47 protein-coding genes are annotated in these 49366 nt (G+C 71.1%); 27 read left to right on the plus strand and 20 right to left on the minus strand.

The window, feature by feature from the left end; genetic code table 11:
- Positions 1-47: 47 nt before the first annotated feature.
- From ACWGO0_RS31410 to ACWGO0_RS31430, 5 genes are all read right to left on the minus strand, one after another.
- The gene (locus ACWGO0_RS31410; RefSeq protein WP_453542696.1) at positions 48-989 is read right to left on the minus strand and encodes a dihydrodipicolinate synthase family protein; all 942 of its coding nucleotides are present in this window, start codon (positions 987-989) and stop codon (positions 48-50) included.
- Positions 986-1975 carry an oligopeptide/dipeptide ABC transporter ATP-binding protein gene (locus tag ACWGO0_RS31415; protein ID WP_453542699.1) on the minus strand — a complete coding sequence of 330 codons (990 nt, stop codon included), beginning with the start codon at positions 1973-1975 and terminating at the stop codon, positions 986-988. Before ACWGO0_RS31415 ends, ACWGO0_RS31410 begins: the two co-directional genes overlap by 4 nt.
- On the minus strand, positions 1972-3945 hold the full coding sequence (locus ACWGO0_RS31420) for a dipeptide/oligopeptide/nickel ABC transporter permease/ATP-binding protein (RefSeq protein WP_453542702.1): 1974 nt from the start codon (positions 3943-3945) through the stop codon (positions 1972-1974). The genes ACWGO0_RS31415 and ACWGO0_RS31420 overlap by 4 nt, the downstream gene beginning before the upstream one ends.
- Position 3946: 1 nt before the next feature.
- The gene (locus ACWGO0_RS31425; protein ID WP_453542705.1) at positions 3947-4897 is read right to left on the minus strand and encodes an ABC transporter permease; all 951 of its coding nucleotides are present in this window, start codon (positions 4895-4897) and stop codon (positions 3947-3949) included.
- A gap of 136 nt (positions 4898-5033) precedes the next feature.
- A complete protein-coding gene (locus ACWGO0_RS31430; RefSeq protein ID WP_453542708.1) occupies positions 5034-6629 on the minus strand; it encodes an ABC transporter substrate-binding protein in 1596 nt (531 codons plus the stop codon).
- 162 nt (positions 6630-6791) lie between these two features.
- Between ACWGO0_RS31430 and ACWGO0_RS31435 the strand changes: the two genes are divergently transcribed.
- The 3 genes from ACWGO0_RS31435 (at position 6792) to ACWGO0_RS31445 (ending at position 9981) form a co-directional block, all read left to right on the plus strand.
- Entirely contained in the window at positions 6792-7523 is a 732-nt protein-coding gene (locus ACWGO0_RS31435; RefSeq protein ID WP_453542711.1) for a FadR/GntR family transcriptional regulator, read from the plus strand.
- Positions 7524-7664: 141 nt separating this feature from the next.
- Positions 7665-8651, plus strand: a complete 987-nt coding sequence (locus ACWGO0_RS31440; RefSeq protein ID WP_453542714.1) for an acetylxylan esterase — start codon at positions 7665-7667, stop codon at positions 8649-8651.
- Between the two features lie 130 nt (positions 8652-8781).
- A complete protein-coding gene (locus ACWGO0_RS31445; RefSeq protein WP_453542717.1) occupies positions 8782-9981 on the plus strand; it encodes an FAD-dependent monooxygenase in 1200 nt (399 codons plus the stop codon).
- On the opposite strand, the gene ACWGO0_RS31450 is transcribed toward ACWGO0_RS31445, so the two are convergent.
- Positions 9974-10675 carry a FadR/GntR family transcriptional regulator gene (locus ACWGO0_RS31450; protein WP_453542719.1) on the minus strand — a complete coding sequence of 234 codons (702 nt, stop codon included), beginning with the start codon at positions 10673-10675 and terminating at the stop codon, positions 9974-9976. The two genes, ACWGO0_RS31445 and ACWGO0_RS31450, sit on opposite strands and share 8 nt — an antisense overlap.
- 179 nt (positions 10676-10854) lie before the next feature.
- Here ACWGO0_RS31450 and ACWGO0_RS31455 point away from each other — a divergent pair, with 179 nt between their 5' ends.
- The 4 genes from ACWGO0_RS31455 to ACWGO0_RS31470 all read left to right on the plus strand — a co-directional run bounded on the left by ACWGO0_RS31455 (position 10855) and on the right by ACWGO0_RS31470 (position 14979).
- Positions 10855-11814 (plus strand): dihydrodipicolinate synthase family protein, encoded by a 960-nt coding sequence (locus tag ACWGO0_RS31455; RefSeq protein ID WP_453542722.1) that lies wholly within the window; start codon positions 10855-10857, stop codon positions 11812-11814.
- Positions 11811-12776, plus strand: coding sequence for an ROK family protein (locus ACWGO0_RS31460; RefSeq protein WP_453542725.1), 966 nt, complete (start codon positions 11811-11813; stop codon positions 12774-12776). The genes ACWGO0_RS31455 and ACWGO0_RS31460 overlap by 4 nt, the downstream gene beginning before the upstream one ends.
- The gene (locus ACWGO0_RS31465; protein WP_453542727.1) at positions 12773-13450 is read left to right on the plus strand and encodes an N-acetylmannosamine-6-phosphate 2-epimerase; all 678 of its coding nucleotides are present in this window, start codon (positions 12773-12775) and stop codon (positions 13448-13450) included. The genes ACWGO0_RS31460 and ACWGO0_RS31465 overlap by 4 nt, the downstream gene beginning before the upstream one ends.
- Positions 13451-13515: 65 nt before the next feature.
- Positions 13516-14979, plus strand: coding sequence for a sialate:H+ symport family MFS transporter (locus tag ACWGO0_RS31470; protein WP_453542730.1), 1464 nt, complete (start codon positions 13516-13518; stop codon positions 14977-14979).
- 78 nt (positions 14980-15057) lie between these two features.
- On the opposite strand, the gene ACWGO0_RS31475 is transcribed toward ACWGO0_RS31470, so the two are convergent.
- The 5 genes from ACWGO0_RS31475 to ACWGO0_RS31495 form a co-directional block, all read right to left on the minus strand.
- The gene (locus ACWGO0_RS31475; protein WP_453542733.1) at positions 15058-15273 is read right to left on the minus strand and encodes a DUF6243 family protein; all 216 of its coding nucleotides are present in this window, start codon (positions 15271-15273) and stop codon (positions 15058-15060) included.
- A gap of 284 nt (positions 15274-15557) precedes the next feature.
- Positions 15558-16025, minus strand: a complete 468-nt coding sequence (locus ACWGO0_RS31480; RefSeq protein WP_453542736.1) for a MaoC family dehydratase — start codon at positions 16023-16025, stop codon at positions 15558-15560.
- A 17-nt stretch (positions 16026-16042) separates the two neighbouring features.
- Positions 16043-17380 (minus strand): MFS transporter, encoded by a 1338-nt coding sequence (locus tag ACWGO0_RS31485; protein WP_453542739.1) that lies wholly within the window; start codon positions 17378-17380, stop codon positions 16043-16045.
- A gap of 142 nt (positions 17381-17522) precedes the next feature.
- Entirely contained in the window at positions 17523-18749 is a 1227-nt protein-coding gene (locus tag ACWGO0_RS31490) for an acetyl-CoA C-acetyltransferase (RefSeq protein WP_453542742.1), read from the minus strand.
- A gap of 127 nt (positions 18750-18876) precedes the next feature.
- Entirely contained in the window at positions 18877-19800 is a 924-nt protein-coding gene (locus ACWGO0_RS31495) for a LysR family transcriptional regulator (protein WP_453542745.1), read from the minus strand.
- Between the two features lie 131 nt (positions 19801-19931).
- On the opposite strand from ACWGO0_RS31495, the gene ACWGO0_RS31500 reads away from it, so the two are divergent.
- The 4 genes from ACWGO0_RS31500 (at position 19932) to ACWGO0_RS31515 (ending at position 23741) form a co-directional block, all read left to right on the plus strand.
- A complete protein-coding gene (locus ACWGO0_RS31500) occupies positions 19932-20888 on the plus strand; it encodes a CoA transferase subunit A (RefSeq protein ID WP_453542749.1) in 957 nt (318 codons plus the stop codon).
- 35 nt (positions 20889-20923) lie between these two features.
- Complete coding sequence (locus tag ACWGO0_RS31505) at positions 20924-21703, plus strand: CoA-transferase subunit beta (RefSeq protein ID WP_453542752.1); 780 nt, start codon at positions 20924-20926, stop codon at positions 21701-21703.
- 37 nt (positions 21704-21740) lie between these two features.
- Complete coding sequence (locus ACWGO0_RS31510; protein ID WP_453542755.1) at positions 21741-23282, plus strand: 3-hydroxyacyl-CoA dehydrogenase; 1542 nt, start codon at positions 21741-21743, stop codon at positions 23280-23282.
- 69 nt (positions 23283-23351) lie between these two features.
- Complete coding sequence (locus ACWGO0_RS31515; protein ID WP_453542758.1) at positions 23352-23741, plus strand: VOC family protein; 390 nt, start codon at positions 23352-23354, stop codon at positions 23739-23741.
- On the opposite strand, the gene ACWGO0_RS31520 is transcribed toward ACWGO0_RS31515, so the two are convergent.
- Both ACWGO0_RS31520 and ACWGO0_RS31525 read right to left on the minus strand, forming a co-directional pair.
- On the minus strand, positions 23738-24424 hold the full coding sequence (locus ACWGO0_RS31520) for a helix-turn-helix domain-containing protein (protein ID WP_453542761.1): 687 nt from the start codon (positions 24422-24424) through the stop codon (positions 23738-23740). The two genes, ACWGO0_RS31515 and ACWGO0_RS31520, sit on opposite strands and share 4 nt — an antisense overlap.
- A 13-nt stretch (positions 24425-24437) precedes the next feature.
- Complete coding sequence (locus ACWGO0_RS31525) at positions 24438-25577, minus strand: YihY/virulence factor BrkB family protein (protein WP_453542764.1); 1140 nt, start codon at positions 25575-25577, stop codon at positions 24438-24440.
- A 17-nt stretch (positions 25578-25594) separates the two neighbouring features.
- Here ACWGO0_RS31525 and ACWGO0_RS31530 point away from each other — a divergent pair, with 17 nt between their 5' ends.
- From ACWGO0_RS31530 to ACWGO0_RS31605, 16 genes are all read left to right on the plus strand, one after another.
- Positions 25595-27232 carry an acyl-CoA dehydrogenase family protein gene (locus tag ACWGO0_RS31530; protein ID WP_453542767.1) on the plus strand — a complete coding sequence of 546 codons (1638 nt, stop codon included), beginning with the start codon at positions 25595-25597 and terminating at the stop codon, positions 27230-27232.
- A gap of 298 nt (positions 27233-27530) precedes the next feature.
- Positions 27531-28820 (plus strand): GAF domain-containing protein, encoded by a 1290-nt coding sequence (locus ACWGO0_RS31535; RefSeq protein WP_453542770.1) that lies wholly within the window; start codon positions 27531-27533, stop codon positions 28818-28820.
- A 59-nt stretch (positions 28821-28879) separates the two neighbouring features.
- On the plus strand, positions 28880-29476 hold the full coding sequence (locus ACWGO0_RS31540) for a GNAT family N-acetyltransferase (RefSeq protein WP_453542773.1): 597 nt from the start codon (positions 28880-28882) through the stop codon (positions 29474-29476).
- Positions 29477-29595: 119 nt separating this feature from the next.
- Complete coding sequence (locus ACWGO0_RS31545) at positions 29596-29679, plus strand: putative leader peptide (RefSeq protein WP_309486338.1); 84 nt, start codon at positions 29596-29598, stop codon at positions 29677-29679.
- 114 nt (positions 29680-29793) lie between these two features.
- The gene (locus ACWGO0_RS31550) at positions 29794-31491 is read left to right on the plus strand and encodes a nitrite/sulfite reductase (protein ID WP_453542776.1); all 1698 of its coding nucleotides are present in this window, start codon (positions 29794-29796) and stop codon (positions 31489-31491) included.
- Positions 31488-31667: a hypothetical protein gene (locus ACWGO0_RS31555; RefSeq protein ID WP_328906565.1), complete on the plus strand. Its 180-nt coding sequence runs from the start codon at positions 31488-31490 to the stop codon at positions 31665-31667. Before ACWGO0_RS31550 ends, ACWGO0_RS31555 begins: the two co-directional genes overlap by 4 nt.
- A complete protein-coding gene (locus ACWGO0_RS31560; RefSeq protein WP_453542781.1) occupies positions 31664-32380 on the plus strand; it encodes a phosphoadenylyl-sulfate reductase in 717 nt (238 codons plus the stop codon). The genes ACWGO0_RS31555 and ACWGO0_RS31560 overlap by 4 nt, the downstream gene beginning before the upstream one ends.
- Positions 32380-32949 carry an adenylyl-sulfate kinase gene (cysC, locus tag ACWGO0_RS31565; protein ID WP_453542784.1) on the plus strand — a complete coding sequence of 190 codons (570 nt, stop codon included), beginning with the start codon at positions 32380-32382 and terminating at the stop codon, positions 32947-32949. The genes ACWGO0_RS31560 and cysC overlap by 1 nt, the downstream gene beginning before the upstream one ends.
- A complete protein-coding gene (gene cysD / locus ACWGO0_RS31570; protein ID WP_453542786.1) occupies positions 32946-33881 on the plus strand; it encodes a sulfate adenylyltransferase subunit CysD in 936 nt (311 codons plus the stop codon). The genes cysC and cysD overlap by 4 nt, the downstream gene beginning before the upstream one ends.
- 1 nt (position 33882) lies before the next feature.
- Positions 33883-35235 (plus strand): sulfate adenylyltransferase subunit 1, encoded by a 1353-nt coding sequence (locus ACWGO0_RS31575; RefSeq protein WP_453542789.1) that lies wholly within the window; start codon positions 33883-33885, stop codon positions 35233-35235.
- A 243-nt stretch (positions 35236-35478) separates the two neighbouring features.
- Positions 35479-36594, plus strand: a complete 1116-nt coding sequence (locus ACWGO0_RS31580) for an aliphatic sulfonate ABC transporter substrate-binding protein (RefSeq protein WP_453542792.1) — start codon at positions 35479-35481, stop codon at positions 36592-36594.
- 53 nt (positions 36595-36647) lie between these two features.
- The gene (locus ACWGO0_RS31585) at positions 36648-37439 is read left to right on the plus strand and encodes an ABC transporter ATP-binding protein (RefSeq protein ID WP_453542795.1); all 792 of its coding nucleotides are present in this window, start codon (positions 36648-36650) and stop codon (positions 37437-37439) included.
- Complete coding sequence (locus ACWGO0_RS31590) at positions 37426-38304, plus strand: ABC transporter permease (RefSeq protein WP_453542798.1); 879 nt, start codon at positions 37426-37428, stop codon at positions 38302-38304. The genes ACWGO0_RS31585 and ACWGO0_RS31590 overlap by 14 nt, the downstream gene beginning before the upstream one ends.
- Positions 38305-38311: 7 nt before the next feature.
- Positions 38312-39064 (plus strand): sirohydrochlorin chelatase, encoded by a 753-nt coding sequence (locus tag ACWGO0_RS31595; protein WP_453542801.1) that lies wholly within the window; start codon positions 38312-38314, stop codon positions 39062-39064.
- 482 nt (positions 39065-39546) lie between these two features.
- Positions 39547-39966, plus strand: coding sequence for a peptidase inhibitor family I36 protein (locus tag ACWGO0_RS31600; protein ID WP_453542804.1), 420 nt, complete (start codon positions 39547-39549; stop codon positions 39964-39966).
- Positions 39967-40076: 110 nt separating this feature from the next.
- Positions 40077-41027: a hypothetical protein gene (locus ACWGO0_RS31605; protein ID WP_453542807.1), complete on the plus strand. Its 951-nt coding sequence runs from the start codon at positions 40077-40079 to the stop codon at positions 41025-41027.
- Positions 41028-41142: 115 nt separating this feature from the next.
- On the opposite strand, the gene ACWGO0_RS31610 is transcribed toward ACWGO0_RS31605, so the two are convergent.
- From ACWGO0_RS31610 to ACWGO0_RS31640, 7 genes are all read right to left on the minus strand, one after another.
- Positions 41143-41961, minus strand: coding sequence for an ABC transporter ATP-binding protein (locus ACWGO0_RS31610; RefSeq protein WP_453542810.1), 819 nt, complete (start codon positions 41959-41961; stop codon positions 41143-41145).
- Positions 41962-41965: 4 nt separating this feature from the next.
- Positions 41966-43042 (minus strand): FecCD family ABC transporter permease, encoded by a 1077-nt coding sequence (locus ACWGO0_RS31615; RefSeq protein ID WP_453542813.1) that lies wholly within the window; start codon positions 43040-43042, stop codon positions 41966-41968.
- A 2-nt stretch (positions 43043-43044) separates the two neighbouring features.
- Positions 43045-44070 carry a FecCD family ABC transporter permease gene (locus ACWGO0_RS31620; protein ID WP_453542816.1) on the minus strand — a complete coding sequence of 342 codons (1026 nt, stop codon included), beginning with the start codon at positions 44068-44070 and terminating at the stop codon, positions 43045-43047.
- Positions 44071-44138: 68 nt separating this feature from the next.
- The gene (locus tag ACWGO0_RS31625) at positions 44139-45197 is read right to left on the minus strand and encodes an iron-siderophore ABC transporter substrate-binding protein (RefSeq protein ID WP_453542819.1); all 1059 of its coding nucleotides are present in this window, start codon (positions 45195-45197) and stop codon (positions 44139-44141) included.
- Between the two features lie 56 nt (positions 45198-45253).
- Positions 45254-47038 (minus strand): ABC transporter ATP-binding protein, encoded by a 1785-nt coding sequence (locus ACWGO0_RS31630; protein WP_453542822.1) that lies wholly within the window; start codon positions 47036-47038, stop codon positions 45254-45256.
- Entirely contained in the window at positions 47035-48726 is a 1692-nt protein-coding gene (locus ACWGO0_RS31635) for an ABC transporter ATP-binding protein (RefSeq protein WP_453542825.1), read from the minus strand. Before ACWGO0_RS31635 ends, ACWGO0_RS31630 begins: the two co-directional genes overlap by 4 nt.
- A 112-nt stretch (positions 48727-48838) precedes the next feature.
- Entirely contained in the window at positions 48839-49222 is a 384-nt protein-coding gene (locus tag ACWGO0_RS31640; protein ID WP_453542828.1) for a nuclear transport factor 2 family protein, read from the minus strand.
- Positions 49223-49366: the final 144 nt, after the last annotated feature.

Below are 49366 nucleotides of genomic sequence, written 5' to 3' on the forward strand. Positions count from 1 at the left end.
GCTGTTGCTGTCCGGCCGGCCCCTTCCGTTCGCCGCGTGCGGTGGCGTCAGTCGCTCGGCGCGCCGAGGCCGGCGCGGTCGAGGTGGGCGGCGATCGTCGCTGTCTCCTCGGCGTCCAGGCAGCGCATCGGCGGGCTCATCACGTTCGTGGTGATGACGGACCGCAGCATCAGTGCCGTCTTGAACGCTCCGAGTCCCGCCGCGGTGGCGGACGCCGTGCCGGGGCGGGCCGCGGTGACGATGTCGAAGAGCCGGACGAGCCGGTCCTGCTCGGAACGAGCCGTGGCCCAGTCCCCGCGTACCGCCGCCTCGTGCAGCCGGACGTAGCCGTGCGGGTCGACATTGCCGAGGCCCGGGACAGAGCCGTCGGCGCCGGCGAGCATCATCGCGTCGACGACCAGTTCATGGCCGGTGAGCACGGAGAAGTCCGGGAGTTCGCGGGCGCCGATGGCCAGCCGGCGGAAGGAACCGTCGTCGCCGCTGGAGTCCTTCACCCCGGCCAGGACGCCGTCGGCGGCCAGCGGCAGCAGCAGTTCCGGGGTGAGCTTGCTGTGTACGCAGACCGGTACGTCGTACGCGAGGAGCGGCAGGTCGACGGCGGCGGCGACGTCCCGGAAGTGGCGGTCGATCTCGCTGTCGTGCGTCCGTGTGTAGAAGGGGGCGGTGACGACGACGGCGTCGGCGCCGAGACCGGCAGCGGCGCGGGCCCGCTCGATCGCGCGGTTGGTCGTGGTCTCGATCGCCCCAACGAGTACGGGGACCTGGCCGGCCGCCGCGGCCGTGATGACCTTGATGACCTCGTCCTGCTGTCCGGGCGTCAGGTAGGCGGTCTCGCCGGAGCTGCCGAGGGCGAACAGGCCACTGACGCCCCCGTCGAGCAGGTGGCCGACGACCCGTTCCAGGGACCGGCGGTCGAGCTCGCCGTCCGCGGTGAGGGGCGTGACGACGGGCGGGATCACTCCGGTGTACCGGGGGGTGCGGGCTGTCATGCGGTGCTCCTGGCGGACGGCAGGTGGGGTACGGGGGTTGCGGGGTGGACGCAGTGCCAGCGGTGTTCGCCGGGGCCGTGCGTCGGGGCGGGGAAGGCCGTGGCGCAGGTGTCGTCGGCCTTCCAGCAGCGCGTACGGAACGGGCAGCCGGTCGGCGGGTTGGTGGCCGAGGGGACCGGGCCGGTGAGGACGATCCGCTCGGTGGTCTCCAGCAGGCTGGGGGTCGCCGAGAGCAGGGCCTCGGTGTACGGGTGCACGGGGGCGCCCGCGACATCGGCCGCCCGGCCCTCCTCGACGATGCGGCCGAGGTAGAGGACGGCGATGCGGTCCGCGAGGTAACGCACGGTCTGGATGTCGTGCGAGATGAACACCATGCCGAGGCCGAGGCGTTCGCGCAGGTCCACGAGGAGGTTGAGGACCTGGGCGCGTACGGAGACGTCGAGTGCGGAGGTCGGTTCGTCGGCGACGATCAGTTCCGGTTCGAGGCACAGGGCGCGCGCGATGGCCACGCGCTGGCGCTGGCCGCCGGAGAGCTGTCCCGGCAGGGCCTCCAGGGTGTGGCCGGGCAGTCCGACCAGGTCGAGGAGTTCCTCGACGCGGGCCTCGCGCGCGGCCCGGGTGCCGCGTCCGTGCACGTCCAGGGGGTCCCGGAGGATGCGGCGGACGGTGAGACGGGGGTTGAGGGCGGTGGACGGGTCCTGGAAGACGACGCCGACGGCGGAGCCGAACTCCTGGCGGCGCTGGGCGCCCGACATCTCCCAGAGGTCGCGGCCGTGGAAGCGGACCTCGCCCTCGGTGGGCTTCTGGAGGCCCGTCAGGACCCGGGCGAGCGTGGACTTTCCGCAGCCCGACTCCCCCACGAGGCCGACGATCTCGCCGCGCTTGACCTCCAGGGTGGCGTCGGTGAGCGCGTGCACGGCGTCGCGCCGGAAGACGCCTCCGCTGCGTGCCTTGTGGCGTACGTGAACGCCGTCGAGCCTGATCACAGGGCGCTCCCTTCCAGCTGTGCGGGGGTCCCTGCCGGGTGGTGGCAGGCGAAGCCGTGGTCCTGGGTGGCGCCGCGGTCCGCGAGTCGCGGTGTCGTACCACGGCACAGGCCGGTCGCGGCGGCGCAGCGCGAGGCGAAGCGGCAGCCGGGTCCGAAGCCCTGGGGTGCGGGGACGACTCCGCGGATCTGGTGCAGCCGGTCGGCGCCGGCCTCCAGGGAAACGACGGAGCCCAGGAGGCCCCGGCTGTAGTGGTGGGCGGGGTCGGTGAGGACGGCGCGGGTGTCGCCGACCTCGGCGAGGCGGCCCGCGTACATCACGGCGACGCGGTGCGAGAGGTCGCCGACCAGGGCGAGGTCGTGGCTGACCAGCACCATGGCGAAGCCCAGTTCGTCGCGGAGCCGGATGAGGAGCTCGACGACCTGGGCCTGGACGGTGACGTCGAGGGCGGTGGTCGGTTCGTCCGCGATGAGCAGGCGGGGGCTGCGGGAGAGTGCCATCGCGATGAGGACGCGCTGGCGCTGGCCGCCGGAGAGTTCGTGCGGGTAGCTGCGCAGGGTGCGTTCGGGCGAGAGGCCGACCAGTTCGAGGAGTTCGGCGGGGGTCTTCGTACCGCCGCGCGAGGTCAGCTGCTTGAGCTGGGTCCCGACGAGTACGGAGGGGTTGAGTGAGGAGAGCGCGTCCTGGTAGACCATCGCGATCTTGGGGCCCATCAGGGCGCGGCGTTCCTTCGGGGGCAGCTTGAGGAGGTCACGGCCGCGGTAGAGGATCTCGCCGCTGACCTCGGCGTTGCGGGCGAGGAGGCCCATGACGGCGAGGCTGGTGATGGACTTGCCGCAGCCGGACTCGCCGACCAGGCCGAGTGTCTCGCCCTCGTGGACGGTGAAGTTCAGCGCGTCGACGACGGGGATGTCGCCGTAACGGTCGGGGAAGCGGATCGCCAGGTCGCGTACGACGAGGAGTTCCGCGGCGTCCTCGCTCACGGGGGTGAGGGCGGGCTCCGTGGCGTTGATGTGCCGGGCGAGCTTGGCGAGTGCGGCGTCGATGTCGACGGTGGAGGCCGCCTCGACCGGGTCCGGTGCCGTCGTGGTGGCGGCGGGTTCGGTGCTCGTACGGCCGCTCCTGGGTGCGGCGGAGGCGTCCGTGAGGCCCTCGGACAGGACGTTGAGCGCGAGGACGGTGATCAGCAGCGCGAGGCCGGGGAAGAACGTGGCCCACCAGCCGCCCGCGAGGAGGATCTGCCGGCCGTAGGCCAGGACGCTGCCCCAGCTGGGGTCGGGGTCCTGCACTCCGGCGCCGATGAAGGAGAGGCTGGCCTCGAAGATGATCGCCTCGGCGACCATGACGGTGGCGAACACCATGACCGGGGCCATGCAGTTGACGGCGACGTGCCGGAGCACGATGTAGCCGCGCCTGGCGCCTATGACCTTTTCGGCGGCGACGTAGTCCTCGCCGTACTGGGAGAGGACGTTGGCGCGTACGACCCGGGCGAGCGAGGGTGTGTAGACGAACGCGATGGTGAAGATGATCACCGGGATGCTGGTGCCGAAGACCGCGACGAGGACCGCGGCCAGGGCGATCGGCGGGAACGACATCACGATGTCGAGGGTGCGCATGACGGACTCGTCGCCGAGCTTGCGCGAGGTCGCCGCGAGTGAGCCGAGGAGGGCTCCGGCGACCAGGGCGACGGCGGTCGCGCCGAGGCCGATGATCAGCGAGTAGCGCGAGCCGTGGACGACGCGGGCGAACACGTCGCGGCCGGCGCGGTCGGTGCCGAACCAGTGATCGGCGCTCGGGGCCTGCACCGGGGTGCCTGTGGTCAGCGGGTTCTGCGTGAGCAGGGGCGCGAGCAGGGCGCCGAACAGGACGACGAGCAGGACGCCGAGGGCGATGCGGGAGGTGACCGGGAGGGCGCGGAAGGCGATACCGGGTCGGGAGAGTTTGGTGGCCAGACGGCCCGTGGTGAACATGTCACACCGTCCTGATGCGGGGGTTGACCAGCAGATAGAGCAGGTCTACGACGACGTTGACCACCAGGAAGGCGATGGCGATGGTCAGTACGGTGCCCTGGACCAGGGCGACGTCGCCGCCGGTGACACCTTCGAGGATGAGTTTGCCCATGCCGGGCAGGTCGAAGATCGCTTCGATGACGACGGCGCCGCTGAGCAGATAGCCGACCTTGACGCCGAGCACGGTGAGCGGGGTGACGAGCGCGTTGCGCAGCACCGAGCGGATCACCAGGAAGACCGGCAGTCCGTTGCCCTGGGCGGTGCGGACGTAGTCGCGGTCCAGTTCGGCGACCATCGAGGTCCGTACGAGACGGGCGAGCGAGGCCGCGACGGGCACGGCGAGTGAGAAGGCGGGCAGGGCCATGGTGGTGAGCCAGCCGCTGAACGAGTCGGCGGGGTTGGTGTAGCCGCCGGTCGGGAAGATGCGCGTGTTGAGCGCGAACTGCTGGATGAGCAGGACGCCGAGCCAGAAGGACGGGATGGCGACCCCGGCCATGGAGAGCACCCGGAACAGCTGGTCGGGCCAGCGGTCGCGGTACATGGCTCCCAGGACGCCACCGGCGACGGCGAGGACGACCGCGAGGACCAGGCCCAGGAAGGTCAGCTGGAGCGTCAGCGGGAACGCCGCGGTGATCCGGTCGACGACGGGCTGGCTCGGGGGAACGGTCATCCCCAGGTCGAAGTGGAGCAGTTGGCCGAGGAAGTCGAAGTAGCGCACGGGCAGGGGGTCGTTGAGCCCGTTGGCCTCGGCGAACGCCGCCCGGGCCTCGGGTGTGGCGCTCTCCCCGAGCGCGTTGAAGGCCGGGTCGACCGGCGAGAACTGCAGCACCACGAAGACCAGCAGCGCGATGCCGAGGATCATCACCGGCATCATCGCGACGCGGCGCATCGCGAGCCGGAGAAAAGCAACCATCGTCGGGTTCCTTGCGGTTGGGCGGGCTGGTCCGGGACACCTGGGGTGCGGTGTCCCGGACCGGGCGATCGGGCGCTCGGCGCCGGGCGGCCGGTTACGACTGCGCGGACGGGACTGCGCGGACGGGACTGCGCGGTCAGGCGCGGCTGACGTCCAGGAAGGACAGGCCGGTCGTGGGCAGCGGCTTGAAGCCGGGCAGGAACTTCTCGTTCCAGGCCGTGGGCAGCTTGCGGTGCAGGATCGGGTAGAGCGCGGCCTCGTCGGCGACGAGGTCGGTGACCTCTCCCCACAGCTCCTTGCGCTTCGTCGCGTCGGGGGCCTGGGCCGCCTTGTCGAGGGTCTGCTTGACCTTCTTGTACGCGGCGGACGTGCCCCAGCCGTAGCGCTTCTCCGGCCAGAAGCCGTAGTAGAACCAGCGCAGCAGGAGGTCGGCGTCGTTGCCGAAGACGGACGGGTCGCCGGGGGCGACGAGGACCTCGAAGTCGCCCTGGTCGATCTTGGCGTACTGGGCCGGGGACTGGGCGATATTGAGCGTGACCTTGACGCCCGCCGCCTCCCAGCTCTCCTTGAGCAGCGGGGCGATGTCCTTGACCCAGCCGGTGTCGGTGGTGAGGACGGTGAAGGAGAGGTCCTTCACGCCGGCCTCGGAGAGCAACTGCTTCGCCTTGGCCACATCGTGCGTGTAGACGGTGGCGGCCTTCTGGTAGTCGGGGTGGGTGGCCGGGACGTACCCGGTCGCCGCAGCCGCGTTGCCGACCATCGCGGTGGAGATGATCTTCTCGGTGTCCAGGGCGTAGTGCAGCGCCTGGCGCACGCGCTTGTCCGCGAACCGCTTGTCGGCGGTGTTGAACATCAGGAAGAGCAGACCGAAGGACTGTACGGACTCGGTCTTCGTCGAGCCCGCGAGCCGCTTGACGTCGATGTAGGGGACGTCCTCGATGGCCTGGACGCGGCCCGACTCCATCGCGCTGACCCGCGCCGACTGGTCGGACATCAGGCGCCAGACCATCTTCTTGGCCTTGGCGGGGTGCGGGCCGTTGTACTTGTCGTACGCCTCGAAGACGATCTTGTCCTCGCGGGTCGCCTCGACGAACCGGTAGGGACCGGAGCCGACCGGCTTGGCGTCGAAGGCCTTCGGGTCGGGCTCGACGATCTTCCTGGGGACGATGCGGGCGACGGCGATCCGGGACGGGAAGAGCGCGAAGGCGTACTTCAGCTTGAACTCGACCGTGCCCGGGTCGACGGCGACGACCTTGTCGATGAAGGGCACGAACTGCGCCATGAGCGAGGCGTTCTTGGGGTCCAGGATGCGTTCGAAGCTGAACACCACGTCGTCGGCGGTGACGGGCGATCCGTCGTGGAAGGTCGCGCCCTTGCGGAGCGTGGCCCGGTAGGTGGTGGCGTTGATCTTCTTCGGCATCTCCGTGGCGAGCGCGGGACGGGCCACGAGTGTTGCAGGATCGAGATCCACCAGGCCCTCGAAGATGTGCATATTGGCGGCGTACGGAGTCGCGCCCGAAGTGATCATCGGGTCGAAGCCGGTCGACAGGGGGTACGAGAGTCCGGCCTCGATGAGGCCGCTGCCGCTGCCCTTGCCCGCCGCGCCGTCGGCGGTCGAGGTCGGTCCGCCACAGGCGGCAAGGCTCGCCGTGATGGCGGCTGCCGCACCGATGGCACTGGTGTAACGCAGGAAGGTGCGGCGCTCGACACCGGCTGATATCAGCTCGGGCACGGGTCCTCCAGGGACTTCGGGTGAAAGGGCGGAATGCGGGCGGGAGGGCCGGATCGCGAGGATCACTGAGCCCAAAGCATCAGACGTCAGATGTCTGATGCCTTGATAGCGTGGGAACGTAGCTTGACAATCGAGAGGGGTCAAGAGGTGGGGAGTTCACATATGTCCGGTACGAGGCCCGGCCGGCCGTTGCTCCGGCAGGAAGTCGTCGACGGCATCAAGCGCTACATCCTCGAGGAGCGGCTGCGCCCCGGGGACCCGCTGCCCACCGAGCCGGCCCTGTGCGAGGCGCTCGGCGCCAGCCGGTCCAGCGTCCGCGAGGCGGTCAAGATCCTCAACGCCCTGGACATCGTCGAGGTGCGCCACGGGCACGGCACGTACGTCGGCCGGCTGAGCCTCTCCGCCCTGGTGGAGAGCCTGACCTTCCGCGGGCTGCTCTCCCCCGACGACGACTTCCAGGTGATGGCCGACCTCGTCGACGTACGCGAGCTCTTCGAGCGCGGCATGGCCGACCGGATCGTGTCCCTGCTCAGCCCGGAGCAGCTCGACGCGCTCGACGGGCTGGTGGCCACCATGCGCACCACCGGGGCCCAGGAGGGGCACGGCTTCGTGGAGGCCGACCGGGCGTTCCACGCGCTGCTCGTCGCCCCTCTCGGCAACGATCTGATCGGCCAGCTCTCGATGGCGTTCTGGGATGTGTACGCGATCGTCGCGCCGCACCTCGACGGGTTCACGCAGGCCGACGAGACCGCGACGGTCGCGGCCCACCAGAACATCGTGGACGCGGCGCGGGCCGGGGACATCCCCGGGTTCATCACCTCGCTGGGCGAGCACTACGCCCCGGTCAGGCGCCGGATCGCCGAGGCCCGCGCCCGCGACGCCGCCCGGGGCTGACCCCCGGCCGCCGCTGTGGCCGCCGCCTCTTGACGGCCGCCGCAGCGGTGCCTAGGGTCCGTGTGCCGACAGGACATCTGACGTCTTCTGTCTTGATGGGCGGCGTTCAGCACTCCCGTTCCCTTCCAGAAGGGCACCTCCATGCCTCTGACCGACCTCTCGCTCGCGGAGTGCCGCGCGTTCAGGCCGGAGCTGCCGGTCCCCGACGGTTTCGACGACTTCTGGGAGCGGACCCTGCGCGAGGCGCCGGCCGGGGGTCCGGGCCTGGCGGAGAAGCCGGTGTTCGCGACTGTCGACGCCGGGCTCACCCAGATCCGTACGTACGACGTGACCGTGCCCGGCTTCGCGGGACGGCCCGCGCACGGCTGGCTGCGACTGCCGACCGGATCCACCGAACCGCTCAGCTGTGTCGTCGAGTTCCTGGGTTACGGGCGTGGCCGCGGCCTGGCGCACGAGAATCTGCTCTGGGCAGCCGCCGGATACGCGCACCTGATCATGGATACGCGTGGTCAGGGCTGGTCGGCATCGGGTGGCAGCACCCCCGATACGGACGCCGGCGAGGCCGGAACCGTGCCCGGATTCCTCACCCGGGGCATCGAGAGCCCCGAAACGTACTACTACCGCCGGGTGTTCACCGACGCGGTGCGCAGCGTGGAGGCGATGCGCACGCACCCCGAGATCGATCCGGAGCGGATCGTCGTCACCGGGATCAGTCAGGGCGGCGGCATCGCACTGGCCGTTGCCGGGCTCGTGCCGGGTCTGGCCGGCGTGATGCCTGACGTGCCGTTCCTCTGCGATGTTCCACGGGGCGCGCGGATCGGCGGGCTGCCGCCGTACACCGAGATCGCCACGTACCTCAAGCTCCACCGCGACCGCACCGAGGCGGTGTTCGGCACCCTGTCGTTCTTCGACGCCGCCCTGCATGCCACCCGCGCCACCGCTCCCGCGCTGTTCTCGATCGCGATGATGGACGAGATCTGCCCGCCCTCCACCTGCTTCACCGCCTACAACCTTTACGCGGGGCCCAAGGACGTACGCGTCTACGAGTTCAACGGGCACGAGGGCGGTGCGGAGTACCAGCAGCGGGAGCAGCTGGCCTGGGTGCGTTCCCTGTTCGCAGGACGGTGACCGTCACCCCGTAACCCGTACGGCCGCCGCTCGCCGGGAGAAAGGTGATCCGGCTGCGATCATGAGGGCGTCCAGCACCTCGCGGCGAGCGGAACAGGCGGTAATCGGCGTGGCAGTGAAAGGGTTACGGATGGGTGTGGTCGGCGGCAGCATCGCGGGCTGCGCCATGGCGATCGCGGGCTCCCGGGCCGGGGCCGACGTCACCGTCTACGAGCGCAGCAACGGTGAGTTGCAGGACCGCGGGCTCGGCATCGTCATCCCGCCCGCTCTGCACGAGGAACTCCTCGCGGCCGGATATCTGGACGCCGCGATGGAGACCGCCCCGGTCTCCCAGCGCGTCTGGATCACCCGGCCGCCGGGCGGGCGCTCGGGCCGCGAGTTCGGGCGGCAGCCGAGCGCCGTGGTGCCGTGCAACTGGGGCATGCTGTGGCGTTCGCTGCGCTCGCGGACCGGCGACGTCCGTTACCACCGCGGGCTGCCGGTCACCTCCGTCGAGCGGGAGCCGTCGGGACGCGGCGTGATCCGTACGGCGGACGGGGCAAAGACGTACGACATCGTCGTCGGTGCGGACGGGCACCAGTCGCTCACCCGGGACCTGCTCGCACCGGGGCTGCGCCCCACGCCCGCCGGGTACGTGGTGTGGCGCGGCACGGTCCCCCTGGGCGCGCTCACCGCACATCACGAGCAGTTGGAGCTGCTGCGGAGGGCGTGGGTCACGCTGGCATTCCCTCGCGGGCACGGTGTCTTCTACCTGATCCCGGGGGCTCCCGCGGGGGCTCCGAAGAGAGCGGGGACGGGCGGTGCACGCGGGGAACGGCTCCTCGCGTACGCCATCTACGGATACCCTCCCGCGCCGGACTCCGGGGACCCGGAGGAGTCGGTGGACGCGTACGTGCGGACCCTCGCCGAGGAGCACTTCCCCGCCGAGTGGGCCGGCATCGTCGGTGACAGCGCACATGTACATATGACATGTCACCCCGTCACCGACTTCCAGGTGCCCCGGTCCGCGAACCCGCCCTTCCTGCTCGCCGGGGACGCGGCCTCCATCACCCGGCCGCATACCGCGAGCGGTGCGGTCAAGGCACTTCAGGACGCCCTCTGTCTGGAACAGGCTCTCCGCGCGTCCTCGTCGACGGACGAGGCGCTGCGGCGGTACGCGGACGAACGCACCGCCGCCGGTGCGCGACTTGTCGAGCTGGGGCGCCGGCTGGGGCGCGCGCAGGTGGAGGAGACCCCTGCGTGGCATGCGATGGGGGCGGCCGACGTGGATGTCTGGAGCCGCGCCGTGCTGGACGGTGCCACGAGTTACCTGTTCGGTGACATCAGGTAGCGGCGTACGAGCCCGATGCGAGCCGTCGGCGGATGCCGTCGAAGTGGGTGCGCATCGCCCGTACCGCCCGTGCGCCGTCCGCCGCCGCCAGTGCCTCGACGATCTCGCGGTGCTGGGCGCAGGTGACCTCCGGGTCCTGATGGCCGTCGTCGAGGTCTTCCCGTACCCGGTCCATGGCCGCCCAGAACGCGTCCAGCACCTCGCTGAGCAGGTGGTTGTCGAGCGAGGCGTAGAGGGCGAGATGGAAGGCGCGGTCGGTGGAGCGCGCGACGGTTCCCGTGCGGGCCTCCGACTCCATCCGCGCGACCAGCCCGCGCAGCACGGCGAGGTCGGCCGCGGGTATCCCGGCCGTGACCGAGCCGACGAGGCCCGCCTCCAACGCCTCCCGCACCTTCATCAGTTCGAGAAGGCCCGGCTCGCCCAGCCGGTGGCGGACCGCGGCCCGGAAGGCGAGGCCCTCGGCGAAGGGTGACAGGGAGAGCGAGCCGACGAACGTGCCGAAGCCGCGCCGGATCTCGACCACGTTGACCGCCTGGAGTGCCTTCAGTGCTTCGCGTACGGAGACCCGGCCGACGCCGAAGATCTCCATCAGCTCGGCCTCGGTGGGCAGGACGTCTCCGGGCGCGAGTCTGCGCTCCAGGATCAGTTCCTTGATCTGGCGCTCGATGTCCTGAGCCATGGTGGGGCGCGCCACAACCGTCCTCCTGAGTTGTTGTTCCGAGTAGTCGGTCCGAGTTGTCGTTGCCCCTTGACCGGCGGCCGGGGCATCTGTTTAAGGTGAGGCCAGACATAGGACATCTTACGTCTCATGTCTCGATCCGTGTAGCCGACAACCGGCCATGGATCGGTGATCCCCGAGCTGGAGCCTTCACCATGCCTCTGACCGCACCGCTGCACGGCGTAGTACCGCCGGTCTGCACCCCGCTCGACTCCCGCGGGGAGGTCGACACCGCCTCTCTCGCCCGCCTCGTGGAGCACCTGATCGGCGGGGGTGTGCACGGGCTCTTCGCGCTCGGCTCCACCAGCGAGGTCGCCTATCTCACCGACGAGCAGCGCGCCACGACCCTGGAGACCGTGGTCGATGTGGCCGACGGCCGGGTTCCGGTGCTCGCCGGTGTCATCGACACCACCACCCCTCGCGTGATCGAGCACGCCCGGTCGGCCGCCGACCTGGGCGCGGACGCCCTCGTCGCCACGGCGCCGTTCTACACGCGCACCCATGGCAAGGAGATCGCCGGGCACTTCCGCCGGCTCCGCACCACCGTCGACCTGCCGCTCTTCGCGTACGACCTGCCGGTCGCCGTGCACTCCAAGCTCTCCCCCGTCCTGGTGCGCGAGCTGGCCGAGGACGGCACGCTCGCCGGGCTGAAGGACAGCAGCGGTGACGAGGGCGGTCTGCGCCGGCTGCTCGTGGAGCTGGGTGGCCGTGACGGTCGCAAGGAGGGTCCGGCGCCGCTGTTCAGCGTGCTCACCGGCTCCGAGCTCACCGTGGACGCGGCCCTGCTGGCCGGGGCCGACGGTGTCGTGCCGGGCATCGGCAATGTGGACCCGGCCGCCTATGTGCGGCTGTACGAAGCCGCGCGGGCCGGTGACTGGACACTGGCGGCGCAGGAGCAGGAGCGGCTCGTGGAGCTGTTCGCCATGGTCGACGTGGGCCCCGAGGCGGACATGGGCCGCAGCTCGTCGGCGCTCGGCTCGTTCAAGGCCGCGCTCCAGCTGCTCGGCGTCATCGAGTGCGGCGACACCGCGTTCCCGCAGATCCAGCTGTCCGCCGAGTCGGTCGCCCTGGTCTCGCGGCGGCTGCGCGCGGCCGGTCTGCCGCCGGTCCGATGACCCCGACCGGCACCGGCACCGGCACCACCGGAACCGGGACCGCCGTCATCGGGCTCGACCTCGGGGGTACGAAGATCGCCGCCGCGCTCTTCGGCCCAGGCGGCGCGGTCCTGGCCCGGCACACCCGGCCCACCCCCGCCCGGGACGGTGCGGAGGCGGTCCTCGACGCGCTCGCCGCAGCCGCGGCCGAGGTCGACCAGGACCGGCTCGCCACGGTGCTCGGTATCGCCGCCGCCGGGGTCGTCGATCCCCGTACCGGCATGGTCACCAGCGCCACCGACTCCATCCGCGGCTGGGCGGGCACCGCGCTCGGCGCCGGGCTCGCGGACCGTACGGGACTGCCGGTGGCCTGCGACAACGACGTGCGCGCCACTGCCGGGCCGGAGCTCGCCGCCCTCACGGATGGCAGCGGTTCGCTGCTCTTCGCGGCGGTCGGCACGGGGGTGGGCGGCGCCCTCGCCGTCGACGGCCGGATGCTCCACGGGGCCTGGGGCATCGCCGGCCACCTCGGGCATCTGCCGAGCGCGGAGGCGGCCGGGCTGCCCTGCACCTGCGGCGCGACCGGGCATCTGGAGGTCATCGCATCCGGACCGGGTATCGCCGCCCACTACGGGCGTCTCACCGGTACGTCGGTGGACCGGCTCGAAACCGTCGCCGCCCGGGCCGCCCTGGGCGAGGACGCCGCCGTGCACGCCGTCACCACCGGCGCGAGCGCCATGGGGCGCGTCCTGGGCGGGCTCGCCAACGCGCTCGGCCCCGACCGGGTCGTCGTCGGCGGTGGTGTCCCCCGGATCGGCGCCCTGTACGGGGACGCGCTGGCCGGCGCCTTCGCCGCCGAACTGATGCCGCCGCTGCGCGGTCTCGTCCCCGAACCCCCGCGGTTCGGCCACGACGCGGCCGTGCTCGGCGCGGCAGGCCTGACCTCCACCCTTCCCCTCCACCACCCGGGAGCCCCTCGATGACCTCGAACAACCTGGCCGACAGCCTCCGTGGCCGGCTGATCGTCTCCTGTCAGGCGCCCCCCGGCGACCCGATGCGGGAGACCGCCACCCTCGTACGTCTCGCCCTGTCGGCCGTCGCCGGTGGCGGCGCGGCGATCCGCGCCAACGAGCCGGCGGTCGTCGCCGCGATCGTCGAGGCCGTCGACCTGCCGGTCATCGGCCTGTGGAAGGACGGCGACACCGGCGTCTACATCACGCCGACGGTCCGGCACGCCCTGGCGCTCGTCGAGGCCGGTGCCGACGTGGTCGCCGCCGATGCCACGGACCGGCCGCGTCCCGACGGTTCCTCCTTCGCGGAGCTCGTCACCGCCGTTCACGCGGCCGGCGCCCTCGTCATGGCCGATGTGTCCACGCTCGCCGAGGGCGTCGCGGCAGCCGGGCAGGGCGCGGACTTCGTCTCCACGACCCTGTCCGGCTATGTGCCGGGCACCCCGAAGCAGACCGGTCCGGATCTCGATCTGGTCACATCCCTCTCGGCCGCGATCGAGGTCCCCGTCGTCGCCGAAGGCCGTATCAACACCCCCGGGGAAGCCGCCGCTGCCTTGGCGCGCGGCGCCCACAGTGTCGTCGTCGGCACCGCGATCACCGCCCCCACCGCTCTCACCGCCCGCTTCGTGGCCGGCATAGGCCGCTGACCCGACCCCACCACGCGGGATGCGCGCTCAAGGACGAGCGGCGCGTCCCGCATCCTGGAGAGACCGTGCAGACCACTTCACCCCCCACGCTCCCCTGGTACCGCGAGGTGAGCCGCAGCCAGTGGAAATCGTTCTTCGCCGCGTGGATCGGATACGTCCTCGACGGCTTCGACTTCGTCCTGATCACGCTCGTACTCACCGAGATCAGTGACGACTTCGGCCTGAGCACGGTGCAGGCGGCCAGCCTGATCTCCGGTGCGTTCATCACGCGATGGCTCGGCGGCGCCGTACTCGGTGCCATCGGCGACCGGTACGGCCGCAAGCTCTCCATGGTGCTGAGCATCGTGCTCTACTCCCTGGGCACCTTCGCCTGCGGATTCGCCTGGGACTACCATAGCCTCTTCGTCGCCCGGCTCGCCATCGGGATGGGCATGGCCGGTGAGTACAGCGCCAGCGCCACGTACGTCATGGAGAGCTGGCCCGCCAAGGTCCGCAGCCGGGCCAGCGGTTTCCTGATCTCCGGGTTCTCCGTGGGCTCCGTGCTCGCCGCACAGGTCTACAGCTGGGTGGTGCCCTCGCTCGGCTGGCGGTGGATGTTCTATCTGGGCCTGATACCGATCGCCGTCGCGCTGTGGATGCGGCGTGCGCTGCCGGAGGCCGAGGAGTGGGCGGAGTCCGTCGCGGACAAGGGCGCAAAGCCCAACCCGTTCCGGCCGCTGTTCGTGACCCGTGGCCGGGCCACCGTCAACACGGTCCTCGCCGTGGCCGCCACGCTCTCGCTCTTCCTGATCTTCACACCGGGCGGCGAAGGCTTCGTACCGGTCCTGTCGGTCGTGGCGGGTCTGTCCCTCGCCGCGTTCGCGGTGCAGCTCGGCGGGAAGCGCAGCCGGCTGCTCTACGTCTCGATGATCGTGACGCTGTTCTTCGCGTTCCTGTACTCGTGGCCCATCCAGGCGCTGCTTCCCACCTATCTCAAGACGGAGCTGGGTTACAGCACCGACCAGGTCACCGATGTCCTGTACTTCGCGGGCTTCGGGACCATGGTGGGCTGCTGGGCGGCGGGCTTCCTGGGCGACTGGATCGGGGCGAAGAAGGCGTACGCGCTGACCCTGCTGGCCTCGCTCGCCTTCATCTATCCCGTCTTCGCCGTGCGGGACAATCTCCTGCTGCTGGGCTGTCTGCTGTTCCTGCTGCAGGCGACCGGCTTCGGTATCTCGGGGCTGCTGCCGCGGTACATCGGCGGGCACTTTCCCACCCACAGCCGCGGTGCGGCTCTCGGCTTCACGTACAACGTGGGGGCCCTGGGCGGAGCCGTCGCACCGGTTCTCGGCGCCCATCTCGCCTCCGGGATGGAGCTGGGGCAGGCACTGGCGGTGCTGACGTTCTCGGGCACGGTGATCGTGGCCCTGCTGGTCGGGTTCGATGTGCCGGCACGGCTGAACCGCCTGACGGATCCGGACGCGGAGCGGGATCACCTGGCGGTGCCGCTGGGGTCGGAGCGGCTCGAACCGGCGGCTGCGAGGCGGTGACGGGGCACCCCCGGTACGGCAGCAGGGCCCGGACCGCGCGTCGCGGTCCGGGCCCTGCTGCCGTGCGGCGGCGTTAGGTCAGCTCTGTGCGGTGTCGTCGCCCGCCTGCCCGCCGGCCTCGGCCGCGCGTGCCTTCTCGCGCATCTTGCGCACCAGCTCGGCCTTCTGGTCGGCTGCGCCCTGGCGGTCGAGGTTGCGGTGCGGACCGTTGTTCTGCCGTTCGGCGCGGGACAGCTTCTTTCGCTGGCCGCCGCCCATGCCCACGGGGTTGTTGATGTTCTTGCTGACGGTCACGGGTTCTCCCGGTAATGATGTGAAGTGATCTACGGATTCATCGGTGGGGGACGGGCGGCGACGTCGAAGGACGTCAGCAGGGGCCCATCACGCTCTCACTCGTAAATCGGCGTCTGGAAGAACATGACAAAGACGTTACCCGGTTCCGTCGGCCCCGCACACCAGCCTTTTCGCCGCCCCGGTGCCGGCCGGACCTCCGGCGAGCACACTGACGGCACGAGAGATTATCTCACTGCGCCCCGCCGTTACGGGACAGCCTTCAGGCCCTGATCCGCCGGACAGTCCTAGGGGTAGAAGTGCGTCAGGGACTCGGCCACGCATGCCGGTTTCTGTGAGCCCTCAAGTTCGAAGGTGAAGGACCGGGTCATCTGTACGCCGCCCCGCGCGACCTCCTGTACCGCCGCGACCGAGGCGTGCAGCCTGACCCGGCTGCCGACCGGGACGGGCGCGGGGTACCGGACCCGGTTGACGCCGTAGTTGAGGGCCCGGCCCACGCCGCGTACCCGGAGCAGTTCGCCGAACATCGGGATGCCCCAGCTGAGGACCATGAAGCCGTGCGCGATGGTGTGTCCGTAGGGGCCGGCAGCGGCGCGTTCGGCGTCGGTGTGAATCCACTGGTGGTCCCCGGAGACGTACGCGTACGTGTCGATGAGCTCCTGGGTGATCTCCTTCCAGTCGGAGTGCCCGAGGTCGCGCCCGCTCAGGGCGAGGATCTCCGGGATGCCGTTGACGCTCAGCGGGCTCGGTGACACGGTCCTTCTCCGTTCGGTCAGGCGGTGGCGGGGACGGTGGCCCGTGCGGCGACCGGCTCCGCCGCCTGCTCGTCGTGGTTGGGGCGCTTGAGCAGGAGCAGCATGCAGCCCAGGGTCAGTGCCACCTGGAAGACGGCGTACGCGATGACGGCGGCGATCGATCCGGTGCGGTTCAGCAGGAACTGGCCGATGATCGGGGTCGTGCCGCCCAGCAGCGTGCCGCACAGCTGGTAGCAGAGCGAGATGCCGGTGTAGCGCAGATGGGCCGGGAAGCGGCTGGCGAGCATGCCGGCGAGCGCCGCGTAGTAGAGGCAGTGCGGGATGGTGGCGACGGCGACGCCGAGCATCGCGAGTCCGTAGTTCCCGGTGCTGATCAGGATGAACATCAGCGGCATCAGGATCAGTTCGGGCACCAGCATCACGGTCACGGCCCGGGACCAGCTCTTCATGCGGGTGGCCATCACCGCGCCGAAGGGCTGCACGATGATCTGGGTGACGTTGGCGACGAGGATGATCGTCAGGAACGAGCTGCGGTCGAAGCCGAGCGAGGTCGTGGCCCAGGAGAGCGCGAACGTGGACTTGAAGTAGGTCGCGGACAGGCCGATGGTGCAGGCGCCGATCCCGAGCGCGATCAGCATCGGCTGGGTGCGCAGGACCTCGGTGAGCGGGAGCTTGACGACCTCCTTCTTCTTGATGAGGTCGGCCATGGCCGGGGACTCGGAGACCTTGAGCCGTACGAGGAGTCCGACGATGACGAGTGCGGCGGACGCGAGGAACGGCACCCGCCAGCCCCAGGAGACGAACGCCTCGTCGGGCAGCTGGCTGATGGCCAGGAAGCTCAGGGTGGAGAGGGTGTTGCCGACGGGCGAGCCCTGCTGGGCGAACGCCCCGTACAGCACGGACTTGCCCTTCGGCGCGTGCTCGGAGGCGATGAGGACCGAGCCGCCCCATTCGCCGCCGAGGCCGATTCCCTGGATCATGCGGATGGCTACCAGCAGGATCGGCGCGGCGATGCCGATGGAGGCGTAGCCGGGCAGCAGGCCGATCGCGGTGGTGGAGATGCCCATCATCAGGAGCGTGATGACGAGGGTCTTCTTGCGGCCGAGGCGGTCGCCGTAGTGGCCGAAGATGATGCCGCCGATGGGGCGGGCGAGGAAGCCGACCCAGAAGGTCGCGAAGGCCACCAACGTACCTATGGGGCCTTCGAGTTCGGGGAAGAAGACCTTGTCGAAGACGAGGGCGGCCGCGGTCCCGTAGATGTAGAAGTCGAACCATTCGATGGTCGAGCCGATGAAGGCTCCGAATCCTGCGCGCTTGGCGGCCCTTGTGCGCTCTTGCGCGGTGGACGCACTCATGGTGGCTCCCGATGAACGTCGTTGAGCGAGCGGATGGCGGCATGGCGAAGCGGCGTCGCCCGAGACGCGCGCCCCGCCGGGGAATGCCGGGGAGGGGTTGGAGAGGGGTTGGGAGTGTGGGGCCGGAGGGGGTGAAGTGGGGTCAGGGGGCGATGCGTTCAAAGACCGCGGCGAGGCCCTGTCCGCCGCCGATGCACATGGTCTCCAGCCCGTAGCGGGCCTCGCGGCGGTGCATCTCGCGGGTCAGCGTGGCGAGGATGCGGGCGCCGGTGGCGCCCACCGGGTGACCGAGGGAGACGCCTGAGCCGTTGACGTTGATCCGCTCCTCGTGGTCCTTCTCGCCGAGGCCCAACTCACGTGTGCAAGCGAGCACTTGTGCGGCGAATGCCTCGTTGAGCTCGATCAGGTCCAGGTCGGCGAGGGTGAGCCCGGCGCGGCCGAGCGCGGCGTGGGTGGCCGGGACGGGGCCGATGCCCATCGTCGCGGCGGGGACTCCCGCGCGGGCGAAGGAGACGAGGCGTACGAGCGGGGTGAGGCCGAGCCGCTCGGCGGTGGCTGCGCTGGTCACCAGGCAGGCGGCCGCGGCGTCGTTCTGGCCGCTGGCGTTGCCCGCGGTGACGGTGGCCTCCGGGTCGGACTTCCCCATGATGGGGCGCAGCGCGGCGAGTTGCTCGGCCGTGGTGTCCGGGCGCGGGTGCTCGTCGGCGGTGACGACCGTCTCGCCCTTGCGGTTGCGTACGGTGACGGGGACGGTCTCCGCGTCGTACCGGCCCTCGGCCACGGCGCGTGCGGCCCGCTGTTGCGAGCGCAGGGCCAGCGCGTCCTGGTCGGCGCGGCTGATCGCGTACGCGCGGCGGAGGTTCTCCGCGGTCTCGATCATGCCGCCGGGGACGGGGTGGTTGACGCCGCCCGCGGTGACCCGGCCGCGTGCGAGGGAGTCGTGGAGCTGGAGGCCGGGGCCCTTGATGCCCCAGCGTCCGTCGTGCGTGTAGTAGGGGGCCGCGCTCATCACGTCGACGCCGCCCGCGATCACGATGTCGCTGAAGCCGGCCCGGATCTGCATCGCCGCGTCGAGGACGGCCTGGAGTCCTGAGCCGCAGCGCCGGTCGATCTGTGCGCCGGTGACGGAGACGGGCAGTCCGGCGTCCATGGCCGCGACCCGGCCGATGGCGGGCGCGTCGGACGAGGGGTAGGCGTGCCCGAGGATCACTTCGTCGACCCGGGCGGGGTCGACGCCGGTGCGGGCGACGACCTCGGCGATGACGCGCGCGGCGAGCGAGGCCGGCGTCTGCTGTGCGAACGCTCCGCCGAAGCGGCCGATGGGGGTGCGCAGGGGTTCGCAGATGACGACATCGAGCTGGTCGGGCACGGCGGGACCTTCCGAAGGGGGCCGGTGGGGGCGGGGGCTGGAGGTGTGGAGGTGTGGGCCGACCCTCGCATCAGGTGACTGATTCGGTCCAATATTGAATTCCCCCTGATTCAAGACGTGGCGCGTCTCAATGGGGCGAGCCGGTGTCGAGCCGCGCCGGGGCGGGGGTCGGCAGTGCCTCCTCGGCGACGGCGAGCACCGCGCGGAGCGCGGCGGACGGGTTGTCGTGGCGCCATGCCAGGGCCGCCTGGCGTCGGATGGGCGGTCCGGCGAGGGGCCGGTAGACCAGCCCGTGCTGCTGGATGTGCTGGACGGACGTGACCGTGAGGGTGACACCGACCCCGGCGGCGACGAGTGCCAGGATCGTGTACGAGTCGGGGGCCTCCTGCACCACACGCGGGTTGAACCCGGCGGCCTCGCACGCCTCGACCATGGCGTCCCGCACGGTGGATCCGGTGTTGGCGGGGAACGAGACGAAGGGTTCTTCGGCGAGCACCGCCAGCGGTACGCGGTCCAGCTGGGCGAGCCGGTGGTCCGAGGGCAGGGCGCAGATCAGCTCCTCCTCGTCGATCACCCGGTGGGTCACTCCGGGCTGGGTCACCGGCAGCCGGACGAAGCCGAGGTCGAGCGAGCCGTCCGCGACCCGGGACAGGGCGACGTTGGCGTACGTCTGGCCCGTCATGACGAGCTCCAGGCCGGGGTGGGCGGCGCGCACGGCCCGGGTCAGCTGCGGCAGGGTCTCGTGGCTGGAGGCTCCGGCGAATCCGATGGTGACCCTGCCGTACTCACCGCGTCCGGCTGCCTTGGCCGCCCGTACCGCCGTATCGAGGTCGTCGAGCACGGTGCGTACCGGTTCGAGGAAGGACTCCCCCGCACTGGTCAGGCGGACCGAGCGGGTGTTGCGTTCGAAGAGCTGCACGCCGAGCTGCTTCTCCAGCTGGCGGATCTGCTGGCTCAGCGGGGGCTGGGCCATCTGCAGCCGCTTGGCGGCCCTGCCGAAGTGCAGCTCCTCCGCCACGGCGACGAACGCGGTCAGGTGTCGCAGTTCCATGTCACACCTCACTGCCGCTCGGCCGGCATTCATTAATCAGCGGTCTTGATGCGACCTTAATTTGGTATTGGACAGCAATCAATGGCCGCTGACACGGTGGTGCCACCCGCATGCGCACGCCGAGGAGCACCGTGGACAGGACAGCCAGGCCGGACAGGACCGACAAGGTCATGACGATGAAGGCGGCGATCGCCGCCTTCGTCCATGACGGGGACACCGTCTGCCTCGAAGGCTTCACCCATCTCATCCCGACCGCCGCGGGACACGAGATCATCCGCCAGGGCCGCAAGGACCTCACCGTCGTCCGGATGACCGCCGACATCGTGGTGGACCAGATGCTCGCGGCGGGCTGTGTCTCCCGGCTCGTCTCCTCCTTCGTCGGCAACTCGTCCGCCGGATCGCTCGGCAATCTGCGGCGCCGGATCGAGAGCGCCGATCCTGAGCCGCTCGCCTACGAGGAGTACAGCCACTACGGGATGATCTGCCGCTATCTCGCGGGCTCCCAGCGGCTGCCGTTCTATCCGCTGCGCTCGTACGGCGGCAGCGATCTGCCGACCGTCAACAGCGACCTGCGCAAGGTCACTTCGCCCTATCCGGGACCGGACGGCGAACCGGAGCAGATCTATGTCGTGCCGCCGGTCAACCCCGATGTGACGATCATCCACGCGCAGCGCGCCGACCGGATGGGCAACACCCAGATGTGGGGCCTGACCGGTATCCAGGCGGAGGCGGTGTACGCGGCGAGGAAGGCGGTCGTCGTGGTCGAGGAGCTGGTGGACGACGAGGTGATCCGCTCGGACCCGAACCGTACGCTCGTCCCCGCCCACGCGGTCCACGCCGTCGTCGTCTGCCCGCGCGGCGCGCATCCCTCCTTCGCGCAGGGGTACTACGACCGCGACAACGCCTTCTACCGGGCCTGGTCGCAGATCAGCCAGGACCCGGACCGCATCCAGGCGTGGCTGGACGAGTGGGTGCGCGGGACGGCCGACCACGCCGAGTACGTGGCGAAGCTGGGCGAGGAGTTCTGGGCGGGGCTGGCCGTCGGCGAGGCGCTGAGCGAGCCGGTGAACTACGGACGCCGACTGTGAAGACCGCGAGTACGGGATACGAGAAGGAGCCGGTCATGACCATCACCGCACAGGACACCCCCGTCACCTCGTCGGAGCTGCTGTCCGTCGTGGCGTCCCGCGAACTCGTCGCGCGCCGCACGGTGTTCGCGGGCATCGGGCTGCCGACGCTCGCCACCGAGCTGGCGCATCTGACGGTCGCGCCGGAGATCGAGGTGGTGTACGAGTCGGGGGTCTGCGGCGCGCACCCCTCCCACCTGCCGGAGACCATCGCCGACGCCGTCCTGATCACGGGGGCCGAGGCGGTCATCTCGATGCCGACGCTGTTCGGCTGCGTGCTCCAGGGCGGGCACATCGACGTCGGCTTCCTCGGGGCCGCCCAGATCGACCGCTGGGGCAATCTCAACACCTCCGTGATCGGTGACTGGGAGAGCCCGGCGGTGCGGCTGCCGGGGTCCGGTGGCGGTGTCGAGGTGATGGCCAACGCGCGCGAGGTCTTCGTGGTGATGCGCCGGCACACTCCGCGTTCCTTCACCGATCCGCTGGACTTCTGCACGACCCCGGGCCCCGACCGTGCGCTCGCCGAGGGCATCCGTCCGCTCGGTGTCGGCGTCACCCGGGTCATCACCGAACTGGGCATCCTGGCCCGCGAGGGCATCGGCCACGAGCTGCGGCTGGTGGCCGTCCAGCCGGGCGTCACGGTCGAGCAGGTGCGGGCCGCGACCGGCTGGGACCTCCAGGTCGCCGATACGGTCACCACCGTCGAACCCCCGACCGCGGCCGAGCTGCGCCTGTTGCGCGAGGATGTCGACCCCGAACGCGTCTATCTCCGCTGAGCCGGGAACCGAACCTACCGAGAGGACCGCAACCGCCATGCGTATCAGGATCGTCGGCGCAGGAGCCATGGGCCGCGGCATCGCCCAGTGGGCGGCGACCGCAGGACACACCGTCGAGCTGTGCGACGTACGCGCCGAGGCGGTGAAGGACGCCGTGGAGTTCGTGAAGGGGATGCTGGAGCGCGCCGTGCGGAAGGGCCGCCTGTCCGCCGAGGAGTGCGCGGCCACCGTCGGCCGGCTGGTCCCGCTCGACGACCCGTGGGCGGCGGGCCCCGATGTGGACCTCGTCATCGAGGCCGTACGGGAGGATCCGGCGACCAAGGCCGAGGTCTTCGGCAGGCTGGAGCGGGCGCTGCCCGCCTCGGCCGTCTTCGCGACGAACACCTCGTCCCTGTCGGTCACCGCGATCGCGGCCACGCTCCAGGACCCGACGCGCCTGGCGGGACTGCACTTCTTCAACCCGGTGCCGCTGATGAAGATCGTCGAGGTGGTGCCGGGCGCGGCCACCCGCCCGGAGATCCCGCCGGCCCTCACCGCCCTGGTGGAGAGCTGCGGGCACCGCGCGGTCACGGTCGCCGACACCCCGGGCTTCCTGGTCAACCACGCCGGGCGCGGACTGGTGACCGAGGCGCTCGCGCTGCTGGAGGAGTCGGTCTGCGACCCGGCGGGCATCGACCGGATCGCCCGCGAGGTGCTGGGGCTGCGGATGGGCCCGTTCGAGTTGATGGACCTCACCGGCCTCGATGTGACGGCGGCGGTGATCGACTCGATCTGGCAGGGCTTCCGTTACGAGGACCGCCTGCGGCCCTCCTATCTGACCCCGAACCGGGTCGCAGCGGGGCTGCACGGGCGCAAGACAGGACAGGGCTGGTTCGCGTACGGCCCCGAGGCGCCCGCCCCGGCCCCGGAGGCGCCGGTCACCGGTGACGCTGAGCGTCCGGTGTACGTCGTGGGTGAGGCGTCGGACCCGGAGGCCGCCCGGCTGCGCGCCGAGCTGGCGGCGGCGGGCGCCACCGTCGCCGCCGGGCCTGTGCCCGGCGCGGACTGCGTCGTCCTCGTCCCGGTCTGGGGTACCACGGTGGCCGAGGCCGTCGCCGCGCACGGGCTGCCGGCCGGCCGCACGTTCGGCGTGGACCCGCTGCCCGCCGCGGGTCGGCGCCGGGTGCTCGCCGTGACGCCCGCGTCGGACCCGGCCGCCGCCCGGGACGCCCGTGCGGTGCTCGCGCGGGCGGCGGACGGGGAGGAGCCCTGGGCCGTGTCGGTGGTCCGGGACACGGCGGGTTCGGTCGCGCAGCGGCTGCTGGCCTCCATCGTCTCGGTCGCCGCGTCGATCGCGGAGCGTTCCCTCGCCACGCCCGCCGATATCGATCTGGCCGTCACGACCGGGCTCGGCTACCCGGTGGGGCCGCTGGCCTGGGGCGAGCGGGTCGGCGCCGGGCGGATGCTGGAGCTGCACCGGTCCCTGCACGCCTCGACGGGCGACCCGCGCCACCGCCCGACCCGCTGGGTCACCGAACGCGCGCGGCTCGGGCTCGCCCTGACCGACCCGGGCACCTCCCCCGCCGACTGCGCGGGGTGAGGCCGGCTGTCCGCCGCCGCGACCGATTCGTACAAGACCGGCGGCGGGCATCCCCTCTACCTTTTGATCATGACTCCACGACTCGACGCGATCAGCATCACCACCGCGGACCTGGGCGCATCGCTCGCCTTCTACCGCCGGCTCGGGCTCGACATCCCGGCAGGCGCCGAATCCGCACCCCATGTCGAAGTGGCCCTGCCGGGCGGGCAGCGGCTGCTGTGGGACACCGAGGACGTCGTCCGCTCCTTCGATCCCGACTGGGCGGGAACGAAGGGCGGCGAGCGCCTCGGGCTCGCCTTCCTCTGTGACAGCCCGGCGGAGGTGGACGCGGTGTACGGCGAGCTGACGGGCGCCGGATACGAGGGCCACCTCGAGCCGTGGGACGCGGTGTGGGGGCAGCGTTACGCGGTGGTGCTCGACCCGGACGGCAGCGCGGTCTCTCTCTTCGCCAACGCCTAGCACCTCAGATAGTCGCTGAGCGTCATGCCCGCCAGGTCCCGCATCTCGCGGGCCAGGTGGGCCTGGTCGGTGCAGCCCGCGGCGTACGCGGCATCGGCGTACGGCATTCCGGACCGTACGAGACCGAGCGCGCGCTGCAGTCTGAGGACCCGGGCCAGTGTCTTGGGCCCGTAGCCGAACGCCGCCAGGGAGCGCCGGTGCAACTGGCGGGCGCCCAGGCCCGCCGCCCCGGCCGTTTCGGCGACCGACCGGCCCTGTCTCAGGTGTGCGGCGACGGAGACCATGAGGGGGTCAGGCCGTTCGGCCTCGGCCGCTCTGCGCAGGGCGAGGTCCTCCAGTGCCGTGACGGGATCGGCCGCCTCACCGATCCGCTCGGTGAGCCCGCGGACGTGGGCGGCGGGCCAGAGACCGTCGAGGGCGACCCGGCGGTCCCGCAGTTCGTGCGCCGGTACGCCGAAGAAGGCCGGAGCCGTGCCGGGAGCGAAACGAATCCCCGCGCACGGCCCTTCGTCCTCGTCGGAGACCAGGAACGCGTGGGTGTCGGGGCCCGCTACCCGGAGCCCGCCACCGGACCAGAGCAGGTCCATGCACCCGTCGGGGAGGACCGGCCGGGCGGGGCCGCCACGGCGGTCGACCGTCCAGAGAACCGCGCCTTCGATGCGCGACGCCCACTCCTCGTACATCCGGGACCACTCCCTACGGGCCTGTCCTCGTCTCCTTGTCGCGGCTGCCGTGCAGCCGGGACTTCACGTCGTCCGGCGGCAGGAACCGCGACCAGCGCTCCGGGAACTCGGACGGCATGTACACGTCCTCCTCGTCCTCGTCCTCCTCGTACGCGCTCACGGCGGAGCGCGCGCGGGCCACGAACTCGGCGGCCTGCGCCGCCCGGAGCCGCTCGTTGGCCGCGCGGGCGGCGGCGGTCGCGAGCGAGGGCCACACCCGGTCGATGGCCGCGTTGACCGCGGCACCGACCAGTACCGCGAACGCGGAGATACCGATCCATAGCAGGACAGCGATGGGGGCGGCCAACGAGCCGTAGATCGTGGGGCCTTCGACCGTGCTGGTGAGGTAGATCCGGAGCAGGAAGCTGCCGACCACCCACATCCCGAGCGCCACCAGCGCACCCGGCACGTCCTCGATCCACGGCGAACGGACCGGCACCGACACGTGGTAGAGCGTCGTGAGGAACGCGATGGTGAGCAGGATGACCAGCGGCCAGTACAGGACGGCTATGACTTCCGTGCCCCAGGGCACGAACTCCACGACCCGGTCGGGCCCGACCACGAGCAGCGGCAGCACCACCGCGCCGAGCAGCAGCGCGATGACGTACAGCAGGAAGGCGAGCAGCCGGGTCTTGACGATGCCCCGCTCCCCGTCGAGTCCGTACATGACGGTGATCGTGTCGATGAAGACGTTCACCGCGCGGGAGCCGGACCATAGGGCGATCGCGAAGCCGATGGAGATCACATCGGGACGGGCGCCCGTCGTCACGTCGTCCAGCAGCGGTTTGGCGAAGTCGTTGACGCCCCGCTCGGACAGAACCGTCTGCGCCGCGTTGAGGATGTTCCGCTCGATGGAGGCGACCGTGGTGGTGGTCGTCCACTCGTCGACGTATCCGAGCAGCCCGATCAGGCCGAGCAGCAGCGGCGGCAGCGACAACAGGGTGAAGAACGCCGCCTCGGCCGCGAGGCCGAGGATGCGGTACTCGATGCACGAGTTGACGGTGTCCTTGAGCAACCGCCATGCCATCTGCCGCATGGATACGTCGCGGTAGAGGACGCGAGCCCGGTGGAGCCGACCCGACGGCCGCTCGGGTGTTTCATTTGCTGCCTGCACCTCCTTACCGTAGCGGCATGGCAGCCACCACCCACACAGTGACCAACCAGGTTCCACCGCTGGTCGGCTATGACGTCTTCCACGCGGATCTCGCCCTCGGCGAGGCCGTGGAGCGGCATGTCTCACCCGATCTCCTCGCGCAGGTACGGGAGGAGCTCGGCACACTCGGCCGGTCCGCCGGTTCCGCGCACGCCCAGGAATGGGGTGCTCAGGCCAACGAGAACCCGCCGAAACTGCGTACGCACGACCGGTACGGACATCGCATCGACGAGGTGGAGTTCCATCCGTCCTGGCACCGGCTGCTGGGCCACGCCGTGGCGGCGGGTCTGACCGACGCCTGGGGCAGGCCGGGCGGTCATGTCCGGCGCGCGGCCGGGTTCCTGGTGTGGACGCAGAGCGAGGCGGGCCACGGCTGCCCGCTGTCGATGACGCACGCGGCGGTGCCGGCCCTGCGGACCGATCCGGCGCTGGCCGCCGAGTGGGAGCCGCTGCTGACGTCGAACGTGTACGAGGAGGGGCTTCGGACACCGTCGCGGAAGGCCGGTGTGCTCTTCGGGATGGGCATGACCGAGAAGCAGGGCGGCACCGATGTGCGGTCCAACACGACACGGGCCGAACCGCTGGCCGCGGACGGGGAGTATCTGCTCACCGGCCACAAGTGGTTCTGTTCGGCGCCGATGTCCGACGGCTTCCTGGTGCTCGCGCAGGCCCCCGGGGGCCTGACCTGCTTCCTCCTGCCGCGGGTGCTGCCGGACGGAACGCGGAACGTGTTCGCCATCCAGCGCCTCAAGGACAAACTGGGCAACAGGTCCAACGCGTCCAGCGAGGTCGAGTTCGACGGCACATGGGCACGCCGGGTCGGCGAGGAGGGGCGCGGGGTGCGCACCATCATCGAGATGGTGGCGGCCACCCGGCTCGACTGCGTGGTCGGTTCGGCCGCGCTGATGCGGCAGGCGGTGGCGCAGGCGATCCATCACACGGCGTACCGCAGCGCGTTCGGCGGTCTGCTGATCGAGAAGCCGCTGATGCGCAACGTACTGGCCGATCTGGCACTGGAGTCGGAGGCGGCGACGACGCTCGCGATGCGCTTGGCCGCCGCGTACGACGCGGACACCCCGCAGGAGCGGGCGTTCCTGCGGATCGCCGTGCCCACCGCCAAGTACTGGGTGACGAAGCGGTGCACGGCCGTGGTGGGCGAGGCCCTGGAATGTCTCGGGGGCAATGGATACGTGGAGGAGTCCGGTATGCCGCGCCTGCTGCGCGAGGCGCCGCTGAACTCGATCTGGGAGGGCTCGGGGAACGTACAGGCACTGGACGTGCTGCGGGCGTTGCAGCGCGAACCGCAGGCCCTCGACGCGTTCCTTCAGGAGATCGGGACGACTCGGGGCGCCGATCACCGGCTCGACGGGGCGATCAAGGATCTGCTCACCGAACTGGCGGACCTGGAAGCGGTGGAGGCGCGGGCCCGTCGGCTCGTGGAGCGGATGGCGCTGGTGCTCCAGGGTTCGCTGCTGATCCGCTGGGCGCCGCCGGAGGTCGCCGACGCGTTCTGCGCCTCACGGCTGGGCGGGGACTGGGGCTCGGCGTTCGGGACGCTGCCGCACAGTCTCGGCGTGGCATCGGTGGTGGAGCGCGCACGGGCCTACGACCGGTAGGAGCCGGGCCGATCAGGGAAAAGCGACGGAGGGTGGTGCTGCGCCGACACGGCACCACCCTCCATGCTTGTGCAACACCTGGCCACGGGGCACAGGCCCCGTGGTGCGGTGTTCCGTCACTCTCGTCCGGACCTGTACCCGCTGACCAGAGTTGCAAGGGGTTGCAAGCATTGATGGAGTTCACGCACGCGGCGCCGGACAACGGCAGGATAGGGACCGTCCGGCCACGGCCGGCCGTTCCGCGGGTCCGCACCCCGCAGCGGAACGAACGGGGAAGAACGATGAGGGGGAACGTGTGATGCGGACCAGCCACGCCGGGCAGCCGCGTGGGGTCGTCCCGTCGGCCGACGGGGCCTCGCGACTGCTCCACGAGGCGCGCGAGGCCAGGCAGGCGGGCGAGCGCGCGCGGGTCGCGCCGCGTGCGGAGATCGACGCCTCGTGGGACCGGGTGGTGCGCAGCGGCATCGACCCGGACCAGTCGACGGAGAGCGAACTGCTCGGGTCGAACGAGATCGAGCACCGGCGGAACGCCTCCACGCTCGGCGAGGTGATGCCGTTGCTCCGCAACGGTCTCGCCTCGATCGCCGACGCCTCGCAGCAGATCATGGTGGTCACCGATGTGGACGGCCGGGTGCTGTGGCGCCAGGGGCATTCCGCGGTGCTGCGCCAGGCCGACGGCATCTGTCTGGAGGAGGGTGCCGCGTGGTCGGAGACGATCACGGGCACCAACGCGATCGGCACGGCACTCGCCACGCGCAAGCCGATCCAGGTCCATTCCGCCGAGCACTTCGTCCGCTCGCTGCACACCTGGACCTGCGCCGCCGCTCCCGTACGCGATCCGCGGGACGGCCGGCTCGTCGGCATTCTGGACATCAGCGGACCGGCCCGCACCTTCCATCCGGCCACACTGGCGCTGGTCGACTCCGTCGCCAAGCTGGCGGAGAGCGAGATACGGATGCGGCATCTGGCGGCGATCGAGCGGCTGCGGTCGGTGGCCGCGCCGATTCTCTGCCGGCTGAGCGGCCGGGTGCTGGCGGTCGACAGCCACGGCTGGCTGGCCGCGGTCACGGGCATGCCGCCGGTGGACCGGCTGCCCCTGCCGAAGTCCCTGCGGGCGGGCCGGGTGTGGCTGCCGTCCCTGGGCATGTGCCAGGTGGAGCCGCTGCCCGGCGGCTGGCTTGTGCAGGTGGCCGACACGAGCCCGGAGGGTCCGCCGCGCCGGGTGGTGCTGGATCTGAGCAGGGCCAGGGCGCTGACGGTCGATGTGATCACGCCGGTGGGGGCGTGGGCCCAGCGGCTCTCGCCGCGCCACGCGGAGCTGCTGTACGCACTGGCGCTGCGTCCCGAGGGGCGTACGGCGGCGGAGCTGGCGCAGGACATCTTCGGGGACGCGACGAGGACGGTGACGGTCCGGGCCGAGATCTCCCGGCTGCGGCGCCATCTCGCGGAGGTGCTCGCCCACCGCCCGTACCGCTTCGGCGAGGGCGTGGAGGTGGAGGTCATCCACCCCCGGGACCCGGCCGATCTGCTGCCGCACTCGAAGGCGCCGGTGGTGGTCGGGGCGCGGGGGGCCGCGAGCACTCCCTGAGCAGGACCAGGACCCGGACCCGCCTTGGCCGAAATCGAACGGCGTGATTCCCTGGCCGTATGAGCAACCCATCGCGCCCCGACACTGCCACCACCGCGGTGACCATCTGGTCCCTGGAGCAGTCCTCGCCCGCCGACCTGCGCCCCTCGGCCGATCCCGAGGGCGATGTGCGGGTCGTGCGCTCCGAGAGGCCGCTGCCGGAGTTCAGCCGCTTCCTCTACACGGCGGTCGGCGGCGACATCCAGTGGACCGACCGGCTCGGGATGTCGTACGCGCAGTGGCAGGAGGCCCTGAACCGGCCGGGGGCCGAGACGTGGGTGGCGTACGAGAACGGCACCCCGGCCGGATACGTGGAGCTCGACCCGCAGGACGACGGCGTCGTGGAGATCATGTACTTCGGCCTGATCCCGGCCTTCCGGGGACGGCGGATCGGCGGGCACCTCCTCTCGGTCGGCGTGGCACGTGCCTGGGACCTGGCCGAGCGCTGGCCCGAGCGGACGCCGACGAAGCGGGTATGGCTCCACACCTGCTCCAAGGACGGTCCGCACGCCATGGACAACTACCTGCGGCGGGGTTTCCGGCTCTTCGACACCCGGACCGAGCAGGAGGCGGACGTGGAAACGCCCGGACCCTGGCCCGGTGCCCACGTCATCTGAGTCGACTTGTCGACCCCGCGGGAGTGACGGGCGACACAATGTCTCACCCTTCGGGACTATGTCGTCCACATTGTGGATCGTGGTGGACTGCTCGGAACTGCGCGTGACACGCTTCCGTCATGTCTGGAACTGGAATTGCCTTGGTGAGTCGGCGGCACGTCGACCTCGGCCGCATGTCCAGCGCCATCTGTCCGGCGAGCTGAGACACCCAGCACCGCCGCGATCCCCTTACCTCTGCTGACTCAGCGCACCGCCGCGCCTCCGCGCGAGTGTGCAGTTCAGAGCCGCCCTCCCGCAGTCCCGAAGGACGTATTGTCATGGCCGCCACCCCGGAACAGCCTGCGACCACCGCGCCCCGCCGCAAGGCCGGACGCCACCGTGGCGAGGGCCAATGGGCCATGGGGCACTTCACCCCGCTCAACGGGAACGAGCAGTTCAAGAAGGACGACGACAGTCTCAACGTGCGGACACGTATTGAGACGATCTACTCCAAGCGCGGCTTCGACTCGATCGACCCCAACGACCTTCGTGGCCGCATGCGCTGGTGGGGTCTGTACACCCAGCGCAAGCCCGGCATCGACGGCGGCAAGACCGCGATCCTGGAGCCGGAGGAGCTGGACGACCGCTTCTTCATGCTCCGGGTCCGCATCGACGGCGGCCGGCTGACCGCCGCGCAGCTGCGGGTCATCGGCGAGATCTCGCAGGAGTACGCGCGGGGCACCGCCGACATCACCGACCGGCAGAACGTCCAGCTGCACTGGATCCGCATCGAGGACGTTCCGGCGATCTGGGAGAAGCTGGAGGCCGTCGGGCTCTCCACCACCGAGGCGTGCGGCGACTGCCCCCGCGTGATCATCGGTTCGCCGGTGGCGGGTATCGCGGCGGACGAGATCATCGACGGCACACCGGCGGTCGACGAGATCCACGACCGCTACATCGGCAGCCCCGAGTTCTCGAACCTGCCCCGCAAGTTCAAGACCGCGATCTCCGGCTCGCCCGTGCAGGACGTGGTCCACGAGATCAACGACATTGCGTTCGTCGGTGTCGACCACCCCGAGCACGGCCCCGGCTTCGACGTCTGGGTCGGCGGCGGGCTCTCCACCAACCCGAGGCTCGCGGAGCGGCTCGGCACCTGGGTGCCGCTCGACGAGGTCCCGGACGTCTGGGCCGGCGTCGTCGGCATCTTCCGCGACTACGGCTACCGGCGGCTGCGGACCCGCGCCCGTCTGAAGTTCCTGATGGCCGACTGGGGTCCCGCGAAGTTCCGCCAGGTGCTGGAGGACGAGTACCTCAAGCGCCCGCTGCTCGACGGGCCTCCCCCCGCCCAGCCCTCCTCACGCTGGCGCGACCACATCGGCATCCACCAGCAGCGCGACGGCCGGTTCTACGTCGGCTTCGCCCCGCGGGTCGGCCGTGTGGACGGCTCGACGCTGGCCAAGATCGCCGACCTCGCGGCGGCGCACGGCTCGGACCGGCTCCGTACCACCGTCGAGCAGAAGATGATCATCCTCGATGTGGAGCAGGACCAGGTCGACTCGCTGGTCGCCGGTCTGGAGGCGCTGGACTTCCAGGTGAAGCCCTCGCCGTTCCGGCGGGGCACGATGGCCTGCACCGGCATCGAGTTCTGCAAGCTGGCGATCGTCGAGACGAAGGCGCGCGGCGCCTCGCTCATCGACGAACTGGAGCGCCGCATGCCGGAGTTCGAGGAGCCGCTGACGATCAACATCAACGGCTGCCCGAACGCCTGCGCCCGTATCCAGACGGCCGACATCGGCCTCAAGGGCCAGCTCATGCTCGACGAGGACGGCAACCAGGTCGAGGGCTACCAGGTGCACCTCGGCGGCGCCCTGGGCCTGGAGGCCGGCTTCGGCCGCAAGGTCCGTGGCCTCAAGGTCACTTCGGCCGAACTGCCCGACTACGTCGAGCGCGTACTCGGCCGCTTCCAGGAGGAGCGCGAGGACGACGAGCGCTTCGCGACCTGGGCCGCCCGGGCCAGTGCGGAGTCGCTGTCATGAGCGAACGAGCCGCGCCGTTCTACTGCCCGTACTGCGGCGACGAGGACCTGCGCCCGCACGAGACCGGGCACGGCGCCTGGGAATGTGCTTCCTGCAACCGCGCGTTCCAGCTGAAGTTCCTGGGGCTGCTGTCCCAGGGGCTGAAGCGCAACGACGTTGAAGGGGACGGGATATGACGGACACTCTGCAAACCGCCGAGCTCACCGACGAGGCTCTGAGGGAACTGGCCGAGAACGCGGGCCGGGAGCTGGAGAACGCCTCCGCGCTCGACATCCTGAAGTGGGCGACCGACACCTTCGGGACGCGATTCTGCGTGACGTCCTCGATGGAGGACGCGGTGGTCGCCCATCTCGCCTCGCGCGTCGCCCCCGGTGTGGACGTCGTGTTCCTCGACACCGGCTACCACTTCGAGGAGACCATCGGGACCCGGGACGCGGTGGACGCGGTGATGGACGTGAACGTCATCACCCTCACCCCCCGGCAGACCGTGGCCGAGCAGGACGCCGAGTACGGGCCGAAGTTGCACGACCGCGACCCCGACCTGTGCTGCGCACTGCGGAAGGTCAAGCCCCTTGAGGACGGCCTGACTTCGTACACCGCCTGGGCCACCGGCCTGCGGCGGGACGAATCACCGACCCGGGCGAACACGCCGGTGGTGGGCTGGGACGAGAAGCGGCGCAAGGTCAAGATCTCGCCGATCGCCTCGTGGACGCAGGACGACGTGGATGCCTATGTTGCCGAACACGGCGTCCTGACCAACCCGCTCCTGATGGACGGATACGCCTCCGTGGGCTGCGCGCCCTGCACCCGGCGGGTGCTGGAGGGCGAGGACGCACGCGCCGGCCGCTGGGCCGGCCGGGGCAAGACCGAGTGCGGACTGCACGGCTGATGACAACGGATCAGGAGACTTCGATGAGCGTGACGGAGACGGGGGCCACCGTCTGGCTGACCGGTCTGCCGAGCGCGGGCAAGACGACCATCGCGTACGAGCTGGCGGGCCGCCTGCGCGGTGACGGGCACAAGGTGGAGGTGCTCGACGGCGACGAGATCCGCGAGTTCCTCTCCGCGGGGCTCGGCTTCTCCCGCGAGGACCGCCACACCAACGTGCAGCGGATCGGCTTCGTCGCCGAACTGCTCGCGGCCAACGGTGTGAAGGTGCTGGTCCCGGTCATCGCGCCGTACGCGGACAGCCGCGACGCGGTCCGCAAGCGCCACCGCACCGAGGGCACCGCCTATCTGGAGGTGCACGTCGCGACCCCCGTCGAGGTGTGCTCCGAGCGTGACGTGAAGGGGCTTTACGCCAAGCAGGCAGCGGGCGAGATCAGTGGCCTGACCGGGGTCGACGACCCCTACGAGGCACCCGAGACGCCCGATCTGCGGATCGAGTCGCACCAGCAGACCGTGCAGGAGTCCGCAGCCGCGCTTCGCGCGCTGCTCACCGAGAGGGGCCTGGCGTGACGACCGTCGCCACCGTGCCGGAAGGCACCGTCCATCCTTACGCGCTCAGCCACCTGGACTCCCTGGAGTCCGAGGCGGTGCACATCTTCCGCGAGGTGGCGGGGGAGTTCGAGCGGCCGGTGATCCTGTTCTCCGGCGGCAAGGACTCGATCCTGATGCTGCACCTGGCGCTCAAGGCGTTCGCGCCCGCGCCGGTGCCGTTCACGCTGCTGCACGTCGACACGGGGCACAACTTCCCCGAGGTCCTGGAGTACCGGGACCGCACGGTCGAGAAGTACGGGCTGCGGCTGCACGTCGCCTCCGTACAGGAGTACATCGACGCCGGGAAGCTCCGCGAGCGCCCCGACGGCACCCGCAACCCGCTGCAGACGGTTCCGCTGACCGAGGCCATCCAGCAGCACCGTTTCGACGCGGTGTTCGGCGGCGGACGCCGCGACGAGGAGAAGGCGCGCGCCAAGGAGCGGGTCTTCTCGCTGCGCGACGAGTTCTCCCAGTGGGACCCGCGCCGTCAGCGCCCCGAGCTGTGGCAGCTCTACAACGGCCGCCACGCGGCCGGTGAGCACGTCCGGGTCTTCCCGATCTCGAACTGGACGGAGCTCGACGTCTGGCAGTACATCGAGCGCGAGGGCATCGAGCTCCCCGAGATCTACTTCGCCCATGAGCGCGAGGTCTTCAACCGCTCCGGGATGTGGCTGACCGCGGGCGAGTGGGGCGGTCCCAAGGACCACGAGAGCGTCGAGACCCGGCTGGTGCGCTACCGCACCGTCGGCGACATGTCCTGCACCGGCGCCGTCGACTCCGACGCCACCACGCTGGACGCCGTGATCACCGAGATCGCCGCCTCCCGTCTCACGGAGCGGGGCGCGACGCGCGCCGACGACAAGATGTCCGAGGCCGCGATGGAAGACCGTAAGCGCGAGGGGTACTTCTAACATGACCACACCCATCCAGCAGGCCGCCGAGGTGTCGACCACCACGCTGCTTCGCTTCGCCACCGCGGGCTCGGTCGACGACGGCAAGTCCACCCTCGTGGGACGGCTCCTGCACGACTCCAAGTCGGTCCTCACCGACCAGCTGGAGGCCGTGGAGCACGCGTCCCGCAACCGGGGCCAGGAGGCGCCCGACCTGGCGCTGCTGACCGACGGGCTGCGGGCCGAGCGCGAGCAGGGCATCACCATCGATGTCGCCTACCGCTACTTCGCCACGCCTGCCCGCCGGTTCATCCTCGCCGACACCCCGGGCCATGTGCAGTACACCCGCAACATGGTCACCGGCGCCTCGACCGCCGAACTGGCCGTGGTCCTGGTCGACGCCCGTAACGGTGTCGTCGAGCAGACCCGCAGGCACGCCGCCGTCGCCGCGCTCCTGCGCGTCCCGCACGTCGTCCTGGCCGTCAACAAGATGGACCTGGTCGAGTACGCGGAGCCCGTGTTCGCCGCCATCGCCAAGGAGTTCACCGCGTACGCGGCGTCCCTCGGCGTCCCGGAGATCACCGCGATCCCGATCTCCGCACTCGCCGGTGACAACGTCGTGGAGCCCTCCGCCAACATGGACTGGTACGGCGGCCCGACCGTGCTGGAGCACCTGGAGACGGTGCCGGTCAGCCACGACCTCACCGCCTGCCACGCCCGGTTCCCCGTCCAGTACGTCATCCGTCCGCAGACCGCCGAGCACCCCGACTACCGTGGTTACGCGGGCCAGATCGCCGCGGGCGCCTTCCGGGTCGGCGAGTCCGTCACCGTCCTGCCCTCGGGCCGCACCTCGACGATCGCCGGGATCGACGCGCTCGGCGAGAGCGTCGACGTCGCGTGGGCACCGCAGTCCGTCACCATCCGGCTGGCCGACGACATCGACGTCTCGCGCGGTGACCTGCTCGCCCCCGTCGGCGACGCGCCCGCGGTCACCCAGGACGTCGAGGCGACCGTCTGCCACGTGGCCGACCAGCCGCTCTCGGTGGGCCAGCGGGTGCTGCTCAAGCACACCACCCGCACGGTCAAGGCGATCGTCAAGGACATCCCGTCCCGCCTGACCCTGGACGACCTCTCCCAGCACCCCGCGCCGGGGCAGCTGGTCGCCAACGACATCGGCCGGGTCGTCGTGCGCACCGCGGAACCGCTCGCGCTCGACTCGTACGCGGACTCCCGGCGCACCGGCTCGTTCCTGCTGATCGACCCCGCGGACGGCACGACGCTCTCCGCCGGTATGGCGGGTGCCTCGTTCGCCGAGGTGGCCGGGGCCGCGCAGGACGAGACCCCGGCGGGCGACGACGCCGAATGGGACTTCTGATGGGTATCGACGTCTTCTCGACCTTCGCGAAGGAGGGCGGCCGGGTCGGCAGCGGCGCCCTCGGCAGCGGCACGGGCGGGGTCGGGCGATGTGCGTGATGACGTACGCGCACTGCCTGCGCGCCCGCTCGCACCAACCGCACCGCCTGCACCGCCCGTTCAGACGAAGACCTGCCGACTTCCCGGCCACGTCCCCTGACTTCCGAGGGACGTGAGGACCGGGCCGACGAGAGGAAAGCCTCCCGTGTCAGCCCCACGTTCCACCGTCCGCCGCAGCCTCGCCGCTGCCGCCGCCCTGCCGCTGCTCGCCGTGGTGCTCACGGCCTGCGGTTACGGTTCCGAGGCCAAGGACGACGACGCCAAGAAGGCGAACGTCTCCGCCGGCGGCAAGAAGCTCTCCGCGGACAGCGTGAAAATCGGGTACTTCCCGAACCTCACGCACGCCACCGCCCTGGTCGGTATCCAGGAAGGCCTGATCGCCAAGGAGCTCGGCGGCACCGAGGTGAAGCCCTCGACGTTCAACGCGGGCCCCTCCGAGATCGAGGCCCTCAACGCGGGTGCGATCGACATCGGCTTCATCGGCCCCTCCCCCTCCATCAACGGCTTCTCGAAGTCCGAGGGCAAGAGCCTGCGGATCGTCGGCGGTTCGGCCTCCGGCGGCGTCAAGCTGGTCGTGAACCCGAAGAAGATCAAGACCCTGGACGATCTCCGGGGCAAGAAGATCGCCACTCCTCAGCTCGGCAACACCCAGGACGTGGCGTTCCTCAACTGGATCTCCGAGAAGGGCTGGAAGGTCGACGCCCAGAGCGGCAAGGGCGACGTCTCCGTGGTCCGTTCGGACAACAAGGTGACGCCGGACGCCTTCAAGGCCGGCTCCCTCGACGGCGCCTGGGTGCCTGAGCCGACCGCGTCCAAGCTGGTCGCCGAGGGCGGCAAGGTACTCCTCGACGAGTCGTCCCTGTGGCCCGACAACAAGTTCGTGATCACGAACATCATCGTGTCGCAGAAGTTCCTCTCCGAGCACCCCGATGTCGTCGAGGCGGTGCTGCGCGGCACGGTGAACACCAACGCGTGGATCAACGCCAACCCGGACGAGGCGAAGGCCTCGGCCAATGCCGCGCTCAAGGAGCTGAGCGGGAAGCCGCTGGCCCCGGAGGTCCTCGACCCGGCGTGGGAGTCCATCCAGGTCACCGATGACCCGCTGGCCGCGACGCTCGACGCGCAGGCCGAGCACGCGGTGAAGGCGGGTCTCCTGGACAGGACGGACCTGACCGGCATCTACGACCTCAAGCCGCTCAACAAGATCCTGAAGGCCGCGGGCAAGCCCGGGGTCAGCGACGCCGGTCTCGGCGTCAAGTAGCCCGACCGCCCATCCGTATCCAGGATTTCCAGGATTCCCAGGAGGTGACGACCATGGCGACCACCACCCTCACCAAGGCCGAGGACCGTGCGGCGGTCGAGCACGCCGCTCGTATCTCGCACGTCTCGAAGTCCTTCGCAGGACCCACGGGTCAGCAGCTCGTGCTGGACGACATCACGATCGATGTCGCTCCCGGCGAGTTCGTCACCCTCCTGGGAGCCTCCGGGTGCGGTAAATCCACTCTGCTCAATCTGGTGGCAGGACTCGACCGCCCGACCGCGGGGTCCATCGAGACCCCCGGCGGGCGGCCGGCCCTGATGTTCCAGGAGCACGCGCTCTTCCCCTGGCTGACCGCGGGCAAGAACATCGAACTCGCCCTGCGGCTGCGCGGGGTGCCGAAGCAGGAGCGTCGTACGGAGGCCGAACGGCTTCTCGAACTCGTCCGGCTCGGCGGCTCGTTCGGCAAGCGCGTGCATGAACTCTCCGGCGGAATGCGCCAGCGTGTGGCGATGGCCCGCGCCCTCGCCCAGGACAGCCAACTGCTGCTGATGGACGAGCCGTTCGCCGCGCTCGACGCCATCACCCGCGATGTGCTGCACGACGAACTGACCCGGATCTGGCGCGAGACGAACGTCTCCGTCCTCTTCGTCACCCACAACGTGCGCGAGGCGGTGCGGCTCGCCCAGCGGGTCGTACTGCTGTCGTCCCGGCCGGGGCGGATCGCCCGGGAGTGGACGGTCGACATCGAGCAGCCGCGCCGCATCGAGGACACCGCGGTGGCGGAGCTCTCCGTCGAGATCACCGAACAACTGCGTGGGGAGATCCGCCGACATGGCCAGCACTGACACCAAGACCGACGATCTGGCCGGTCTCGAAGCCGGGCTCGACGCGCTGGACGCCGTACAGGTGCGGCGCACCCCGGTGCGCGAGGTCCTGGTCGGCAAGGTCCTGCCGCCGCTCCTCGCGGTGGTGCTGGTGGTGGCGGCCTGGCAGCTGCTGGTCACCGCGCAGGTCACCGAGGACTACAAGCTGCCGCCGCCGTCCGCCGTCTGGGACAGCGCGGTCGACATGTGGCTGCAGGGGACCCTGCTGGAGGTCATCTGGACCAGCGTCTCGCGCGGCCTGCTCGGATTCCTGCTCGCCGTGGCCCTCGGTACACCGCTGGGCCTGCTGGTGGCCCGGGTGAAGTTCGTCCGGTCCGCCATCGGCCCGATCCTGTCCGGGCTCCAGTCCCTGCCCTCCGTGGCGTGGGTGGCGCCGGCCGTGATCTGGCTCGGGCTCAACGACCAGATGATGTACGCGGTGATCCTGCTGGGCGCGGTCCCCTCGATCGCCAACGGTCTGGTCTCCGGAGTCGACCAGGTGCCGCCGCTGTACGTCAGGGCGGGCCGCACGCTCGGCGCGACCGGGCTGCGCGGGACCTGGCACATCGTCCTGCCGGCGGCGCTCCCGGGTTACCTGGCGGGGCTCAAGCAGGGCTGGGCCTTCTCCTGGCGTTCGCTGATGGCGGCCGAGATCATCGCGTCCTCCCCCGATCTGGGCCTGGGACTCGGCCAGTTGCTGGAGAACGGCCGCAACAACTTCGACATGCCGGGGATCTTCCTCGCCATCCTTCTCATCCTGTTCGTCGGTGTCGCGATCGACCTGCTGATCTTCAGTCCGCTGGAGCGGCGGGTCCTGCGCAGCCGCGGCCTCCTCGTGAAGGGCTGAGTCCGCCATGACCTCCCCCGTCCTCCTCGTCGTCGCCCACGGCAGCCGCGATCCGCGGCACGCCGCGACCGTGCACGCGCTCACCGAGCGGGTACGGGCGCTGCGTCCTGGGCTGCGCGTGGAGACGGGCTTCCTGGAGTTCAACGCGCCGTCCGTGCCCAGGCTCCTTGAAGGCCTGGCCGCGGAGGGTACGGAGGATGTCGTCACCCTGCCGCTGCTCCTCACCCGGGCCTTCCACGCCAAGACCGACATCCCGTCGGTGCTGCGCGAGGCCCGGACACGCCTGCCGCGGCTGCGTGTCCGGCAGGCGGAGGTCCTGGGCCCTTCGCCGCTGCTGAACTCGGCACTGGAACAGCGGTTGCACGAAGCCGGGGTCTCCCCCGGCGACAAGGGCTCGACCGGGCTCGTCCTGGCATCGGCGGGTTCCACTGACCCGGAGGCGATCGCAGTGATCGCTGAAATCGCGCGGGAGCTGCGGCACACCGGTTGGTGCGCCGTGCGGCCTGCGTTCGCCTCCGCATCTCTTCCCCGCACCGCCGACGCGGTGCGGGCCCTGCGGGCGGACGGGGTGCGCCGCGTCGCGGTCGCCCCGTACGTCATCGCGCCCGGGCGCTTGCCGGACCGGATCGCCGCGGGTGCGGCGGAGGCCGGCGCGGATGTGCTCGCCGGAGTCCTGGGGGCCGCACCGGAACTGGCCCGGCTGCTGGTGGACCGCTACGACGAAGCGCGGGCCGAACGGCGGACGGCGCTCAGCGCCTAGGGCCTGGTCCGGTTGGCGGGGGCGTGGGTATGTCGCGGTGGCAGGTGAGGCAGGCGCCGGGGTCCAGTGCGTGTCCGGACTCCAACTCAACGCACATGGACGCGACCTGACGATCGTTCACAAGATCTCGAGCACCACCGAACCCGGCAGACACACACCACCACGACCAGCCTGACCACGCACTACTGGGCGCGGGCGGGAATGTGTGCACAGGTCGGAAGGGGAACGTCGTGCCCACCAGACCATGCACCCGGCACGATGCCCTGGCATATGCGCAAGAGTGGCTGGAAACGCACGCCTCACGGCTGATAATTACGCTCTCGACGGGACATCGCGGCGCCCGGCCAGCCATCACGTGATCCAGATCACCGATCGATCCCCCCACGAGGTGCGCCCCATAGCGGTGACGTTGTGTCAGTTCATCCTGCATTGGCACCTGCTAGCTTCTGGCTCTCCGCCTCCATGGAACGAAAGAGAATCTGATGAACATCAAGCGCCTCGTCGCATCCAGCGGCATAGCCCTGGCCCTCACCGGATCGATGCTCACCTTCGCGGCCCCGGCCAACGCCGTCATCGGCTGCGAGGACTACCACGCCTGCCTGTACTACAACTCCGACTACAAGGGGGCCATGTACAAGCAGGAGTACAACGTCCCGGACTACTACAACCGGTACTTCGAAACCAGCCTCGCGGGCAGCAACGGCAACGGTGTCGTGGTCAAGAACAACGCCGCTTCCGTGGACAACTGGGACAGAGTCAGCCGGATCCGGGTCTACTACAACTCGAACTACAACGGCTCGTACGCCTACCAGACCATCGCGGCGAACGGAAAGGCGAACCTCAACAGCACGATGAAGAACAACAACGCCTCCGGGATGTTCATCGACTACGGCAACAAGTAACTCACCGACACGAGAGGGGCATTCCGGCCGTCCGAATCCGGTGGCATCCGGCGGAGTGCCCCCCGTATGCCTTCGCCCCGGATCTCAGCCTTCAAAGGAAACCGACGCTCATGGGAACGTCCCTCTCCCGAACCTTTTCGGCCGCCCTCACGGCCTCGCTCGCGGCGGCCCTGCTCGCCGGCTGCGGCAGCCCCTCAGGGGGCAGGAGCGCGAAGGCCACGGACGTTCCCGCCACCCCTGCCGAGATATCGGAGATCACCACGGCGGTGATCGAACCCGTACCCGTGGAGGCCTATCTGCTCACCGAGGAGCAGTGGACCATGCTCGGGAGGGCCGAGCACGCGCTGCGCGTGCGCTGCATGGAGCGCTTCGGATTCCCGTACGAGGAACCCTTGCCGGTCGGTGAGCCCTCGGGCCAGACCATCTCCCAGTACCGCTACGGCAAGTTGGACCCCGCGAAGACCGCCGTCCACGGGTACCGGATGCCCGGCGCCCCCTCCTCCGCCGGCGGTACGGATGCCGGAGCGACCACGGCCAAGGAGCGACGGAAGAAGCCCACCGCGGCCGAGCGGATGGTTCTCAGCGGCACCGCCGACCTCACGGCGAAGAGCGGAAGGGGCGGCCAGAACGTCAACGGCGGGACGGTGCCCGACGGGGGCTGCGTCGGCGAGGCGCAGCGGAAGCTGGGCGACTACGGGGACGCCCAGATCGCCAACGACGTGAACCTCGGCAGCTTCGGCAAGTCGCTCCAGGACGGGCGGGTGATCGCGGTGTTCGCCAAGTGGTCGCGCTGCATGGCGGAGAGCGGTTACCACTACCAGACCCCGATGGAAGCCTCCGAGGACGAGAAGTGGCTCGGCGAAACGGCCTCCGCCGAGGAGAAGACCGTCGCCACCGCGGACGCCCGGTGCAAGATCAAGAACAATGTCGCGGGGGTCTGGTACGCCGTCGACGTCGCCTACCAGAAGCAGGCCATCGAGGAGCACGCCGAGGAACTCGACCAGGTACGGAAGGGCATCGACGGGCAGCTGAAGGCCGCCGCCGAAGTCCTGGGAGACTGACGGACCCCACGGTGGCTGTGTGAGCGCGATCGCGTCGACGGCGATGAACTCGCCGGCTGCGGACGGGGCCCGGCCCGCCGGACGCGAGGCCGGGCCCCGTTTCTCGGGGAACCGCTCAGTGCGCAGCCTCTGCGGGGGTGTGGTGCCGGCCGACCGGGATGACGAGCGGGGTGCCGCTGACCGGGTCCGTGGTGACCTGGCAGCGCAGCCCGAAGACGTCCTCCACCGTGTCGGCCGTGATGACCTCGGCGGGTGCCCCCTCGGCCACGATGCGGCCCGCTTTCATGGCGATGACGTGGTCCGCGTACCGGCAGGCCTGGTTGAGGTCGTGCAGCACCATCACGACGGTGCGTCCCTCGCGGCGGTTGAGGTCGGTGACCAGGTCGAGCACGTCGATCTGGTGGGCCAGGTCGAGGTAGGTCGTCGGCTCGTCGAGGAGCAGGACCGGGGTGCCCTGGGCGACGGCCATCGCGATCCAGGCCCGCTGGCGCTGTCCGCCGGAGAGTTCGTCGACGGCGCGGTCGGCCAGGTCGGTGGTGCCGGTGGCCTCCAGGGCGTCGTGCACGGCCTGTTCGTCGGCCTTGGTCCACTGCCGCCACCACGTCTGGTGCGGGGAACGCCCCCGGTTGACCAGGTCGATGACGGTCAGGCCCTCGGGGGCGACGGGTGACTGCGGGAGGATGCCGAGCTGCTGGGCGAGTTCCCGGGTGGGGATGGAGTGCAGGGCGCGGCCGTCCAGCCGGACGGCTCCCTGGCGCGGGGCGAGCAGCCGGGCCAGCGCCCTGAGCAGGGTGGACTTGCCGCAGGCGTTGGCGCCGACGATGGCGGTGACCCGGCCGGGCGGCACGGCCAGGTCGAGGCCGGTGACGACGGGACGGTCGTCGTAGCCCAGGTGCAGGCCCTCGGCCCGGAGGTCGGGTTCGGCGTTGGACATCGGTTCAGCCTCCTGAGCCCGCGCGGTTGACGCGGATGAGCAGCCACAGCAGTACCGGGGCGCCGAGCACACCGGTGACGATCCCCACGGGCAGTTCGGTGCCGGGGATCACTTCACGCGCGACGACGTCGGACGCGAGGACGACGAGGGCGCCGGTGAGTCCGGCGGCCAGGGGCGGCGGCCAGGCCGTGCGGCACAGGCGCTGGGCGATCTGGGGTGCGGCGAGCGCGACGAACGCGATGGGTCCTGCGGCGGCCGTCGCGAAGGCCACCAGGCCGACGCCGGTGAGCAGGACGACGAGCCGCACGGTCTGTACGCGGGTGCCGAGCCCGGTCGCGACGTCGTCGCCGAGCTGGAGCGTGCGCATCAGGCGGCCGATCAGCAGGGCGGCGGGCACCAGCACGACCAGGGCTGCGGCGAGTGGTCCCGCCTGCTGCCAGTCACGGCCGTTGAGGTTGCCGACGAGCCAGCCGAGGGCCTCCTGCGCCTGGAATCTGCCGCCCCGCGCCAGGAGGAAGTCGGTGACGCTGAGGCAGATCCAGGACACGCCGATGCCGACCAGGATGATCCGGTAGCCGGTGGTTCCGCGCCGCCAGGCGAGCCCGTACACGAGGAGGGCGCTGGTCAGGGCGCCGAGGAGGCCGAGGGCCTGGGTGCCGAGCCCGAAGTCCCAGCCGAGGACGATGCCCGCCACCACGGCGGTCCCCGCGCCCTGGGTGAGGCCGATCATGTCGGGGCTGGCCAGCGGGTTGCGGGTCATGGTCTGGAACAGGGCGCCGGACATCCCGAACGCGACACCGGCCAGCAGTCCCACCATGGCCCGGGGCAGCCGCAGTTCCTGGACGACGAGCAGCGTGCCCGCGTCGCCCGATCCCAGCAGCGCGCGGGCGACGTCGGTGAGGGGGATGCCGTACTCGCCGACCGACACGTCCCAGCACAGGGCGAGGAACACGGCGACGGCGAGGACGGCGGTCACCGCGAGCTGCCGGGGGTGCAGGACGCCGGAGACGGGCGGCACGGCCAGTCGGAACGGCCGCCCGCCGACGGGAACACGCGGCGCGGGAAGGGTCTTGGGGGTCATGGTCATACCTCCGCGAGCTTGCGCCGGCGGACCAGGGCGATGAAGAACGGTCCGCCGATGAAGGCGACGATGATTCCGGCCTGTACCTCGACGGGCCTGGCGATCACCCGTCCGAGGATGTCGGCGGCGAGCAGCAGACCGGCGGCGAGCGCGGCGGACAGGGGCAGCAGGGCGCGGTGGTCGGGGCCGATCCCGGCGTACTGGGCGAGGACCCGTGCGACGTGCGGGACGACGAGGCCGATGAAGACGACGGGGCCGATGACCGCGACGGCGGCGCCCGTGAGCAGGGTGATGGCCAGCACGCCCTGGAGCCGGACGAGGCCGAGCCTGCGGCCCAGCGAGGCGGCGACGTCGTCGCCGAGGGCGAGGCTGTTGAGGGCGGGGGCGCTCGCCAGCGCGAGCAGGGCGCCGACGCCGAGGAAGGGCATGATGCTCAGGACGGTGGAGGCTTCCTGGTCGGCGAGCGAGCCGGCCGACCAGAACCGGAAGCGGTCCAGCGCGTCGGGGTCGGTCAGGACGACGGCGCTCGTCAGCGAGGACAGTACGAAGGTCACCGAGATTCCGGCGAGCGCCAGTTTCACCGGGGTGGGCCCTGAACGTCCCATCCGCCCCAGCAGATAGACCACGACGCTCGCGGCCATGGCCCCGGCGAACGCGAACCAGATGTAGCCGAACAGCGAGCCGATCCCGGCCACCCCGGCGGCGAGCACGATGGCGAACGCCGCTCCGGCGCTCACCCCGAGGATGCCGGGGTCGGCGAGCGGATTGCGGGTCAGCGCCTGCATGACACACCCGGACAGGCCGAGCGCGGCACCCGCCGCGAGCCCGAGTGCCGTACGGGGGACGCGCACCGACCAGATGATGTCCTCGGTCCTGGCGCTCTCCGGGTGGCCGGTCAGGGCGCCGATCACCTGGCCGGGCGGGATGTGGAGGGCCCCGAGACCGATCGACAGCAGGACGAGCACCACCAGCGCGGCGGCGAGCAGAGCCACGAGCAGGGCGGGGCGCCATCGGGCGGTGCGGGTCACGGGGCTTGCTCCACGGTCCGGTTCCTCACGGGCGGGGTCTGGTCGGATGCTGTTGGTGATCCGGCCCGTCAGGAGGCGGGCGCGGAGACCTTGGTGGCGGGCTTTCCGTCGACGGCCGCGGACAGCAGGGGCGCCAGCCGGTCGACGGTGTACGGGAGACTGAGCGGGCTCACGAACGAGATCGCGTTGCCGAAGTCGCTGTTGGAGTTCACCAGCACCTCGCGCTCCTCCTTGGCCACCAACAGGTCGCCGTAGAGCGGGTCGGCGTGCAGCTTCTTCCCGTCCTTGGCCACGTCGGTGACGAGCCAGACGATGGCGTCGGTGTCCAGGAGGTCGGTGCGTTCCTTGCTGATGTTGGCGCCGAACGCGTCACCGATGACCTTGTCGAGGTCGGCGGGGAGGGCGAAGCCGAGGGAGTTCAGGAGACGTGAGCGGTTGTCCTGGGTCCCGTAGACGAACGTGCCCTCGTACGGGGTGGCCATGACGGCGCTCGCGCCCTTGAACTCGGGGTGTTCGGCCGCGGCGTCCGTGATGTGCTTCTCGGTCTTCGCGACGAGCTCCGTGGCTTCGTCGGCCTTGCCGAGGGCGCTGCCGATCGTCTCGGTCTGGTCCTGCCAGGAAATGCCGTAGTCCGGGGCGTCCTTGGGCTGGGCGACGACCGGGGCGATCTTGGAGAGGGTGCGGTACTGGTCCTTGGTGAGGCCGGAGTAGAGGGCCAGGATGAGGTCGGGGTTCAGCGAGGCGATCTTCTCGACCTGCGGTCCGGTGCCGGTGTCCTTGAGGACGGTGGGCGCCTTCTTGCCGCCGAGCGCGTCCTTGGCCCAGGGGCCGACGGCGCCCGGGTAGCCGCCGAGCCATTCGGTGGTGCCGACGGGGACCGTGCCGAGGGCGAGGACCGCGTCCTGGTCGGAGAGGCCCACGGTCACGACGCGCTGGGGCGTGGACTTCACGGTCGTGCTGCCGTACTTGTGCGCCAGGGTGACCGGGAAGGCGCCCTTCTTCGCCGGGCTGCCGCCGGCCGCCTGGTCGCTGTCGCTGTCGCCGGAGCCGCAGGCGGCCACCGAGAACATCAGCAGGGCGGACGCGGCCACGGCGGTCAGCCGGGTGCGCTGGAACAAGCGGAACATGACGGAGTCCTTCTGTGAGGTGCCGGGGGACGGGCGGGGCGGGGAACTCGGGGTTCTCAGGGGTGGGGTGCGGTCCGGCTGCCGGACCAGGCCCGCCACAGGGCGGCGTACGGCCCGCCCGCGTCACGGAGTTCGGTGTGGGTGCCGCTCTCGACGACCCGGCCGCCGTCGAGCACGACGACGCGGTCGGCGGCCACGGCCTGGGTGAGCCGGTGGGCGACGACGAGCGCGGTCCGTCCGGCCAGGGCCTGTCGTGCGGAGCGCTCCAGGTCGCGGGCGCCCGCGCTGCCCGCCTCGGCGGTGGCTTCGTCCAGTACGGCGACCGGTGGGTCGGCCAGGACGAGCCGGGCGAGGGCGAGTTGCTGGGCGCGGGCCGCGTCGAGGCGGTGGCCGCCTTCGCCGACGACCGTGCCGAGCCCGTCGGGCAGGGCCTCGGCCCAGGCCAGGGCGTGCACCGTGGACAGCGCGGTGCGCAGTTCGGCGTCGGTGGCGGCGGGGCGGGCGAGGCGGAGGTCCTCGGCGAGGGTGCCGGTGAAGACGTGGACCTCCTGGGTGACCAGGACGACGGAGGGGCCGTCAGCGGTGTCCGCGATGTGGACGGTGCCTTCGGTGGGCCGCTGTACGCCTGCCACCAGCCGGGCCAGCGTGGACTTCCCGGCCCCGCTGGTGCCGACCAGGGCGACGTGTTCGCCGGGTGCCAGGGTCAGCGACACCTGGTGCAGTACGGGGCGGCCGGTGCCGTAGGCGTGGCTGACCGCGTCGACGGTGACGGCCGCCGCACCGGCGTGTGCCGTCCGCTGGCGGGGGAGGGAGGCGGACTGCGGGGTGTCCGGCGTCTCCGAGTCGCCGGGATCGGTCACGCCGACCAGCCTGGCGAGTCCGGCAGCCGCCGACTGTGCGTCGTCGAGCAGCACGAGCGCGGCGTTGACCGGCCCGAACAGGCTGTGGAAGTAGAGGGCCGCCGCGGTGGCCGTGCCCACCGAAACGGCGCCGTCGCCGACCAGGAAGAACCCGGTGACCAGGACCGCCGCGAGGCCGAGGTACTCGGCGATGTGGAGGCGCCCGTAGAAGCCCAGCACCAGGTGGACGGCGCGCATCGTCAGTGCGACGGCGGCCCCGGAGCGTTCGGCCGCCCGCTCGGTGTGCTGCCGCTCCAGCCGGTGGCCCCGTACGGTCGTCGCGCCGCCGATGGTCTCCAGGAGCTGTTGCTGCTGGGCCCCGTTGGCCACGCGATGGTCGGCGTACAGGGTGACGGCGCGGCGCACGTACCAGCGGGCGGTGAGTGCCTGTACGGGTACGGCGAGGAGCGCCGCGAGCAGGAAGCGGATGTCCAGCAGGGCCAGCGCGCCGAGGGTGAGGACGATCGCGAGGACCGAGCGGGCCAGTTCGGGCAGGGCCGAGCGGACGGCTTCGGCGACCCGGTTGACGTCGCCTGTGACGCGGGCGGTGAGGTCGCCCGCCCCGGCACGTTCCAGCCGGTCGGCGGGGAGCGTGAGGACGCGTTCGACGAACTGCTCGCGCAGCCGGGCCAGTACGGTCTCGCCGAGGCGGGCCACCTGGGTCAGCCCGACCGTCGTGGTGACGCCCTGGACGACCGCGACCACGACGAGCAGGAGCACCGGCACGGTGAGCGCGGCCGAGGGGCGGCCGTCGGCGACGACGTCGACGATGTGGCCGAGGAGCGGCTGGACGAGGAGGCCCACGGCGGTGGCGGCGACGAGGACGCCGAGTGCGACGGCGGCCCTGCCCCGGTCGGGCCGTACGAGGGTGCGCAGCGCGGCCCGGGTGCGGGCGGCGGAGGCTACGGGCAGGAGTTCCCTGCTGTCGGTGGGCTGGGTCATGTGAGCACCGTTCCGCGGTAGACGGGGTTGTCGCGGACCAGGTCCTCGTGGGTGGCGCGGGCCGTGATCGTGCCGCCGTCGATGAGGACGACGCGGTCGGTGGCGGCGAGCAGGGCGGGGCTGCTGGTGACGAGCACGGTGGTGCGGCCGGTGCGGGCGGTGCGGATGCCGGTGGCTATCCGGGCCTCGGTCGCGGCGTCCACCGCGGTGGTCGGGTCGTGGACGACCAGGACGGGGCGGTCGGCGGCCAGGGCCCGGGCGAGGGCGACGCGTTGGCGCTGGCCGCCTGAGAGGGCCCGGCCGCGTTCGCCGACCTGGGCGGCGGTGCCGCCCGGCAGGGCCGCGGCGACCTCGTCCGCGGCGGCTGCCGTCATCGCGGGGTGCGGGTCGGCTCCCGGGGGCGCGGCGGCGGTGACGTTGTCCAGGAGGGTGCCGTCGAAGAGCTGCGCGTCGTGTTCGGCCACCAGGAGCGCGGAGCGCAGGGCGTCCGGGTCCAGGGCGGTGAGGGGGATACCGTCGAGTTCGACGGTTCCGGCCGCCGGGTCGCCGCGCCGGGCCAGGCAGTTGAGGAGTGCGGCGGCGTGGCCGGGGTCGGTGACGACGACGCCGAGGTGTTCGCCGGGCGGGACGGTGAGGTCGAGTCCGGTGAGTCCGGCGTGGGAGAGTCCGCGCAGCCGCAGCTCTCCGCGTACGGGTGCCGGCACTGTCCCGGTGCCGCCGGTGGACTCCCCGGGTGCGGCCAGCACATCGGCGATCCGGGCCGCGGACGCCCGTCCCTTGGCGAACTCGGCGCCGACCCAGGCCAGCATGCCGACAGGACCGGGCAGGAAGAGGGCGAGGCCGACGGCGGAGACGAGGGCGCCGAGGCCGATGGAGTCGCTGAGGACGAGGCGGGCGCCGACGAGCGCGACCAGCGCGATGAAGGTGCCGGTGAGCGTCAGCATCAGACCGCTCTGGAGGGCTTCGGCGCGGGCGGCGCGCACGTTGGCCGCCATGGATGCCTGGCTGGTGTGCCGGTAGCGGTCGACCGCGGCCCGTTCCGCTCGCAGGCCCTTGAGTACGCGGACGCCCGCCACGAGGTCGGCGGCGACTCCGGACGCGTGCGCGGCCCGTTCCTGTTCGGCCTCGCTTCGGTGTTCCAGGGGCCGGGCGAGGAAGTGGCCGAGCGCCATCAGGACCGGGGCGCCCAGCAGGACGAGCAGCCCGAGCGGTACGGAGGCCCGCAGCAGGAGCACCGCGCCCGCGACGACGCCGACGACGGCCGCGATCCCGAGGGTCAGTGCCATGTTCACCGCGCCCACCCGGCGGGCGTCCTCGGTGGCTACGTTCACCAGGGCGCCGGGCGGTCGTCCGGCCTCCGCCCCGCCGTGCGGCGCCAGTACGCGGCGTACGACATCCAGGCGCAGCAGGTGCGCCGCCTGTTCGGCGGCCCGCTCACCGGCCCGGGCGCCGAAGCGGAATCCGAACGAGAGCATGGCGTAGACGAGCGCGAGGACGACGAGCCAGCCCGCGAGCGCCCCGCCGTCCGGGCGGACGACGGCACGGTCGACGACGAGACCGATCAGCACCGGGACGAGTGCCTCACCCGTCTGGTGGGCCGCGCCGAGCACCGAGCCGACGACTACGTCCCTGCGCTGCCCCATGACAGCGCGGCGGATGATGCCGCGCCCGGGTATGTCAGCCCCCACTCGCCGCCCCCTCGAAATCTCCGGAGCGTCGGAAACGAGACTCCCGACCGCGCACCTCCAGCCAAAACGAAGGCAAGGCTAACCTAAACCTTGTGCGGCGGGGAGGAGGGGGTCAGATCTCGGCGAACGGATCGTCGACGTACGGCGTGGCCTGGTGGAAGAAGAGCAGCCAGCCGCCCTCGGTCCTTCGCCACAGGGAACTGCGGTGGGAGTGCAGCCCCTTGGACTCCGTATCGAAGGTGAGATGTACGAGGTCGGCGGAGAGCTCGACACCCCGCATCCGTGACGCCGTCAGCGGGCCGGGGCCCGGGGCGTCGACCGCGGTCAGCGCGGCGATGATCGAGTCCCGGTTCCAGAGCCGGCCGCTGGTGCCGATCTCGCGGAACTCGGGGTGGAGCAGCGAGACAAGGAGTTGCGCGGAGGCACGGACCACCGGGTCGAGGAGCCGCAGCTCTCCGTCGATGGCTGCGGCCACGGCGGACGACGGTTCAGTCACGTGTCATCTCCCACAGGTTCCGCTCCCACTGGTTCCGCTCCACCGGCTTCCACGGGGAAACCGTGTACGTCGTGGTCATGGCCACACCATAGGACGATGCTCCCGGGCCGAGCGACCGCCGCGCCCCGTGGGGGAGGGCGCGGC

The organism is Streptomyces sp. NPDC055749 (assembly GCF_053617235.1).

Bases quoted from the DNA above. Each gene is read 5' to 3' on its own strand.
- ACWGO0_RS31545 (WP_309486338.1), top strand. From the start codon at position 29,596: ATGTCTGGAACTGGAATTGCCTTGGTGAGTCGGCGGCACGTCGACCTC.
- ACWGO0_RS31465 (WP_453542727.1), top strand. From the start codon at position 12,773: ATGACCTCGAACAACCTGGCCGACAGCCTCCGTGGCCGGCTGATCGTC.
- ACWGO0_RS31515 (WP_453542758.1), top strand. From the start codon at position 23,352: ATGACTCCACGACTCGACGCGATCAGCATCACCACCGCGGACCTGGGC.
- ACWGO0_RS31505 (WP_453542752.1), top strand. From the start codon at position 20,924: ATGACCATCACCGCACAGGACACCCCCGTCACCTCGTCGGAGCTGCTG.
- ACWGO0_RS31605 (WP_453542807.1), top strand. From the start codon at position 40,077: ATGGGAACGTCCCTCTCCCGAACCTTTTCGGCCGCCCTCACGGCCTCG.
- ACWGO0_RS31485 (WP_453542739.1), bottom strand. From the start codon at position 17,380: ATGAGTGCGTCCACCGCGCAAGAGCGCACAAGGGCCGCCAAGCGCGCA.
- ACWGO0_RS31460 (WP_453542725.1), top strand. From the start codon at position 11,811: ATGACCCCGACCGGCACCGGCACCGGCACCACCGGAACCGGGACCGCC.
- ACWGO0_RS31520 (WP_453542761.1), bottom strand. From the start codon at position 24,424: ATGTACGAGGAGTGGGCGTCGCGCATCGAAGGCGCGGTTCTCTGGACG.
- ACWGO0_RS31575 (WP_453542789.1), top strand. From the start codon at position 33,883: ATGACCACACCCATCCAGCAGGCCGCCGAGGTGTCGACCACCACGCTG.
- ACWGO0_RS31590 (WP_453542798.1), top strand. From the start codon at position 37,426: ATGGCCAGCACTGACACCAAGACCGACGATCTGGCCGGTCTCGAAGCC.
- ACWGO0_RS31610 (WP_453542810.1), bottom strand. From the start codon at position 41,961: ATGTCCAACGCCGAACCCGACCTCCGGGCCGAGGGCCTGCACCTGGGC.
- ACWGO0_RS31535 (WP_453542770.1), top strand. From the start codon at position 27,531: ATGCGGACCAGCCACGCCGGGCAGCCGCGTGGGGTCGTCCCGTCGGCC.
- ACWGO0_RS31455 (WP_453542722.1), top strand. From the start codon at position 10,855: ATGCCTCTGACCGCACCGCTGCACGGCGTAGTACCGCCGGTCTGCACC.
- ACWGO0_RS31410 (WP_453542696.1), bottom strand. From the start codon at position 989: ATGACAGCCCGCACCCCCCGGTACACCGGAGTGATCCCGCCCGTCGTC.
- ACWGO0_RS31585 (WP_453542795.1), top strand. From the start codon at position 36,648: ATGGCGACCACCACCCTCACCAAGGCCGAGGACCGTGCGGCGGTCGAG.
- ACWGO0_RS31440 (WP_453542714.1), top strand. From the start codon at position 7,665: ATGCCTCTGACCGACCTCTCGCTCGCGGAGTGCCGCGCGTTCAGGCCG.
- ACWGO0_RS31445 (WP_453542717.1), top strand. From the start codon at position 8,782: ATGGGTGTGGTCGGCGGCAGCATCGCGGGCTGCGCCATGGCGATCGCG.
- ACWGO0_RS31600 (WP_453542804.1), top strand. From the start codon at position 39,547: ATGAACATCAAGCGCCTCGTCGCATCCAGCGGCATAGCCCTGGCCCTC.
- ACWGO0_RS31560 (WP_453542781.1), top strand. From the start codon at position 31,664: ATGACGGACACTCTGCAAACCGCCGAGCTCACCGACGAGGCTCTGAGG.
- ACWGO0_RS31495 (WP_453542745.1), bottom strand. From the start codon at position 19,800: ATGGAACTGCGACACCTGACCGCGTTCGTCGCCGTGGCGGAGGAGCTG.
- ACWGO0_RS31555 (WP_328906565.1), top strand. From the start codon at position 31,488: ATGAGCGAACGAGCCGCGCCGTTCTACTGCCCGTACTGCGGCGACGAG.
- ACWGO0_RS31530 (WP_453542767.1), top strand. From the start codon at position 25,595: ATGGCAGCCACCACCCACACAGTGACCAACCAGGTTCCACCGCTGGTC.
- ACWGO0_RS31435 (WP_453542711.1), top strand. From the start codon at position 6,792: ATGTCCGGTACGAGGCCCGGCCGGCCGTTGCTCCGGCAGGAAGTCGTC.
- ACWGO0_RS31425 (WP_453542705.1), bottom strand. From the start codon at position 4,897: ATGGTTGCTTTTCTCCGGCTCGCGATGCGCCGCGTCGCGATGATGCCG.
- cysC (WP_453542784.1), top strand. From the start codon at position 32,380: ATGACAACGGATCAGGAGACTTCGATGAGCGTGACGGAGACGGGGGCC.
- ACWGO0_RS31630 (WP_453542822.1), bottom strand. From the start codon at position 47,038: ATGACCCAGCCCACCGACAGCAGGGAACTCCTGCCCGTAGCCTCCGCC.
- ACWGO0_RS31420 (WP_453542702.1), bottom strand. From the start codon at position 3,945: ATGTTCACCACGGGCCGTCTGGCCACCAAACTCTCCCGACCCGGTATC.
- ACWGO0_RS31550 (WP_453542776.1), top strand. From the start codon at position 29,794: ATGGCCGCCACCCCGGAACAGCCTGCGACCACCGCGCCCCGCCGCAAG.
- ACWGO0_RS31595 (WP_453542801.1), top strand. From the start codon at position 38,312: ATGACCTCCCCCGTCCTCCTCGTCGTCGCCCACGGCAGCCGCGATCCG.
- ACWGO0_RS31510 (WP_453542755.1), top strand. From the start codon at position 21,741: ATGCGTATCAGGATCGTCGGCGCAGGAGCCATGGGCCGCGGCATCGCC.
- ACWGO0_RS31540 (WP_453542773.1), top strand. From the start codon at position 28,880: ATGAGCAACCCATCGCGCCCCGACACTGCCACCACCGCGGTGACCATC.
- ACWGO0_RS31615 (WP_453542813.1), bottom strand. From the start codon at position 43,042: ATGACCCCCAAGACCCTTCCCGCGCCGCGTGTTCCCGTCGGCGGGCGG.
- ACWGO0_RS31625 (WP_453542819.1), bottom strand. From the start codon at position 45,197: ATGTTCCGCTTGTTCCAGCGCACCCGGCTGACCGCCGTGGCCGCGTCC.